This window comes from Nocardia sp. NPDC006044 (assembly GCF_042871115.1).
GTDB lineage: Bacteria > Actinomycetota > Actinomycetes > Mycobacteriales > Mycobacteriaceae > Nocardia.
The window spans coordinates 1,612,165-1,669,460 of the sequence record NZ_JBIAID010000001.1 but is presented as its reverse complement, the minus strand read 5'-3'; the positions used below and the strand labels follow the sequence as shown (position 1 = coordinate 1,669,460).

At 68.1% G+C, this 57,296-nt stretch carries 55 protein-coding genes (2 of these 55 only partly in view); 29 read left to right on the top strand and 26 right to left on the bottom strand.

Going from position 1 to position 57,296, the window contains the following annotated elements; translation table 11 throughout:
• From ACFYO1_RS07910 to ACFYO1_RS07885, 6 genes are all read left to right on the top strand, one after another.
• Positions 1-851, top strand: the 3' portion of a protein-coding gene (locus ACFYO1_RS07910; protein WP_387228246.1) for an alpha/beta hydrolase. Its footprint begins 706 nt before the window's first position; 851 of the gene's 1,557 nt are visible here — the last part of the coding sequence; its start codon lies off the left edge, out of view; its stop codon occupies positions 849-851.
• A gap of 84 nt (positions 852-935) precedes the next feature.
• Positions 936-2,228 (top strand): glycosyltransferase family 87 protein, encoded by a 1,293-nt coding sequence (locus tag ACFYO1_RS07905; RefSeq protein ID WP_387228244.1) that lies wholly within the window; start codon positions 936-938, stop codon positions 2,226-2,228.
• Positions 2,228-2,671 (top strand): peptide-methionine (R)-S-oxide reductase MsrB, encoded by a 444-nt coding sequence (gene msrB, locus ACFYO1_RS07900; RefSeq protein ID WP_387228242.1) that lies wholly within the window; start codon positions 2,228-2,230, stop codon positions 2,669-2,671. Before ACFYO1_RS07905 ends, msrB begins: the two co-directional genes overlap by 1 nt.
• 130 nt (positions 2,672-2,801) lie before the next feature.
• Complete coding sequence (locus ACFYO1_RS07895; protein WP_378714948.1) at positions 2,802-2,936, top strand: hypothetical protein; 135 nt, start codon at positions 2,802-2,804, stop codon at positions 2,934-2,936.
• Positions 2,937-2,993: 57 nt separating this feature from the next.
• A complete protein-coding gene (locus ACFYO1_RS07890) occupies positions 2,994-4,226 on the top strand; it encodes a hypothetical protein (RefSeq protein WP_387228240.1) in 1,233 nt (410 codons plus the stop codon).
• Positions 4,223-4,711, top strand: coding sequence for a hypothetical protein (locus ACFYO1_RS07885; protein WP_387228237.1), 489 nt, complete (start codon positions 4,223-4,225; stop codon positions 4,709-4,711). Before ACFYO1_RS07890 ends, ACFYO1_RS07885 begins: the two co-directional genes overlap by 4 nt.
• Here the strand turns inward: ACFYO1_RS07885 and ACFYO1_RS07880 are convergent.
• Complete coding sequence (locus tag ACFYO1_RS07880; protein WP_387228235.1) at positions 4,685-6,091, bottom strand: MFS transporter; 1,407 nt, start codon at positions 6,089-6,091, stop codon at positions 4,685-4,687. The genes ACFYO1_RS07885 and ACFYO1_RS07880 overlap by 27 nt on opposite strands.
• A gap of 545 nt (positions 6,092-6,636) precedes the next feature.
• Between ACFYO1_RS07880 and zomB the strand changes: the two genes are divergently transcribed.
• From zomB to ACFYO1_RS07865, 3 genes are all read left to right on the top strand, one after another.
• Positions 6,637-8,538, top strand: coding sequence for a flagellar motor control protein ZomB (gene zomB / locus ACFYO1_RS07875; protein ID WP_387231768.1), 1,902 nt, complete (start codon positions 6,637-6,639; stop codon positions 8,536-8,538).
• A 135-nt stretch (positions 8,539-8,673) separates the two neighbouring features.
• Positions 8,674-9,669: a Gfo/Idh/MocA family protein gene (locus tag ACFYO1_RS07870; protein ID WP_387228233.1), complete on the top strand. Its 996-nt coding sequence runs from the start codon at positions 8,674-8,676 to the stop codon at positions 9,667-9,669.
• Positions 9,670-10,039: 370 nt separating this feature from the next.
• Positions 10,040-11,515 (top strand): phospholipase D-like domain-containing protein, encoded by a 1,476-nt coding sequence (locus ACFYO1_RS07865; protein ID WP_387228231.1) that lies wholly within the window; start codon positions 10,040-10,042, stop codon positions 11,513-11,515.
• 183 nt (positions 11,516-11,698) lie between these two features.
• Here the strand turns inward: ACFYO1_RS07865 and ACFYO1_RS07860 are convergent, their stop codons facing one another.
• From ACFYO1_RS07860 to hemE, 6 genes are all read right to left on the bottom strand, one after another.
• On the bottom strand, positions 11,699-12,103 hold the full coding sequence (locus tag ACFYO1_RS07860) for a type II toxin-antitoxin system VapC family toxin (protein WP_387231766.1): 405 nt from the start codon (positions 12,101-12,103) through the stop codon (positions 11,699-11,701).
• Between the two features lie 8 nt (positions 12,104-12,111).
• Positions 12,112-12,342, bottom strand: coding sequence for a CopG family transcriptional regulator (locus ACFYO1_RS07855; RefSeq protein ID WP_387228229.1), 231 nt, complete (start codon positions 12,340-12,342; stop codon positions 12,112-12,114).
• A 41-nt stretch (positions 12,343-12,383) separates the two neighbouring features.
• Positions 12,384-13,079 (bottom strand): hydrogen peroxide-dependent heme synthase, encoded by a 696-nt coding sequence (hemQ, locus tag ACFYO1_RS07850; protein WP_150405956.1) that lies wholly within the window; start codon positions 13,077-13,079, stop codon positions 12,384-12,386.
• A gap of 184 nt (positions 13,080-13,263) precedes the next feature.
• Positions 13,264-14,610, bottom strand: coding sequence for a protoporphyrinogen oxidase (locus ACFYO1_RS07845; protein WP_387228227.1), 1,347 nt, complete (start codon positions 14,608-14,610; stop codon positions 13,264-13,266).
• A 930-nt stretch (positions 14,611-15,540) separates the two neighbouring features.
• Positions 15,541-15,933, bottom strand: a complete 393-nt coding sequence (locus tag ACFYO1_RS07840) for a uridine kinase (protein WP_387228225.1) — start codon at positions 15,931-15,933, stop codon at positions 15,541-15,543.
• 136 nt (positions 15,934-16,069) lie between these two features.
• On the bottom strand, positions 16,070-17,125 hold the full coding sequence (hemE, locus tag ACFYO1_RS07835; protein ID WP_387228223.1) for a uroporphyrinogen decarboxylase: 1,056 nt from the start codon (positions 17,123-17,125) through the stop codon (positions 16,070-16,072).
• A 993-nt stretch (positions 17,126-18,118) separates the two neighbouring features.
• Here hemE and ACFYO1_RS07830 point away from each other — a divergent pair.
• Together ACFYO1_RS07830 and ACFYO1_RS07825 are read left to right on the top strand one after the other, a co-directional pair.
• Complete coding sequence (locus ACFYO1_RS07830) at positions 18,119-18,757, top strand: DUF3000 domain-containing protein (RefSeq protein ID WP_387228221.1); 639 nt, start codon at positions 18,119-18,121, stop codon at positions 18,755-18,757.
• A gap of 78 nt (positions 18,758-18,835) precedes the next feature.
• Complete coding sequence (locus tag ACFYO1_RS07825) at positions 18,836-20,098, top strand: HRDC domain-containing protein (protein WP_387228219.1); 1,263 nt, start codon at positions 18,836-18,838, stop codon at positions 20,096-20,098.
• A 1-nt stretch (position 20,099) separates the two neighbouring features.
• Here the strand turns inward: ACFYO1_RS07825 and ACFYO1_RS07820 are convergent, their stop codons facing one another.
• Entirely contained in the window at positions 20,100-20,510 is a 411-nt protein-coding gene (locus ACFYO1_RS07820) for an SRPBCC family protein (RefSeq protein WP_387228217.1), read from the bottom strand.
• A gap of 99 nt (positions 20,511-20,609) precedes the next feature.
• Here ACFYO1_RS07820 and ACFYO1_RS07815 point away from each other — a divergent pair, with 99 nt between their 5' ends.
• On the top strand, positions 20,610-21,176 hold the full coding sequence (locus ACFYO1_RS07815; RefSeq protein ID WP_387228215.1) for a CGNR zinc finger domain-containing protein: 567 nt from the start codon (positions 20,610-20,612) through the stop codon (positions 21,174-21,176).
• Positions 21,177-21,207: 31 nt separating this feature from the next.
• Here the strand turns inward: ACFYO1_RS07815 and ACFYO1_RS07810 are convergent, their stop codons facing one another.
• Together ACFYO1_RS07810 and dxs are read right to left on the bottom strand one after the other, a co-directional pair.
• Entirely contained in the window at positions 21,208-21,588 is a 381-nt protein-coding gene (locus ACFYO1_RS07810; protein ID WP_387228213.1) for a DUF5655 domain-containing protein, read from the bottom strand.
• Between the two features lie 348 nt (positions 21,589-21,936).
• On the bottom strand, positions 21,937-23,859 hold the full coding sequence (gene dxs / locus ACFYO1_RS07805) for a 1-deoxy-D-xylulose-5-phosphate synthase (protein ID WP_387228211.1): 1,923 nt from the start codon (positions 23,857-23,859) through the stop codon (positions 21,937-21,939).
• A gap of 167 nt (positions 23,860-24,026) precedes the next feature.
• Between dxs and glsA the strand changes: the two genes are divergently transcribed.
• The 4 genes from glsA (at position 24,027) to ACFYO1_RS07785 (ending at position 28,869) form a co-directional block, all read left to right on the top strand.
• A complete protein-coding gene (gene glsA, locus ACFYO1_RS07800; RefSeq protein WP_387228210.1) occupies positions 24,027-25,892 on the top strand; it encodes a glutaminase A in 1,866 nt (621 codons plus the stop codon).
• 171 nt (positions 25,893-26,063) lie between these two features.
• Positions 26,064-26,744: an SIMPL domain-containing protein gene (locus ACFYO1_RS07795; protein ID WP_387228208.1), complete on the top strand. Its 681-nt coding sequence runs from the start codon at positions 26,064-26,066 to the stop codon at positions 26,742-26,744.
• 85 nt (positions 26,745-26,829) lie between these two features.
• Positions 26,830-27,714 (top strand): CPBP family intramembrane glutamic endopeptidase, encoded by an 885-nt coding sequence (locus tag ACFYO1_RS07790; protein ID WP_387228206.1) that lies wholly within the window; start codon positions 26,830-26,832, stop codon positions 27,712-27,714.
• Between the two features lie 351 nt (positions 27,715-28,065).
• The gene (locus ACFYO1_RS07785) at positions 28,066-28,869 is read left to right on the top strand and encodes an enoyl-CoA hydratase (RefSeq protein ID WP_387228203.1); all 804 of its coding nucleotides are present in this window, start codon (positions 28,066-28,068) and stop codon (positions 28,867-28,869) included.
• Positions 28,870-29,346: 477 nt separating this feature from the next.
• Here the strand turns inward: ACFYO1_RS07785 and ACFYO1_RS07780 are convergent, their stop codons facing one another.
• The gene (locus tag ACFYO1_RS07780; RefSeq protein ID WP_387228201.1) at positions 29,347-31,047 is read right to left on the bottom strand and encodes a TRAM domain-containing protein; all 1,701 of its coding nucleotides are present in this window, start codon (positions 31,045-31,047) and stop codon (positions 29,347-29,349) included.
• Between the two features lie 782 nt (positions 31,048-31,829).
• Positions 31,830-33,818 (bottom strand): APC family permease, encoded by a 1,989-nt coding sequence (locus ACFYO1_RS07775; protein WP_387228199.1) that lies wholly within the window; start codon positions 33,816-33,818, stop codon positions 31,830-31,832.
• A gap of 216 nt (positions 33,819-34,034) precedes the next feature.
• Here ACFYO1_RS07775 and ACFYO1_RS07770 point away from each other — a divergent pair, with 216 nt between their 5' ends.
• Both ACFYO1_RS07770 and ACFYO1_RS07765 read left to right on the top strand, forming a co-directional pair.
• Positions 34,035-34,700 (top strand): potassium channel family protein, encoded by a 666-nt coding sequence (locus ACFYO1_RS07770; protein WP_387228197.1) that lies wholly within the window; start codon positions 34,035-34,037, stop codon positions 34,698-34,700.
• 2 nt (positions 34,701-34,702) lie between these two features.
• Positions 34,703-35,374, top strand: a complete 672-nt coding sequence (locus ACFYO1_RS07765) for a TrkA family potassium uptake protein (RefSeq protein WP_150405938.1) — start codon at positions 34,703-34,705, stop codon at positions 35,372-35,374.
• A 33-nt stretch (positions 35,375-35,407) separates the two neighbouring features.
• Here the strand turns inward: ACFYO1_RS07765 and ACFYO1_RS07760 are convergent, their stop codons facing one another.
• The 3 genes from ACFYO1_RS07760 to ACFYO1_RS07750 form a co-directional block, all read right to left on the bottom strand.
• The gene (locus ACFYO1_RS07760) at positions 35,408-36,031 is read right to left on the bottom strand and encodes a sigma-70 family RNA polymerase sigma factor (protein ID WP_387228195.1); all 624 of its coding nucleotides are present in this window, start codon (positions 36,029-36,031) and stop codon (positions 35,408-35,410) included.
• A gap of 164 nt (positions 36,032-36,195) precedes the next feature.
• Positions 36,196-36,906, bottom strand: coding sequence for a DUF3159 domain-containing protein (locus tag ACFYO1_RS07755; RefSeq protein ID WP_387228193.1), 711 nt, complete (start codon positions 36,904-36,906; stop codon positions 36,196-36,198).
• A 3-nt stretch (positions 36,907-36,909) separates the two neighbouring features.
• Entirely contained in the window at positions 36,910-37,287 is a 378-nt protein-coding gene (locus ACFYO1_RS07750) for an OB-fold nucleic acid binding domain-containing protein (protein WP_040736821.1), read from the bottom strand.
• Positions 37,288-37,415: 128 nt separating this feature from the next.
• Here ACFYO1_RS07750 and ACFYO1_RS07745 point away from each other — a divergent pair, with 128 nt between their 5' ends.
• Positions 37,416-38,123: an alpha/beta fold hydrolase gene (locus ACFYO1_RS07745; RefSeq protein WP_387228191.1), complete on the top strand. Its 708-nt coding sequence runs from the start codon at positions 37,416-37,418 to the stop codon at positions 38,121-38,123.
• On the opposite strand, the gene ACFYO1_RS07740 is transcribed toward ACFYO1_RS07745, so the two are convergent.
• Both ACFYO1_RS07740 and dut read right to left on the bottom strand, forming a co-directional pair.
• Positions 38,120-38,941 carry a DUF3710 domain-containing protein gene (locus ACFYO1_RS07740; protein ID WP_387231764.1) on the bottom strand — a complete coding sequence of 274 codons (822 nt, stop codon included), beginning with the start codon at positions 38,939-38,941 and terminating at the stop codon, positions 38,120-38,122. The genes ACFYO1_RS07745 and ACFYO1_RS07740 overlap by 4 nt on opposite strands.
• A gap of 5 nt (positions 38,942-38,946) precedes the next feature.
• Positions 38,947-39,384: a dUTP diphosphatase gene (gene dut / locus ACFYO1_RS07735; RefSeq protein WP_387231762.1), complete on the bottom strand. Its 438-nt coding sequence runs from the start codon at positions 39,382-39,384 to the stop codon at positions 38,947-38,949.
• A 198-nt stretch (positions 39,385-39,582) separates the two neighbouring features.
• On the opposite strand from dut, the gene ACFYO1_RS07730 reads away from it, so the two are divergent.
• Complete coding sequence (locus ACFYO1_RS07730) at positions 39,583-40,068, top strand: DUF3093 domain-containing protein (RefSeq protein ID WP_387231760.1); 486 nt, start codon at positions 39,583-39,585, stop codon at positions 40,066-40,068.
• A 15-nt stretch (positions 40,069-40,083) separates the two neighbouring features.
• Here the strand turns inward: ACFYO1_RS07730 and ACFYO1_RS07725 are convergent, their stop codons facing one another.
• On the bottom strand, positions 40,084-40,386 hold the full coding sequence (locus tag ACFYO1_RS07725; RefSeq protein ID WP_107658115.1) for a DUF4193 domain-containing protein: 303 nt from the start codon (positions 40,384-40,386) through the stop codon (positions 40,084-40,086).
• A gap of 451 nt (positions 40,387-40,837) precedes the next feature.
• Here ACFYO1_RS07725 and cei point away from each other — a divergent pair, with 451 nt between their 5' ends.
• Positions 40,838-41,515, top strand: coding sequence for an envelope integrity protein Cei (gene cei, locus ACFYO1_RS07720; RefSeq protein ID WP_387228189.1), 678 nt, complete (start codon positions 40,838-40,840; stop codon positions 41,513-41,515).
• A 66-nt stretch (positions 41,516-41,581) separates the two neighbouring features.
• On the opposite strand, the gene ACFYO1_RS07715 is transcribed toward cei, so the two are convergent.
• Positions 41,582-42,505: an inositol monophosphatase family protein gene (locus ACFYO1_RS07715; protein ID WP_387228187.1), complete on the bottom strand. Its 924-nt coding sequence runs from the start codon at positions 42,503-42,505 to the stop codon at positions 41,582-41,584.
• 170 nt (positions 42,506-42,675) lie between these two features.
• Here ACFYO1_RS07715 and ppgK point away from each other — a divergent pair, with 170 nt between their 5' ends.
• The 3 genes from ppgK to ACFYO1_RS07700 all read left to right on the top strand — a co-directional run bounded on the left by ppgK (position 42,676) and on the right by ACFYO1_RS07700 (position 45,519).
• The gene (ppgK, locus tag ACFYO1_RS07710; RefSeq protein ID WP_387228184.1) at positions 42,676-43,434 is read left to right on the top strand and encodes a polyphosphate--glucose phosphotransferase; all 759 of its coding nucleotides are present in this window, start codon (positions 42,676-42,678) and stop codon (positions 43,432-43,434) included.
• A 284-nt stretch (positions 43,435-43,718) separates the two neighbouring features.
• Positions 43,719-45,083 carry an RNA polymerase sigma factor gene (locus ACFYO1_RS07705; protein WP_387228181.1) on the top strand — a complete coding sequence of 455 codons (1,365 nt, stop codon included), beginning with the start codon at positions 43,719-43,721 and terminating at the stop codon, positions 45,081-45,083.
• A gap of 208 nt (positions 45,084-45,291) precedes the next feature.
• On the top strand, positions 45,292-45,519 hold the full coding sequence (locus ACFYO1_RS07700) for a hypothetical protein (protein WP_387228180.1): 228 nt from the start codon (positions 45,292-45,294) through the stop codon (positions 45,517-45,519).
• A gap of 2 nt (positions 45,520-45,521) precedes the next feature.
• On the opposite strand, the gene eutC is transcribed toward ACFYO1_RS07700, so the two are convergent.
• From eutC to eat, 3 genes are read right to left on the bottom strand one after another with little or no spacing between them, the layout of a single operon-like run.
• Complete coding sequence (gene eutC, locus ACFYO1_RS07695; RefSeq protein WP_387228178.1) at positions 45,522-46,415, bottom strand: ethanolamine ammonia-lyase subunit EutC; 894 nt, start codon at positions 46,413-46,415, stop codon at positions 45,522-45,524.
• Complete coding sequence (locus ACFYO1_RS07690; RefSeq protein WP_387228177.1) at positions 46,415-47,824, bottom strand: ethanolamine ammonia-lyase subunit EutB; 1,410 nt, start codon at positions 47,822-47,824, stop codon at positions 46,415-46,417. Before ACFYO1_RS07690 ends, eutC begins: the two co-directional genes overlap by 1 nt.
• A complete protein-coding gene (eat, locus tag ACFYO1_RS07685) occupies positions 47,821-49,242 on the bottom strand; it encodes an ethanolamine permease (protein ID WP_387228175.1) in 1,422 nt (473 codons plus the stop codon). The genes ACFYO1_RS07690 and eat overlap by 4 nt, the downstream gene beginning before the upstream one ends.
• 172 nt (positions 49,243-49,414) lie before the next feature.
• On the opposite strand from eat, the gene ACFYO1_RS07680 reads away from it, so the two are divergent.
• Complete coding sequence (locus tag ACFYO1_RS07680) at positions 49,415-50,182, top strand: rhomboid-like protein (protein WP_387228173.1); 768 nt, start codon at positions 49,415-49,417, stop codon at positions 50,180-50,182.
• Here the strand turns inward: ACFYO1_RS07680 and ACFYO1_RS07675 are convergent.
• Both ACFYO1_RS07675 and ACFYO1_RS07670 read right to left on the bottom strand, forming a co-directional pair.
• Positions 50,172-51,356 (bottom strand): cation:proton antiporter, encoded by a 1,185-nt coding sequence (locus ACFYO1_RS07675; protein ID WP_387228171.1) that lies wholly within the window; start codon positions 51,354-51,356, stop codon positions 50,172-50,174. The genes ACFYO1_RS07680 and ACFYO1_RS07675 overlap by 11 nt on opposite strands.
• A 5-nt stretch (positions 51,357-51,361) precedes the next feature.
• A complete protein-coding gene (locus ACFYO1_RS07670) occupies positions 51,362-51,844 on the bottom strand; it encodes a cation:proton antiporter regulatory subunit (RefSeq protein ID WP_378715013.1) in 483 nt (160 codons plus the stop codon).
• Between the two features lie 92 nt (positions 51,845-51,936).
• Here ACFYO1_RS07670 and ACFYO1_RS07665 point away from each other — a divergent pair, with 92 nt between their 5' ends.
• Both ACFYO1_RS07665 and ACFYO1_RS07660 read left to right on the top strand, forming a co-directional pair.
• A complete protein-coding gene (locus tag ACFYO1_RS07665; protein ID WP_387228168.1) occupies positions 51,937-53,130 on the top strand; it encodes a sensor histidine kinase in 1,194 nt (397 codons plus the stop codon).
• Positions 53,127-53,774, top strand: a complete 648-nt coding sequence (locus ACFYO1_RS07660) for a response regulator (protein ID WP_387228165.1) — start codon at positions 53,127-53,129, stop codon at positions 53,772-53,774. The genes ACFYO1_RS07665 and ACFYO1_RS07660 overlap by 4 nt, the downstream gene beginning before the upstream one ends.
• A gap of 1 nt (position 53,775) precedes the next feature.
• On the opposite strand, the gene ACFYO1_RS07655 is transcribed toward ACFYO1_RS07660, so the two are convergent.
• Positions 53,776-54,135 carry a DUF952 domain-containing protein gene (locus tag ACFYO1_RS07655; protein ID WP_191094247.1) on the bottom strand — a complete coding sequence of 120 codons (360 nt, stop codon included), beginning with the start codon at positions 54,133-54,135 and terminating at the stop codon, positions 53,776-53,778.
• A 272-nt stretch (positions 54,136-54,407) separates the two neighbouring features.
• Here ACFYO1_RS07655 and ACFYO1_RS07650 point away from each other — a divergent pair, with 272 nt between their 5' ends.
• Complete coding sequence (locus ACFYO1_RS07650) at positions 54,408-54,602, top strand: hypothetical protein (protein ID WP_150405918.1); 195 nt, start codon at positions 54,408-54,410, stop codon at positions 54,600-54,602.
• A gap of 48 nt (positions 54,603-54,650) precedes the next feature.
• Here ACFYO1_RS07650 and ACFYO1_RS07645 read toward each other — a convergent pair whose 3' ends face one another.
• Positions 54,651-55,448, bottom strand: a complete 798-nt coding sequence (locus tag ACFYO1_RS07645; RefSeq protein WP_387228162.1) for a TetR/AcrR family transcriptional regulator — start codon at positions 55,446-55,448, stop codon at positions 54,651-54,653.
• Between the two features lie 118 nt (positions 55,449-55,566).
• Here ACFYO1_RS07645 and ACFYO1_RS07640 point away from each other — a divergent pair, with 118 nt between their 5' ends.
• Positions 55,567-57,296, top strand: the 5' portion of a protein-coding gene (locus ACFYO1_RS07640; RefSeq protein WP_387228161.1) for a DEAD/DEAH box helicase. It continues 64 nt past the right edge of the window; the window shows 1,730 of its 1,794 coding nt (coding positions 1-1,730); the start codon lies at positions 55,567-55,569; its stop codon lies off the right edge, out of view.

Genomic DNA, 57,296 nt, shown 5'->3' with positions numbered 1-57,296 from the left:
AGCACGTCGCGCTGCTCGGTTCGGGCAACGGCGCGAAGGTCGCGCTCAGTTACGCGCGCAAATACAACGACCACCTGGCCCGGCTCGTCGTCGACTCCCCCGAGGCGGTCGGCGCCGACGCGATCACCAGGGCCGAGCAGCAATTGGAGGGCGCGGAGGCGGCGCTCACCGCGTACGCCCAGCGCTGCACCGCGGTCAACTGCTCGCTCGGCCCGGATCCGCGCGCCGCGATCACCGAACTGGTGACCCGCGCCGGTTCCGGTGGGCTGGGCGAGATCTCGGCCAACGCGCTACTCACCGCGGTGTCCGGGTTCCTCGGCAGTCCGCGGGCCGACCAGGCCAACCGGGTTCGTGAACTGGCCGACGCGCTGTCGGCGGCCGGGCGCGGCGATCGCGGCGCGCTCGGCAACCTGATCCAGCGCGAGTCCGCGGCCGTGGGTGGCGACGGTCAATTCGTCAACCGCTGCACCGACACTCAGCAGCCGCCCACGCCGACGAAGGCCAAGGAACTGATGGGCACCTGGGGCGCGAAGTACCCGGTGTTCGGCAAGAACACGGCGATCGGCCTGATGGAGTGCGCGGCCTGGCCGGTGTCCACCGCGCCGCCGATGCCGGACAAGCTCGGCATTCCGGTGCTGGTGCTCGGCGGCATCGCCGATCCGGTGGTCGGCAATGCCGGGCAGGCCTCGGTCGCCGGCGCGCTCGGCTCGGCGGGCGCGCGGCATGCCGGACTCACCTGGCAGGGCTGGGGGCATCCGGTGTCCACGCATTCGACGTGTGCGCAGCGCGCCGTGGTCGACTATCTGAAGGACGCGAAGCTGCCCGCCGACGGGACGGTCTGCCCGGCCTGATCCGGCCGTCCGAATAGTGCTTCTAGCGGCGCGTCGAACAGGTCCGGACAACCGCGAGAACGTGATCCGGTGTACCGTGCCCCAGTGTTACTTCGACAGCTCGAGCCCCGCACTGCTCGCACCACCGCCGAGGTGATCAAGTTCGCACTCTGGCCCTTCGCGGTCATGACCGTGCTGAACCGGGTTTTCATCAAGGCTGTCAATGGTTTCATCACCGACGACTTCCGGCCCGTGTACCAGGCCTCGCTCGATTTTCTCAACGGGCGACCGGTCTACACGGCCAACTTCGACTCGGTCGACCCGCACTACCTCTACTACCCCAGCGGCACGCTGCTCATCGCGCCGGTGGCGTGGGTGCACGACTACGAAAAAGCCCGCTGGCTGTTCATCCTGCTGAACGCGGCCGCGATCATCCTGGCCTGGTACCTGCTGCTGCGGCTGTTCCGGTTCACCGTGAATTCGGTGGTCGCGCCGGTGCTGCTGTTCGCGATGTTCATGTCCGAGACGGTCACCAACACGCTGGTCTTCACCAACGTCAACGGGTGCATCCTGCTGGCCGAACTGCTGTTCCTGCATCTGCTGCTCAAACGCCGAGACCTCTGGGCGGGCGTGGCGCTCGGGTTGAGTATCGCGGTGAAACCGACGCTGGTGCCGCTGCTGCTGATCGCGCTGGTGCGCGGGCAGTGGAAGGTGTTCATCACCGCCCTCGGCGTGCCGATCCTGCTGACCGCGATCGCCTGGCCACTGTCGAAAGACCCGGAGAAGTTCTTCAGCCACACCGCGCCCTACCTGTTCGAGACGCGGGACTACTTCAACAGCGCGATCGCGGGCAACGGCGAGTACTACGGGGTGGCGCCCTGGCTGATCTGGTTCATGCGGCTGGGCATGGGCGTGCTGGTCGCCATCTCGCTGTGGTTGCTGTGGCGCTACTACCGCGAGGACGAGCTGTTCTTCGTCTGCACCTCCTCCGGCGTGCTGCTCACCGCGATGTTCCTGCTGCCCTCGCTGGGCCAGATGTACTACTCGATGATGCTGTTCCCGTTCCTGATGACGGTGGTGCTGCGCAATTCGGTGTTGCGCAACTGGCCGGCCTGGCTGGCGGTGTTCGGGTTCATGAGCTATGACAAGTGGCTCTCGGATCGCTGGCAGCACATCGGCCGCGACGTCGAGTACCTGCGCATCACCTTCGGCTGGGGGCTGCTGCTGGTCGTCGTCTTCTGCGTCCTCGGCGACCGGTACCTGGCCGCCAAGCGCGAAGGGCGTCTCCAGTACGGCATCGACCCGACCTGGTTCAAGCCGGTCCCGGCCGCGGCGGATTCGCCCAGCTCGGCGAACGGTTCCGCGCCGGCGGGGGCGAAACCTATTAGCGTGGAGTGATGAGTTCCGAAGCCGATACGTCCCTGCCCGCGCCGCGGATCCAGCTGACGCCCCAGGAGTGGCGCCTCAAGCTGAACCCCGAGGAGTACGCGGTGCTGCGCGAGGCCGCGACCGAACGTCCCTTCGTCGGCGAATACACCGACACCAAGACCGAGGGCGTCTACGCATGCCGGGCCTGCGGCGCCGAATTGTTCCGCAGCACCGAGAAATTCGACTCCCACTGCGGCTGGCCGTCGTTCTTCGACCCGGCCGACTCCGACGCGGTGATCCTCAAATCCGACGACACCCTCGGCATGCACCGCGTCGAGGTCCTGTGCGCCAACTGCCACAGCCACCTCGGCCACGTCTTCGAGGGCGAGGGCTACAACACCCCCACCGACAAGCGCTACTGCATCAACTCCATCTCGTTGCGGTTGCAACCTGCTGAGGGTTCTGCCGGCTAACAACCGTTGGTGTCGGCTTGCGACACCGAGCATCCCGCCGATGTGAGTCCGCTCATATCCCCCGCCTCGACTTTACTGTTGCTTTACTCTAAGAAGGCAGGCAGATTACGTCGATCGAAGGATGCTCCCAATGAACGATCTGATCAAGACCCTCGCGCAGGACGCCAACTGGGACAGGTGGGTGGCCGTCAACTCCGAATCCGGAAGCAAGGACGGCTGCATCTCCAAGGCGGGTTGTATTTCCAAGGCGGGCTGCATCTCCTAGTCGCGGTCGCGGGGCCGGGCAGGATTCCGGCTCGGCCCCGTCCGACTCAGGACCACCATGACCGATACCGCCGCGACCCGTCCGTTGCCCGCCGATTTCGTCGAAGCGACCCGCGACATCCCGTTCTATCGGGACTACGCGGCGGCGAACGCTTACCCGATCATCACCAAAGCCGATCTGGCCGAGACGTTTCCGGATTCCTTCATGACTCCCCAGGTCACCGAAGCGTTGACATCCGGTGCCGCACAATATGTCTGGTCCACCGGTACCAATCATGCCCGGATGCCGCTCATCCGGCCCCCGCTGTTCCTGCTGAAGTCCTATTACACGGTCTGGCGCGATCATCCGGAGATCGGCGACACCTTCGCGGCCGGCGCGCCGCGTGTTTCGGTCACCACGCGACTGGCCACCGATCACGTAACCCGGATCAACGAGGCCAAAGGCGGCGAGCCGGGCGATCTCGCGCGCCGCAGGCTCGATGACCGCACCGTCTATGTCAACCGGCACCTGGATCCCGCGCTCTGGTCACCGGACGCCGTCACCACCATGCTCACCGAGATCGCCACCGTGCAGAGCGAAACCGATTACCGCGGTTACCATCTCGATTGCTCGTCCTACCACGCCGCCCATCTGCTCCTGGCCGCGGGGCAACGATTCCCGCAGCCGGCCAGTGCGATTCACGGCTACGAGTTCACCCCGCGCAACGTGCGCCGTTTCCTCGATGAGCGACTCGACTGCCCCGTCGTAGAACTGTTCGGCAGCACCGAACTGGGCTACCTGTACTACGGCGATCGGCACGGCCGCTACCATCCGCACCTGGATCAGATGACGGTCGAACTCGAACCGATACCGGGCACCCGCGGCATCCACAGCCTCGTCGTCTCCAGTATCCGTAACCCGTACATGCCGTTACTGCGCTACAACACCGGCGACTGCGTGCACACCAGCGACGGTTCGGCCGACCCGAGCGGCATCGTGCGCTTCTGCGGGCGCGAGAAGGAGCTGCTGGTCACCGACACCGCGATCACCTCGCAGGCCGAACTCGACGACGTGATCGCGACGATCAGCCACGAGGTATTCGTCTACCAGCTCTCGGTGGAACGCGCGTCCGCCGAACTCGCCTACACGACCTTCGACGGCACACCGCTCGACCGGCAGGCGTCCGACGAACTCGCTACCGCCACAACACGATTGACCGGAATACCGGTCACCGTTCAACACCGCAAGCACATACCGATCGGCAAGTCGGGCAAGTACGCCTGGCTGGTCCACGGAAGGAGCACGCGATGAACGATCACGACGTCCTCGGCGATCTGTACGAAGAAACGGTCCGCTATGTGCGCGAGCACAACCAGGTGGACGAGCCCACCGCCCGCATCCAGGTGCGTGAGGCGGTGCGCTATCTGATCCTGGTCTCCGCGCACCGCGAGGAACTCACCGGGCTGTTCCTGCCCGTCGAGCAGGCGATCGACGAGGTATGGCACTATCTCATCCTGCAGACCCGCGAGTACGCCGATCTATGCGAGAACCGTTTGCCCGGTGGGCATTTCATCGATCATCGGTCCACCTCCTACGACGCCTACGGGCAGCGACAGCCGTCCCGCGAGGCGATGATCGAACAGTTCCTGCGCTGGATTCCGTTGTACTGCGCCCGATTCGGCGAGTTCGACGCCGAGGGCGGCCAGTGGTGGACCATGGTGCGGTTCCTGCATGAGGAAATGGGTCACAGCCTCGCCGAGATCTCCGCGCTAGCGCCCGCCGACGCGTCGAGCTGACCGCACCGCCGCCGCGATCACCAGTATCGCCAGTCCGATCTGCACGATCAGCACCGTCACCATCCCGGCGGGTTCACCGGACGTGCGGACCACGACCCCGAACACCGTCCCCAGCACGGCCGCGCCGGTCGCGATCGACACCTGCTGCGCGGTGAGCAGCACGCCGCCCCCGACTCCGGCGAACCCCGCGGGCACCAGCGACAGCATGTGCGCGTTCATCGTGCCCAGCGTGATCCCCTGTCCGGTACCGATCAACAGCATCGCCACGCACATCAGCGGGATGGACGCACCGTGCACGCCGACCGCCATGCTTATCAGTCCGACGCCCTGGATCGACGCGCCCAGCGCGATGGCGCCGACCCCCAGCTTGGTGCGGATGCGCGGCACCGCGAACGAGGAGAGCAGGAAGCCCACCGCCATCGGCGCGGTCAGCAGACCGGCGATCAGCGGCGCATGCCCGAGGCCCTCCTGCAGGGTCTGCGGCAGCGCGTAGAGAAATCCGCCCGCGCCCGCGAAGAAGGGCAGCATCAGTGCCAATGCCCACCGCAGCTCGGGGTCGGCGAACATCCCCGGCGGCAGCACGGTGGGCTTTCCCGTTGCGGCACAGCGCCGTTGATGCGCCATCCAGGCCAGTCCCACAGCGACGGTGAGTACCGCGAAGGCGATGGTGAAGGGGCCGAGAACCGTCGACATCGCCGTGGTCAGCAGGAACCCGAGCACAGTGAGCGACAGCAGGACTCCGCCGCGACCGTCGATGTACTGGTCGATGTTCGGTTCGGTATCGGGTACCAGCCGCGGCAGCAGAATCAGCCCGAGCACGCCGAGCGGGATGTTGATCAGAAACAGCCACCGCCACGCGTCCGGCCCACCGACCAGATCGAGCAGCGCGCTGCCGCCGATGAGACCGACCAGTGCCGATACACCGCTCATGGATGAGTACCAGCTGATCGCTCGGTCGCGGCGCGCGCCCGCGTGCGCGGTGACCAGCCCGAGCACCTGCGGCATCACGAACCCCGCGGTGACGCCCTGCACGATGCGCCCGCCGACCAGCACCTCGAAAACCGGTGCCGCAGCACAGATTCCCGACGCCGCCACGAATCCTGCCGCCGCGTAATACAGGATCCGGCGCCGCCCGAAACGGTCACCGGCCCGTCCGCCGACGATCAGCAGCGAACCGAAACCCGCGAGATACCCCACCAGCACCAGACTCAGCAGGGCAGAGCCCTGCTCGATGCCGAAGTCGCGCCGGATGCCCGGCAGCGCGACTCCGGCGATGAAGGTGTCCATCATCGGCACGAACGCACATGCCAGGATCAGTACGATCCCCGGAACGCGCAACGAAAGTTCGCTGCTGGACGAGAAGCTCCGTCGCGTGATCATGGTCGCCTGGCACGCACCTCGGTCGCGGCCGCCACAATCCGGTAGGCCGCGCCCAGGAGTTGCCCGAGCCAGGCGCACCAACCGGTCACTCGCCCGACTTTACCGCTCGGTCGGCTGGGGTCTCCCTTTACCGCGCGGCTGGGTCGCCGATCAGTCGGTTCGCGGCTCATCGGTGGGTTGTTTTTTCGGCTCTGCTGGATGGCGTAGGTGGTCGGTGAGGGCGAGTCAGCAGGTGATTTCCTCCCGATCCCGCTTTGCTTCGGCGGGACAGATCTCGAACGTAGTCGGCCGAACTCGACGTAATCGGGCCTGAGACCCCAAGATTGCCGGGTCGTCGCTCATCGGCTCACGCGGTATGGTTCGCCCGTACCAGATGAGGGGGTCCAGTGAGTTATCTTTTCGAGCGGGTGGGACAGCGTGGCGGTCTCGTGCCCGACGGCCGCCCGCTGAGCGTGGAATCGGTCGGAATCCGGCTGTCCACAGCGGTTTATGCGCATTGTGGCGTTCGGCTCACGTAGGTGACGCTGACCATCTCGCCCGACCCGGTGGTGGGCGAAGAACTTGTTGCTGCGCCGAAGCGACGACCCTCCCGCACTGTTTTCGTCAGCGGAATGGTGTTCACCGCTGCGCTTTTCGCGATCGGCGGCTGGCAGCGGCGCTGGATCGCCGACGACGGTTTGACCGTGTTGCGTACGGTGCGCAACCTGCTGGCGGGCAATGGTCCGGTGTTCAACGCGGGAGAGCGCGTCGAGGTCAATACCAGTACCGCCTGGACCTACCTCATCTGGTTCTTCAGCTGGCTGACGCAGGCGCGGCTGGAGTATGTGGTGCTGGGTATCTCGCTGACGTTGTCGGTGACGGCCATCGTTTTCGCGATGCTGGGCACCGCCCGGTTGTGGGGTGGCGGGGCGCAATTGCTGCTTCCGGCAGGCGCTTTCGTCTATATCGCGGTGCCTCCGGCCCGCGACTATGCCACCTCGGGCTTGGAGTCGAGCCTGGTCATCTGCTGGATTGCGGTGTTGTGGTGGGCGCTGATCCGGTGGAGTCGCACCGAAAAGCCGCGCTTCGCCAGCATTCTCCGCCTGTCCTTCGTCGCGGGTTTGGCGCCGTTGATCCGGCCGGAGCTCACGCTGATCGGCACGCTGGCGTTGCTCATGCTCTGCGGTGCACCGCAGCCGGGAATATGGTTGCGGCCGTGGGTTTTCCGCGCGCTGATCATGGCGACGGCCGGGCTGGTGCCGGTGGCCTATCAGATCTGGCGCATGGGCTATTACGCGCTGCCGTATCCGAATACGGCCGTTGCCAAAGACGCGGGCGGCGCGAAATGGCGGCAGGGTTTGGCCTATCTGTGGAATCTGGTTGGGCCGTACTGGCTGTGGGTGCCGCTGATGGCGTTGGGCGTTGCGGCTGTGCTGGCGGTGCGGTCCCGGCGGATCGCCGGTCAGGCCGCCACGCTGTCTGAGTTCGAGACGAAACCGGATGTGCGCGAACGCCTTCTCCGGTTCAGCGAGTGGCTGCGAACACCGGCCGCGGTCGTCGCCCTCATGCTCGGCAGCGGCGCCTTGCTGACCGTCTACGAGATCCGGGTCGGCGGTGACTTCATGCACGGTCGCATGCTGCTGCCGCCACTGTTCTGCGTGCTGCTGCCAGTCATGGTGCTGCCGCTGAAATTGCCGGCCGCGCGTGCGGATTCGCTCCGCGCCGACCGCGCATTTCGGGTCGGGGCAACGGCGTTGGCCGTGACCGCCGGCTGGGCGCTGTTGGCGGCGAACGCCACCGCCCTCGAGCACGGCCGCTCGATCAGCACGGCCGGTATCGCGGACGAGCGCCTCTACTACGTGCAGAGCACCGGTCACGAGCACCCGCTGCGCGCCGAGGACTACCTGGACTATCCGCGGATGCGCGCCATGATCGGCGATCTCACCCGAAATCCGAACGGCGGCCTGCTCATCAATTCGCCGTCCTGGAACTGGCAGCTCGTCCCGCCGCCGACGCCCGTCCCGGACGGTGGCGCCGGGCATACCGTCTACTTCATCAACCTCGGCATGATCAGCATGAACGTGCCCCTCGACGTCCGGGTCCTAGATCCTATGGGCCTGTCGTATCCGCTTGCCGCACACACGTTCCGGTTCCCGAACGCCCGCATCGGCCACGACAAAAACCTCGACTCGGATTGGGCGGTCGTAGACGCGGGCATGGCGAACGAATATCCCGGGCTGCCCTGGTTCATCGACGAAGGCTGGGTCACCCGCATCCGAACCGCCATGAACTGCCCCGCAACTCAGGACCTGCTCGCCTCCACCCGCGCCCCACTCACCCCCCACCGCTTCCAGCGCAACATCCAGCAGTCACTGCGATACGCCAAATACCGCATCGACCGAGTACCAGAGTTCGAGATCGACCGATGCCAGGTGATCGACCACAGCAACCCCGACGTACCGAGGTGACCTGGCCGCCGACGGCTAGCAGCACAGCTGAAACGTTTGATCGCGAACTTGAAGCAGGCCACTTCATCGGCCACTTGCTGTGGAATGCGCGTTACCGTCGCGTGCGACTCATCCGGGCACGAATACTGTGAGCCGGTGACGGAACGGAAGATTCGCTGGGGCATCCTGGCCACGGGAAATATCGCGAAGACGTTCGTCGGCGATCTGACGTTGCTGCCGGACGCCGAAGTCGTTGCTGTGGCTTCGCGTACCGGGACAGCCGCGCGTGCCTTCGCCGCGGAGCACGGTATTCCGCGCGCCTATGGACAATGGGAGGAACTCGTCGACGACTCGGACGTCGATGTGGTCTACGTGGCCACGCCGCACGCGGCCCATCACGCCGCCACCGCGCTGTGCCTCGACGCAGGCAAGGCCGTACTCTGCGAGAAGCCCCTCACTCTCGATGCCGTTCAGGCCATGGACCTGTTCGAACGGGCCCGAGCGGCGGGGGTATTCCTGATGGAAGCGATGTGGACGCGGTGCGTCCCGGCGATCGTGCGCCTGCGCGAGCTCCTCGCCGCCGGGGCGATCGGCGAACCCCGCCTGGTCAGCGCGGATTTCAGTGTCGACTTCGACGCCGGCCCCGGCCACCGCGTCCGCAACCCGGCCATGGGCGGCGGGAGCCTCCTGGATGTGGGGATCTATCCCCTGACCATCGCCCGAATCGCCCTCGGCGCACCGGATTCCGTCGATGCCCGCGCCGTGCTGACACCGGAGGGGGTGGACGAAACCACCGCGGTCACGCTCACCCACAGCACCGGCGCCCTCGCCGTCCTCACCAGCTCCATCGCGGTGGACGGGCCGTGCACCGCTACCCTTTCCGGTACCGGTGGCCGAATCGAGATGCGCCGGGACTTCTTCGCCCCCAACGGTTTTCACATCTACCGCGGCGCGGATCCGGTCGAGTACATCGAAGCCCCGCTGATCGGCCGCGGCATGGCCCACGAGGCCATAGAGGTGCATCGCTGCCTGCGCCAGGGTCTGCTCGAGAGCCCACTGGTCCCCTGGGCGGAAACTCTCGACGTCCTGCGGACCATGGATGCGATCCGAGCCCGGATCGGCGTGGTGTATCCCTCACTTCCGGATACGTGATTGGCCCGTTCACCTCGGCCGTAGCCGGCGTCCCCGACCACCCGTGTGGCCAAGACCACGCGGGTGTCGACGTGACGCCCGGCCATTACGGATCCGCCGTCGGCAATTTCCGCCACGACTAGTTCACGGACGAGATCCGTTCCAGCAGAGTCCGTTTCGAGATCGGGCTGCGGCGACCGCGCGACGTCGCGATCGTTCGAATCAGGCACGACTCGTCGTACCACTCGCCGCTACCGTCGCGCACCGCACGATGCGGCGGATCGACCCGCCCGGCCACCGCACCGGTGGCCGGTCCGTGACCGCACCTTCAGTAATGTGGATCGTTCACCGGCGAGCACTGGTGTCGGGCGGACGAGAGAACTGACTGGACATGAGCGACGAGCAACACATCCTCACTCCCGGCGAAACCTGCTGGCAGATCGCGCGGGCCGATCGGCTGGCGTGCATCATCGACGCCGCGGACTATTTCCGGTACGCCAAGTCCGCGATGTTGCAGGCACGCAAGCGGATCGTGCTGATCGGCTGGGACTTCGATACCCGGATCAAGTTCGAACCGCAGGACAAGACCCTCGACGGGCCGAATCGGCTGGGCAAGTTCCTGTCCTGGCTGCCGAAGCAGCGCCCGGATCTCGACATCTATCTGCTGAAGTGGAATGTCGGCGCGTTCGCGGCGATCGGCCGGGGAATGACGCCGATCTTCGTGGTCAACTGGATGACCGACCGGCGCCTGCACTTCGAAATGGACGGCGCGCATCCGATCGGTTCGGCGCACCATCAGAAGATCGTGGTGATCGATGACGCGCTCGCGTTCTGCGGCGGCATCGACATGACCGTCGACCGGTGGGATACCAGCGATCACCGCGACGCCAACCACTACCGCACCGAGCCCAACGGCAATCGGTACGGACCGTGGCACGACGCGACCACCGCCGTCGACGGCGACGCGGCCAAGGCGATCGGCGAACTGGCCAGGGCTCGGTGGAAGGCGGCGACCGGACAGCAACTGGCGCCGGTCGACGAGATCGCCGGGGACACACCGTGGCCCGAAGGCCTGGAGCCGACGATGCGGTCCGTGGACGTCGGTATCGCGCGGACCTTCCCCGAACTCGCCGACCGCGCGGAGGTCCGGGAGATCGAGGCGCTGTATCTGGCGGCGATCGCGGGCGCCACGAGGTCGCTGTACATCGAGAGCCAGTACCTGGCCTCGCGCACCTTGGCCGAGGCGATCGCGGCCCGGCTGCGTGAGCCGGACGGCCCGGAGATCGTGCTGGTGCTGCCGCGACACGCCGACGGCTGGCTCGAGCAACAGGCGATGGACGGCGCGCGCCGCCGGCTACTGCATCTGCTGTGGCAGGCCGACACCGAGAACCGGCTCGGCGTGTACTACCCCGTCACCGAGGCCGGCGCGCCGATCTACGTGCACGCCAAGGTGCTGGTGATGGACGATCGCCTGCTGCGGGTCGGCTCGTCGAACCTCAACAACCGCTCGATGGGCTTCGACACCGAATGTGATCTGGCCGTCGAGGTCACGCCCGCCACCGCGGACGGCGACCAATTGCGGGAAACCATCCTCGGCATCCGGCGCAGGCTGATCTGCGAACACCTCGACGCCGACCCCGCGAAGTTCGACGCCACCCTAACCGAGACCTCTTCGCTGCTCCGCACCGTCGAGGCCTTGCGCGGCGAGGGCCGGACCCTGGTGCGATTCGAGCCGGCCACCGTCGAGAACGAGGACAGTCCGCTGGCCGAGAACGAGCTGATGGATCCCGAACGCACCCCGCCGCGCCTGTGGGATTACGCATTGCTCAGCCGGGGTCTCCGCAGGTTGAAGGCTGCGACGCGTTGACGGTCTGCGGCAACAGAACCTTTCGCATCAGCATCCAAAGAGGGGACCTCCCTGCGCCAGCACCCCTCGGACAGCGCAGCGGAGCAATCCACGATAAACACTGGACCGAAGGGTACGTTTCCCTGGTCCGACCCGCACGCCCCGAAATCCCGGGGCTTGCCGGCCGGTTGCTAGCCGAGACGGTCAGGGCAACAACGTAAAATGCGAAACGTGGGTTGGTCGAACTACCGAGAAGTGCCGCCGATCAGTGGTGGCGATGGTTTCCAGCCCACGCCGCTCAGCCAGGGCGATCACAGACGCGTCCGCCGTGCCCAACGGCAGATCTTGATACTTCGCGACCAACTCCGCGATACGCAACCAGTCCGCAGCATGTACCGGCTCGACAGCGAACAGCCCTTCGGCGAAGTCGCCCAAGAACCGCACTTCGGCTTCGGTACTCAACCGAGTGCCGATCAGATACGCGGCCTCGGTGATGACCAAGGTCGGAACGACCAGCGGCCCGCGATATGTCTGCAGAAGATCCAGACAATCGGCGTGATGCGCATCATCGGCGTCGACGTAGGCGTACAGCGGCCCGGCGTCGACCACCAACGCGGCTATCGGCCCCACTCCTTGCTCAAGATCTCATGGATCCGGCCGGAAATATCGGACTGGCCACTGCGTCCCGCGGCCGCCGCGCCGAACCGGCGACGACCACCGCTCGGAGCATCGAGAAATTCAGTGATCGCTTCCCGAGTCAATTCGGAGACGGTGACCCCACGGCGCTCTGCCTCGTGCCGGAGCCGCTCATCCAGCTCTTCGGGTAGCTTCACCGTCGTTCGCCTCATGGTATGCCAGCATACCGAAGTGACGTTTCACCAACCAGCTCTCAGGGCAGGGCGTTGATGAGCTTGTCGAGCTCGACGCGGGGGCCGGTGAAGAAGGGGACCTCTTCGCGGACGTGCAGGCGGGCCTCGGTGGCGCGCAGGTCACGCATGAGGTCGACGATGCGGTGCAGTTCGGGGGCCTCGAAGGCGAGGATCCATTCGTAGTCGCCGAGGGCGAACGAGCTGACCGTGTTCGCGCGCACGTCCGGGTACCCGCGGGCGGCCTTGCCGTGATCGGCGAGCATCTTGCGCCGCTCCTCGTCGGGCAGCAGATACCACTCGTACGAGCGGACGAACGGGTACACGCAGATGTAGTTGCCCGGGTCCTCGCCGGCCAGGAACGCGGGCACGTGGCTCTTGTTGAACTCCGCGGGACGGTGCAGCGCCACGTTGCTCCACACCGGGGCGCTCGCCCGGCCCAGCTCGGTGGTGCGCCGGAAGTCCGCATAGGCGGCCTGCAGATCCTCGACCCGTTCGGCGTGCGTCCAGATCATGAAGTCGGCGTCGGCGCGCATGCCCGCCACGTCGTACACGCCGCGAACCACCACGTCACGATCCGCGAGCCCCTCGAAGAACGCCCGCGCCTCCTTGATCGCCGCCGCCCGGTCCTCACCCAGTACCCCCGGCTGCACCTGGAACACCGAGAACATCAGGTAGCGAATGGTCGAGTTGAGTTCCTGATAATCGAGTCGCGCCATGCGTCCTATCGTGCCACTCGAGGGAAGGTGAATGCGTCGCGGTGTGGGTGGCGTGCCTCTCCCCGGACGATCGAGGTATGAGCACCTTCCGCTGACGCGAACGCGCCGATGACGGTCGGGCCCGGTTCGCGGGCCTCATGCCCGACTCGGCGATATCGAGCGGAGTCGGCGCGGGCTCGCCGAATCAGGTTGCGGTGGTGGCGATGTGGTGGGCGGCGGTGGTGGCGGAGGCTACGCACGCGGGGACTCCGACGCCGTGCAGGTAGGCGCCGGTGAGGGCCAGGCCGTCCAATGGGGCGACGGCTTGTTCGATGGCGGCAACGCGGTCGATGTGGCCGGGTGCGTATTGCGCCAAGCCGCCACGCCAGCGTTGGACGACGGCGGAGACCGGCTCGATGGGGACGCCGGTGACGGTGGACAGGTCTTCGGCGGCGGCGGTGATCAGGTCGGCGTCGGACCAGGACAGCGTGGAGTCATCGCCGAACTTTCCGAATGAGGCACGGACCAAGGCTGTTTCACGTTCGGCAAGGTGGGTCCACTTGCGACTGGACAGCGTGAACGCCTTGGCGCGCAAGGGTTCTCCGGTGGCCACCAGGACGCCCGAGTTCTGCGGAAGGGCGGTGTCACGCGGAAGGGCAAGCGCGACAACGACGGACGAGGACAGCTCGATTCCGGCCAGCGCCGCGGCGGCGTCCGGGGCGACGGTGACGAGCAGCCGGGCGGTCACCGGTGCGGGCGTGGCGAGCACCACCGCGTCGACGGCGCCGATCGGGTCGACGACCCAGCCGCGCAGGCCGCGGGCGAGGCGGGTGGCCGGGGTCGCGGTGACGAACTTCGCACCGGAGCGCGCGGCCAACACTTCCAGCAGCACCTGATATCCGTCCCGGAGCCCACCGAATACCGGCGCGCTCGACGGCGGCGGCAGCGCGACGGACACCGCGTGTGTAAGACTCGGCGCCCCGTCGTCCAACGCGGCGGCCAACGTCGGCAGCGCCGCGCGCACCCCGATCGAGCGCGAACTCCCCGCGTACACCCCGCCGAGCAACGGATCCACACTCCGCTCGGCGACCTGCGCCCCGAACCGGTCCGCGATCAGCCGATACACGTCGACGTCCGCGCCGGGTTCCCAGGCCAGCGGCCGCCGCGACTCCCCCGCGATCCGCTCGACCGTCTCCGCGTCGACCAGCCCGCGCATCGACTCGGCATCCGCCGGAATCCCCATCAACGTCCGCTCCGGCAACGCGTGCGCCACCCCGCCCGACCACACCAGCGGCCGCAACCCCGCCGGCGTCACCAACTGCGACTCCAGCCCCACCTCCCGCAGCAACTGCGGCACCTCGGGCCGCCGCCCCACGAACGCCTCCGCCCCGAGATCCAAAGGCTCCCCGGCGACTTCACCGGTATACAGAATCCCACCCACCCGCTCGGCCCGATCCAACACGAGAATGTCCGCCTCGGACCCCAGCAACACTCGCAACCGATACGCGGCAACCAGCCCGCTGATCCCGCCACCGACCACCGCGATCCTCATGCCATCGACGGTATCCCCCACCCCCACCCGCCCCGCGACCGGTCCGCTTCTGTCCCGCCCGCCGACCACCGAACTCGACACGATCGCATCGATCGAGCCGCCTTCGATGGCGCGACCAAGATCACCGGGAACTGGTGCAGGCATCCGCCGAGAAGCAACCTGCACCAGTTCCCGGTGATCAATCGTCCAGTTGTCGGCGGCCATGATTTCTCGCTGCCCGCGTGAGTTCGCTTCGCGCGCAGGCAATTATCGGCGGGTTCGTGTGCGGATCGCACAAGCGTGCGCAGTGCCACGGGGACAGCCGACGCAAATATCTGGACGCGCGACGCGCGGTGCGGGCAGGCGAGTGGCCTACGACGACTCCCGGCCACCGCACGACTCGGAGCCGCGGGTGAGTTCGCCTCGCGCAGGCAATCGCCAGCAGGTTCGTGCGCGGATCGCACAAGCGTGCGCAGTGCCACCGGGACAGCCGACGCGAGCAACTGGACGTGCGACGCGCGACGCGCGGTGCGGACAGGCCATTGGCCTACGACGACTCGCCGCCGCGCGTGGATTCGCTTCGCGCGCAGGCAATCGCCGGCGGGTTCGTGCGCGGATCGCACAAGCGTGCGCGGCGCCACGGGGACAGCCGAGGCGAATCACTGGACTTGCGACGAGCAACGAGCGGTGCGGGCAGGCCATTGGCCTGCGACGACACTCCGCCGCACACACGACTCGGGCCGCAGGGAATCGGCCTCCCGGCCGTGCAATTGCCAGCGAGGCAGGCACTCGGGAGTCTCGGATGTGCGGCCCTGGGGTTTTCGACTCCCCAGGATGACCGGATAGGGCAACGCGCCGATGACGACTGCCTCGCGCTACGGCGGTTCCCATCTGGAGTGGTCGCTCGCACCCGGTTGCTGACCGCCACCGGTCACGAGTGCGTCTGCGGCGTCAGGTTGTGCCGTCGATGATGAGGTCCGCGTGGGCGCGGGTGTTGTCGGCGGTGAAGTGGGTGTCTTCGTCGGCCATCCACTGTTCCCACAGCGGCAGGGCGGCGGCGCCGTCGCGTTCGAGGCCGCGGGTCAGGCGGAGCGCTCGTGAGGTGTCGACCCAGATGGCGAGGGACAGGCGCGAGCGGACGGCGGCGCGGGAAGAGGAGACGCCCTCGAGAATCACGACACCACCCGGGACGATCTCGTGCCATTCGGCGAGCGCTCGCAGATCCCAGTCGTAGCGCCGGTATCGAGCGTGCGTGTCGCGACCGAGGGGTTCGAGTACCTCGGTTTCCAGTCGCGGCCACCAGTTCAGGGTGTTGTCCCAGGAAGCGAAGCTGTCGGTCGGCACCACGGAGGCGTCGAGCTCGCGCGCGAGTTGCGCGGCGAGCGTTGACTTTCCGGCACCGCCGGGGCGATCGCGACCAGCCTGGTCGAACCGAGCCGCGGCTCGCTCGCCGATACGCGAGCGACGATCTCCGCGAGCACTACAGCTCGTGCACCAATTCGACCAGTGCGGTCAGCACGCCGGGGTCGGTGTCGGGCAGCACGCCGTGGCCCAGGTTGAAGATATGTCCCTTGGCGCCCAGCGTGATTGCCTCGTCCGCCTCGGCGGCGATCCGTCGCGCTTCGGCTTCGACCGCGGCCGAGCCGGCGAAGAGCACGGCGGGATCGAGGTTGCCCTGCAACGCTTTTCCGGGCCCGACCCGGCGCACGGCGTCGGTGAGCGGCACCCGCCAGTCCACGCCGACCACGTCGGCGCCTGCCTCGCCCATCGCGCCGAGCAGTTCGCCGGTGCCGACCCCGAAGTGGATGCGCGGCACGCCCGCGGCGGCGACCTCGGCGAAGACCCGTTCGGAGTGCGGCAGGACGAATCGCCGGTAGTCGGCGAGGGACAGCGCGCCTGCCCACGAGTCGAACAGCTGCACGGCGTCGACGCCGGCGTCGAGCTGCGCCTGGAGGAAGGCGATGGTGATGTCGGTGAGCGCGCCGAGCAACGCGTGCCAGGTCTGCGGATCGGCGTACATCATCGCCTTGGTGCGCTCGTGGTTCTTGCTCGGTCCGCCCTCGACCAGGTACGACGCGAGGGTGAACGGCGCGCCCGCGAACCCGATCAGCGGCGTCTCGCCGAGCGCGTCGACCAGCAGTCGCACGCCGTCGGTGACCGCGCCCACTTCCTCCGGCCGCAGCCGCGGCAGGGCGCGCACGTCGTCGACCGTGCGCACCGGCGACGCGATGACCGGCCCGACGCCGGGCACGATATCGAGGTCGATCCCCGCCGCCTTCAACGGAACGACGATGTCGGAGAACAGGATCGCCGCGTCCACCCCGTGCCTGCGGATCGGTTGCAGCGTGATCTCGCACACCAGCTCCGGATCGAAGCACGACTCCAGCATGCCCACGCCCTTGCGCAGCTCGCGGTACTCGGGCAGCGACCGTCCGGCCTGCCGCATGAACCACACCGGACGCCGGCTCGGCGTCGCGCCGGTGGCGGCGGCCAAGAACGGGGCATCGGTCAGGCGGCGGCGCGTATTTGTGCTCATCGCTGCCCATCGTAAAGGGACCGCCACCCAGCCCTCACCAGGCCGTCCACGAGCGCCGCCCGAACGCTCGGGTGTCATGCCGGCCTGCCCGCTGGATCAATAGCCGCTGACGATGTCCGACCATCCTCGCCCGCCGACTACACCCGATCCGCACCGTCGCGCCGACCGCCCGACCTACAGCCCTACGGCGCGCTCTTCATACAGCCGTGTCCACCGATCCCACTCCTGCCACGCCCCGCCGCAGGGCCGGCACCCGACCCATGCCGACACCACCAGCCCGACCAACACCACACCTTCCGAACGGCCGCGCCCACCATCCGACCCGTGCCACGGCCCCCGCCCCGGGCCGGCACCCGATCCGAGCCGACACACCGCGCCCGACCGACACCACACCCTCCAAACGACTGTGCCCACCCATCCGGCCCCTGCCTTGGAACGCGGCACCGGATCCGGCGCATCGAGATGGTCGGCGGCACCGACGGCCGTTGCTCAGCGAACGCCCGCAGCGCACGATTGCGCCAGGCATCGGCTCTGGCCGCGGTGTTCGGAGCGGCGGGACTACCGCGGTCATCGCGTTACTACTCCTGGGGCCAATCCGGACGGAAGCCGCGAGTTGGCGCCGCCGGTAGCACCAAACCAGTGCCGGCCCCACAGCCAACACTGTGCTCGCTCGGCCGCGTGACGCCGGCTTCATACGGCCGCGCTCCGTGTTCGACGCGCTGTCAAGCCTCTGGATCAGCGGGTTGCTTCGCGTTACGTCCGGCTACCGACCCGTTCGCTCTGTCGGTCGATGGCCCAGTTGGACCGTCCCGACCACCTCGCAACCCGTGGGCCTGCGCACAGTCCCGATTCGCCGCTCGACGGCCGACGGTCGGAGACCGCGACACGCCGATGTGCGCAACGCGCGCAATAGTGCGAAGGCCCGCGGACGCGGCCGCAATACAGCGGCGCGCCTCCGACTGTGCCGGGTGCACAAGGTCTACCGTCCCCTTCGTGACACCGCTCGACTTCCGCGACGGCGCCGCAGCGACCGAGGGACCCCATGGCGAGCCAGCTCAATTTCGCGCCGCGGTCGAGGCGATGGGCACCGCAACCGTGCACCCTCGGATCGAGCTGGCGCCGATCCGGCCGCCGCAACGTCTGGCGCCCTACTCATACGCACTCGGTGCCGAGGTAAAGCATCCGGAAACCGGTGTCGTGCCGGTCGATTCGGAAGGCGACGCGTTCGGCAGGCTGATCCTGCTGCACGATCCGGACGGTGACGACGCCTGGCATGGCACCCTGCGGCTGGTCGCCTACATCCAGGCCGACATCGATGCCGCACTGGCCACCGACCCGCTGCTACCGGAGGTGGCGTGGAGCTGGCTGGTCGACGCGCTGGAGTCGCGGTCGGAACCGTTCACCGCGCTCGGCGGCACTGTGACCTCGACCAGTTCGGTGCGCTACGGCGACATCGCCGGTCCGCCACACGCCCACCAGCTCGAATTACGTGCGTCCTGGACCGCGATCACCGACGACATGCGCCCGCACGTGGAGGGTTTCTGCGAGGTCCTCGCCTATGCCGCGGGTCTCCCACCGGCCGGTATCACCGAATTGCAAAGGCGCCCGGACCTGTCGAACGATCAGCGATAGCCGGATCGGCGGTCTCCCGACACACGGAAGCCCGATAGGACGACGACCGCCCCGGCACTGCACGTAAAGTTCAACAACATGTCCGTACCCGACGAATCCGAACCCCCCGGCGCGCCACCCCTGCTCGCGCCCGTGGATGGCGTGCCTCCGGTACTGGACACCGCCGCTGAAGTCGCCGCGGCCGCCGCTCGTCTCGCCGCGGGCACCGGCCCGCTCGCCGTCGACGCCGAACGCGCCTCGGGTTTCCGGTATTCGGCGCGCGCCTACCTGATTCAGCTGCGCCGCAACGGAGCGGGCACGTTCCTGATCGATCCGATTCCGGTCTCGGACGCGCTCGAACCATTGGCCGAGGCGATCAACGACCTCGAGTGGGTATTGCATTCGGCGGACCAGGATCTGCCGGGCCTGGCCGAGCTCGGGCTCCGGCCGAAGCGCCTGTTCGATACCGAATTGGGCGGTCGGCTGGCCGGTTTCGAACGCGTAGGCCTGGCCGCGATGGTGGAGAATCTGCTGGGTCACGCACTACGCAAGGGGCACGGTGCGGCCGACTGGTCGACCCGCCCGCTGCCCGACGAATGGCTGAATTACGCGGCGCTGGACGTCGAATTGCTGCTGGAGTTGCGCGACGCGGTCGCCGCCGACCTCGAGGCGCAAGGCAAAACCGATTGGGCGGCACAGGAATTCGAGCACGTCCGGACCGCCGAGCCGCCCGCCCCGAAAGCGGACCGGTGGCGGCGCACCTCGGGCATCCACAATCTACGCCGGACCAGGCAGCTAGCCGTGGTTCGCGAACTATGGACCACCCGCGACTCCCTGGCCCGCGCCCGCGATGTCGCGCCCGCGCGAATTCTGCCGGACGCCGCGATCATCGCGGCCGTGACCGCCGACCCGAAGACCATCGCGCAGTTGCGCGCCCTGCCGGTGTTCGGCGGGCCTCGCCAGCGCCGCTACTCGCGGGAATGGCTGGCCGCCGTCGACCGCGGCCGCACCCTGCCGGACAGTGAACTGCCTCCGCTGACCCAGCCGTTCGACGGACCGCCCCCGGTGAACCGGTGGGAACGCCGCGATCCGGCCGCCGCCGCCCGGTTGACCCGCGCGCGCACCGCGATGGGCGAGCTGTCCACCGAGCATTCGATCCCCGTCGAGAACCTGCTCTCCCCCGATCTGGTCCGCCGCCTGTGCTGGGACGGACTGCCGGATTACGACCGCGTCCCCGACTCCCCCGACGACCTGGCCGCCGCGATCGACGGCTTCCTGAAGTCGGGCGGCGCCCGGCCTTGGCAGCGTGAGCTGGCCGTGCCGCGGCTGACCGTGGCACTCACGCCGGCGCCCGCCGAATAGCTCAGGCGGCCGCGTTTTCCTGCGTCTGCTTGAAGGTGCGCAGGCCCTCGTCCATGCCCGCGCCGAACGCGTCCGCGAGCTGCGCGGGCAGCACGTCGTGGATCCAGACGAAACGACTGTGCCCGTCGCCGTGCGGGTAGACCTGCATGGTGGCGTTGTTGTGCTCGGGGGTCACGCTGCCGCCGATGATCGAGTAGACGAAGCGGCGTTCGTCGTCGTCGATCGTGACGAGTCGTTCGCGCAGCGTCGATCCGCTGGCGAACTCGACCACGCGGGTGTCCGGGGCGACGAGATCGCTCGAGACGGCGTAACCGGGCGCCATGCGGACCGGGCCGGCCTCGAAGTCGCGGATGATCGCCCAGACGCGCTCGACGGGGACCTCGATGATGAGCTCTTTCTTGACCGTTGCCATCAGGAGGCTCCTTGTACTGCGGGATTCAGTGACTAACTAGTGTGAGCTGAACGATAGTTAGCTAACTGTCCAACGTCAATAGATAGTTATGATGGTGCGGTGCCCAGAGATACCGGATCCACCGACTTGCAGCGCATCGTGGACTTCGTCAACACGCGCCGCGCGGACGGGGACGAGCTGGGCACCCCCGAACAGCTGACGAACTGGCTGCACGCGCACGACCTACTCCCCGATCTCGCGCACGCCGATGCCGAGGATCGCGAGCGCGCCGTCTGGCTGCGGGAAGGCCTGCGCGCACTGCTCGCCGAGAACAATGCCGAACCCGTCACCAGCCCGCGCCCGGACGGCCTGGACCCCACTGCGCGAACACAACTCGCGACGCTCACCGCCGCGCTCCCACTGCGCCTCGACGTGAGCGGCATCCCGCCGCGCCTGGTTCCCCAGTCGCCCGAGCCGATCGATCACGCACTGACCACTCTGCTCGCCGACGTCGCGACCGCCGTCCACGCCGGCACCTGGCCACGCCTCAAAGCGTGCCGGGAACCGAGCTGCCGCTGGGCGTTCTACGACCAGTCACGCAACCACGGTCGCACCTGGTGCTCGATGAATGTGTGCGGTAACCGGGTGAAAGTCCGTGCCTCGCAACGGAGACGGACCGCGCGCTAGCCGAAGACGTTCGGCGGACGGTATTTTCGCCCTACTTCGCCTGGGTGACGCCGAAGTCGTAGGCGGCTTCGAGCCAGCCCTCGTTGGCCACGTGTTCGATGACCGACTCGTCCAATACCCGGATCTGGTGCGTCCACTTGCCCGGATACGTTTCCTGCACACCGAGAATCAGCGGGTCCGCCACCGGTTTACGCAGGTCCAGGGTGAGCATGAGGACATCTTCCGGGATCTTCTCAGCCCGCGGAGTCGGCCATAACCACGCGAACTTCCGGTCGGCGCCGAAGGACACCTGACTCTTGCCGACCGCGGTGCTGATCGCGCCGAGCGCTTCGATCCGCGGTGCCAGACGACGGAACAGGCGCAGCGCGTCCGGGCGTCCGGCGAACAGATTCTCGACCGTATGCTCGTCCATCCTTGCCATTATTGCCGAAACAGGCGACCGGACACCGCCCCTTCAAAGCGTGAGCACAAGAAGCAAGCGCCGGCCCCAACGGCAACACGGACCTGAATCCACATTCAGTGGCACACCATGGCGGACCCTTCTCGCGTTTTGCCGCCACCATGTGCCACTGAATGTGGATTCGCCGATCGAGCGGAGCGGCGGCACTGCTGCTCACCGCCGGTCTCGGTCGCCCGCTAGATGTTTCGCGGGGGCGCGGCTCACAGATGATGACTCGTCCGCGGACCGACGGACTGGTCGAAGTCGGTGGACGAGTTCAGCGGGCACTGGTCACCCAGTGATCTCGCGGCACCCCGGAGCTCACCGCGCCGCGAGCCAACCACCGATCCGGCGGGCGATGTCCGGCGCGGTCAATCCGAGTTCCGTGTGCACCGCACCGCGCGAGGCGTGATCCAGGAACTGCTGCGGCACACCGAGATCGCGGGTCGGGATGTCCAGTCCGGAGTTCCGCAGTCTTGCGGATACCGTCGAACCGATGCCGCCGTGCAGTCCGCCGTCTTCCACAGTCACTACGAGCCGGTAGTTTTCGGCAAGCTTGACCAGGGTGTCGGAGACCGGAAGCACCCAGCGAGGATCGATCACGGTGACCGAAACCCCTTCGGTCTCCAGCAGATCCGCGGCCTGCAGGGCAACCTCGGCGAACGAGCCGACGGCGACCAGCAGCACGTCACCGCGCACCGCCTGCACCGAATCGCCACCGTCGAGCACCGGATCCGCACCGGCGCTCGCGGCCAGCCGCAGCACATCCACCCCGTCGAGCCGCTCGACCGCCGAAATATCGTCGGCGACACTGCCTTTGGGGAACCTGATCGCGGTCGGCCCGTCGTTGACGGCAAGCGCCTCGGCCAGTTCCTCCCGCAACGTCGCCGCATCCCGCGGCGCCGCCACCCGGATCCCGGGAATGATCCCGAGCACAGACAGATCCCACATGCCGTTGTGGCTGGCCCCGTCCGGCCCGGTGATGCCGGACCGGTCCAGCACCACGGTCACCGGCTGCTTCAGCAGCGCGACATCCATCAGCAACTGATCGAACGCCCGATTGAGGAACGTCGAGTAGATCGCCACGACCGGATGCATCCCGCCGAGCGCGAGCCCGGCCGCCGACGTCATCGCATGCTGCTCGGCGATCCCGACGTCGAACATCCGCTCCGGAAACCGCTCCCCGAACGCCGCGAGCCCGGTCGGTCCCGGCATGGCCGCGGTGATCGCGACGATGTCGTCCCGCTTCTCGGCCTGCGCGATCAACTCCTGGGAGAACACCGACGTCCAGCCGAGCGCCTTCGGGCCACCGACGGGAACGCCGGTGAGCGGATCGATCGGATCGCAGGCATGCATCTGGTCGGCGATGTGGTTCTCCGCCGGCGCGTACCCGTGGCCCTTCTGCGTCACCGCGTGCACTACGACCGGCCCGCCGAAGTCCTTGGCTCGGCGCAGCGCCGATTCCAGCGCGACGATGTCGTGCCCGTCGACGGGGCCAACGTACTTCATCCCGAGGTCGCTGAACAGCTCCTGCGGGCTCACCGCGTCCTTTATCCCGGCCTTCACCGCGTGCATCATCGAGTACGCCGACTCGCCGACCCGCGGGATGCTCTTCAGGATCCGCTTCCCGGCGTCGAGCGCGTGCTCGTAGGCGGGCTGGGTGCGCAGCGCGGTCAGCCGGTCGGCCAAGCCGCCGATGGTCGGCGCGTAGGAGCGGCCGTTGTCGTTGACCACGATCACCACCGGCCGGTCCGGGGCGCCCGCGATGTTGTTGAGCGCCTCCCAGCACATGCCGCCGGTGAGCGCGCCGTCGCCGACCACCGCGACCACGTGCCGGTCCTGGCCGGTGAGCGCGAACGCCTTGGCCAGCCCGTCGGCGTAGGACAGCGACGCGGAGGCGTGCGAGGACTCCACCCAGTCGTGCGCGCTCTCGGCGCGGCTCGGGTAGCCGGACAGGCCACCCTGCCTGCGTAGCGTGTCGAACTCGTCCTTGCGACCGGTCAGGATCTTGTGCACGTAGGCCTGGTGGCCGGTGTCGAAGATCAACGGGTCGGCCGGCGAGTCGAAGATCCGGTGCAGGGCGATGGTCAGCTCGACCACGCCGAGATTCGGGCCGAGGTGCCCGCCGGTCACGGCGACCTTCTGCACGAGGAATTCGCGGATCTCGTCCGCCAGCTCACGCAGTTGCCGCGCGGTGAGCGGTCGAAGATCTTCGGGCGTGTCGACCCGGGAAAGCACTCCCACCTGAACTCGCTCCCTCCGGATAGCGCATCTGATCCGATCAGTCTACGGAGCGGCGGTCGGTGCCTACGAACGAGAACCGAACTGCCGCACCCGACAATGACCACCACCAGCCGACATCAGGCCGAAATGTGAGCCTCGGCATACCGTACTCGGCCTAGAGTGATCGTGTGGCCCAGGCCGGAGAGGCGATCGAGCGGACAATCGAATCGGGCGTCGTGTCCAGGATCGTCAACGACGTCTATCAGCTGTGCCGGCCGGACGATTCCGGTACACTCGCCGACTACATTCCGGAACTCGCTGCGGCGCAGCCGGATTCGTTCGCCCTGTGCCTGGCGACCGCGGACGGGCGGATCTACGGCACCGGCGACCTGGACGTCTCGTTCACCATCCAGTCGATCTCCAAGCCGTTCACCTACGCACTCGCGCTCGCCGACCGCGGCACCGAGTTCGTCGACGCGCGCATCGATGTGGAGCCCTCCGGGGAGGCGTTCAACGAGATCAGCCTGGATCCGGTGACCGAGCGACCGCGCAACCCGATGATCAACGCCGGCGCGATCACGGCGGCGTCGATGATCACCGGCGGCGACCCGGCCGAGCGATTCGAGCGCATCCGGCGCTGCTATTCGCGCTTCGCCGGGCGCGAACTGAGCATGAACGAGGCGGTGTACGCGTCCGAGGCACGCACCGGGTTCCGCAATCGCGCGATCGGTTACATGCTGCGCTCGTTCGGCATCATCGACTCCGACCCGGACGAGGCGGTCGATCGCTACTTCCGGCAGTGCTCGCTCGACGTGACCTGCCGCGACCTCGCGCTCATGGCGGCGACGCTGGCCAACAACGGCCGCAACCCGGTGACCGGGGAACGCGCGCTGTCGGCGGCGCTGACCGAGCGGGTGCTCAGCGTGATGACCACCTGCGGCATGTACAACGCGGCCGGCGACTGGGTGACCAGCGTCGGGCTGCCCGCGAAAAGCGGGGTGGGCGGCGGCATCGTCGCGGTGCTGCCCGGGCAGATCGGCATCGCGGTCTACTCCCCGCGCCTGGACGCGCACGGCAACAGCGTGCGCGGCGTCGCGGCCTGCCGTGAGCTGTCACAGCGGCTGGAGCTGCACTTCCTGCACGTCACGCGGGCGGCGCGGACGGCGATCCGGGCCGGGTACTCGGTGGCCGAGGTGCCGTCGCGGTTACGCCGGACGACCGACGAGATCGCGGTGCTGGCCGAGCACGGGCATCGGGCGCGAGTCTACGAACTGCACGGTGACCTGCTGTTCGCGGGCGCGGAGAGCGCGGTGCGGACCATCGAGGCGCAGGCCGGCGAGCTGGAAGCGCTCGTGGTCGATCTGCGCCGGGTCGGCGAGGTGAGCGCGATCGCGGTGCGGATGATCGATGATTTGCAGACCGAGCTCGCCGCGATCGGCGTGCGGGTGGCGCTGGTCGATCCCGATGCCAAGCTCGGGCATGTGGTGTCCAGCCTGGATCCGGACGATCCGCGGGGGCGGGTGTTCATCGATCGTGACACCGCGACCGAATGGTGTGAGGACATCGTGCTCGAGCGGCATCGCGCTGGGGACGAGCCGGTGTGCACGTCGATCGCGATCGAGGATCATCCGGCGCTCGCCGCGCTCGAGGACGGTGACCGGGTCGAGCTGGCCAAGGAGTTCGAAGTGCGCACGTTCGCGCGCGGTGAGGTGATCGCACGGCGCGGGAGTGCGCGTTCGGGGCTGTATCTGATCCTCGAGGGGCGGGTGCGGATCACCTTCGAGGGCAGCGACCGGCGGACGCATCGGCTGGTGAGTTTGTCCTCGGGGATGTCGTTCGGGGAGATTCCGATGCTGGTGGGGACGCCGTTCGTGAACGAGGCGCGGGCGGAGTCGGGGGTGCGGGTGGCGGTGTTGAAACCTGCGCGTTTCGATCAGCTGACGTCGCGGGCGCCACAGTTGAAGCTGGCGTTGCTCGAGCGATTGGCGGCGGGGGCGTACGCGCAGATGGACGCGGCGGTGCGCGCGATCGCGGTGCGCGGGGGTGACTACTGAGTGGCTCGCCCGTGGTCATCTGAGCGAATCCCTCGGCGTCCGGGTGCTCGGATCGGCGGGGATTGTGAGATCGACGGCGCGTCTCGCACAACTTCGTCGCACGGGGACGATTCCTCGCTGTCCGCCGTTGACCACATGAGACTCACCCCATCGACCGATTCAGGAGTAGCCGTGAACGAGAAGTCCGAGTCCGCCGCCGCGGGCACCGTCACTATTTTCGGCAGCGGTACCGCACGCGCTACGCCGGACCTGATGCGCGTCACGATTTCGGTCGAGTGCCGCGCGGGCAAGGTCGCGCTGGCCTACAGCAAGGCGGGCGAGCGAGTTGCCGCCGTCACGCGTTCGCTGCGCTCCGATGGGGTCGCGAGCAAAGATATCGCCACCAGCGGATTGTCTGTGCATACCGAAACCGTCTGGACCGAGGGTCAGGGCAATCGGATCACCGGGTACCTCGCCAGCACGTCGCTGACCATCGCATTGCGGAACCTCGCCGACGATGCGGATCCGGGGCCCGCGACGATCATCGCGAACGCGGTCGACGCGGGCGGTGACGATGTGCGGCTCGGTGGGTTGAATCTCACGTTCGCCGACCAGGAGTCGCTGCTCGTCGAAGCGCGGGACGCGGCGTGGGAGAACGCGGTGGCGAAAGCCGAGCAGTTCGCGGCGCGGGCCGGGCGCACACTCGGGTCGGTATTGGAGATCACCGAGAACACCTCCAGCGCACCGCCTTCCATTCCGCGGGTCAAGGCGATGTCGATCGCGATGGATGCGTACGGAGCGGCACCGGTTCCGGTCGAGTTGGGTGAGAGTGAGATCTCGGCGGGGATCCGGGTTACCTGGCAGATGGATTAGGCGAGAACTTTCGGCCCCGATGGAACCGGAGGGGCACGTCCTGCGTCCGAATAGGTAAGGCAGCACGCCGTCCTAAGGATGTCGGATGATCGCTCGTCGCAACGATTTCGTTCTGTTCCTGTTCGTCGCGGTCGTCGCGGCCTGGGCGCTGGCGTCGGGGCCGTGGATCGACGGGGAGGGGTTGCAGTCCGCTCTGTGGCTGCATACGGGGGCCGCGTTGATGATGCTCTCCCCCGCGCTCGGGGTGCTGGCGGTGTGGCGGTATCGGCGACTGACCTGGTCTGCGCTGTTGGCGCAGAACGGGTTACGGCTCGGTGCGCGACCCCGGCAGACCGTGTGGTTCATGGTGGCCGCCTGGGTAGGGACGCCGCTGGTTCTGTGGCTGGCGTTCGGATTGAGTGTGGTGTTCGGTGTGTATGTCTTCGAGTTCCAGAGTGGGGAGACCGTGGCGGCGGTCATCGTCGACGCGGTCACCGTGGCCACCCTCGGTACCCTGCCGTTCGCGCTCGGCGAGGAGCTCGGGTGGCGTGGCTGGTTGCTGCCGCAGCTCAACAATCGGCTCGGGGTTACCGGCGGAATCGTTGCCACCGGGGTGATCTGGGGTTTGTGGCATGCGCCGCTGACGTTGCTCGGGTACAACTATCCGAATCTCGGGGCCTGGGCGGTCGTGGCGTTCATCGGGTTCTGTGTGCCGTTCGGGGCGGTCCTCGGATGGTTGCGGATGTATACCGGGAGCGTGTGGCCGTGTGCCGTCGCGCATGCCGCGTTCAACGGGAGCGCGATGCTGTTCGGGCTGTTCAACTCGGCTGAGCACGAAGCGAATCCGCTGTATGCCGGGTACGGATTCGTCGGCTGGGGTGTGTTCACCGTCGTGGCCGCGTTGCTGTTCACCTGGTTTCCGGTCCGCCGGGTGCGGGCGAAGACGGAATCATTTGTCCCACCGGCACACTCGCGGCCATCGTTCGGGTGAGTTGTCGCAAGCCGTTGCGGGAGGGTGATCTCACGTCGGAGCCGAACAGCTCGAGGCCTGCCACCCCAACATGGCCACGACCGCCGCCGACCTCGACACGCGCAGCGATCTCTACGCGCTCGCGGTTGTCCTGTGGGAGTTACTCACCGGGCGGCTGCCCTTCAGCGACGAACGTGTGTTCGGCTGAAACACCCTTGTGCCAAGGCATCTGGCGTAGCGGATTCATGGCGCGCGATGCCGAGGAATCGAGCGCGAGCGGTAACGTCCGATCTCGTGATCCGGCGAGTGTGGCCCGCTCAGCACTTATATTGAGAAGTCGGTGGCAGCGCAGTCGCCGGTTAGGGGTTTCGTATGTCGTTCGTGCTTGTCGACACGCCGCGACCGCACATCGCGCTGGTCACGCTCAATCGCCCCGAGCGGATGAACGCCATGGCCTTCGATGTGATGATCCCGTTGCGCGAGGCGCTCGAAGAAGTCAGCGCCGACAACGACATTCGGGTCGTGGTGCTGACCGGCGCGGGGCAGGGTTTCTGCTCCGGCGCCGACCTGCAGAACGCGGGCAAGGTGCCGAATGTCGAGGGACTCACCACCACCAGCATCGCCCGCCGCTCCATGGACCTGCTCAACGACGTGATGCTCGCCCTGCGGCGGATGAACCAACCGGTGATCGGCGCGATCAACGGCGCCGCGATCGGCGGCGGCTTCTGCCTCAGCATGGTCACCGACATGCGAATCGCGGCCGAGGAAGCCTACTTTCGCGCGGCCGGCATCAACAACGGCCTCACCTCCGCCGAACTCGGCATCAGCTACCTGCTGCCCCGCGCCATCGGCTCCTCCCGTGCCTTCGAGATCATGCTCTCCGGCCGCGACGTCGACGCCCTCGAAGCCGAACGCATCGGCCTCGTCTCCCGCACCGTCCCCGCCGCCAAACTCCTCGACACCTGCTACGACATCGCCGACCGCATCATCAGCTTCAGCCGCGTCGGCACCGAACTCACCAAACGCATGCTCTGGAGCGGCATGGAAGCCGGCGGCTTCGAATCCCACATGCAACACGAAGGAACCGCCCAACTCTACGTCCGCCTGACCACCGAGAACTTCGACGAAGCCATCCGCGCCCGCCGAGACCGCCGCCCCCCAACCTACGAAGACTGACCCCCGCCAGTCGACCACGCGAAGCACAACACCCGCACACGCCGTGTTTTCCCGCAGATCGAATCGCATGCAATTCGGTACGCGGCAAATCAAAAGTTGTGCAGCTTCCCCACGCACCCGGCCCACCTGACGACCGCCCCGCACAGCCAACCTCAGGAACCCTCCTACCCGCCAACCGGGACACGACGAAACACCCACTCGCGTTCCACACCCTGACGACCCGCTCGCCGAACACCACGTCGCCGAACGGGACATAGCCGAGGACTCACTCGCACATCGGCCCCACATGTCCCCCTCGCCGAACAACACGCCGCCGAACGGGACATCGCCGGGGACTCACTCGCACATCGGCTCCCGCATGTCCCCCTCGCTGAACACCACGTCGCTGGATGGGACATCGCGGGGCTCGCTCGCACACCGGCTCCCCCATGTCCTTCTCGCCGAACGACACGCTGCCGAACGGACGTCGGCGAGGGACTACTCGGGGGTGGTGGGTTCGAGGAGGGCTATGCATTCGACGTGGTGGGTGGCGGGGAAGGCGTCGAAGGCTCGGAGGGTGGTTAGGTGGTAGCCGGCGGATTGGTAGAGGCCTAGGTCTCGGGCGAAAGCGGCTGGGTCACAGCCTATGTGGATGATGCGGAGGGGGCCGGTGGTGGTGATCGCGGCTATTACCTCTTTGCCTGCGCCGGCTCGTGGGGGGTCGAGGACGATGGTGTCGGGCGCCGCGCCGCCTACGCGTTCGGTGACCCAACGTTCTACTCGTTGGGCGTGCAGATCGAGCCAGGGGAGGTCGTGCAGGGCGGCGGTGCCGTCGGCGACCGCGGGGCGGGCGGATTCCACCGCCAGTACCGCGCCGGTCTGGCCCACCTGGTCGGCCAGGCGGGCCGCGAAAACGCCTGCGCCGCTGTACAAGTCCCAGGCCAGCGCTCCAGGATGCAGGCCGGCCCATTCGGCGATCAGGTCCGAATAGCATTGCGCGGCACCGTGGTGGGCCTGCCAGAAGCCGGTGGCCGAGACCTCCCAGCGGCGGCCCGCGACATACTCGACCGCGCGGCCGGTTCCGGAAATCACCCACTCGTCTCGGGCCGCGTGCGTCGCTGCCCGGCGAGCAGAGGCATGGCGACGCTCCCCGGCCTGCGGTGCCTCCAGCCGGCCGTTGTCGTCGTAACGCGGCTGCGCGCGCTCATCTGAACTGCGGCCATCGCTCTGTTCTGCACTGCCACCACGCCAGACCCCGCCGATCTCGCCTGGCCGGCGACGGTGGGCACGATCGGTGACGCCGGGCGCGTCGTCGGTGCCGGGTTTGCCGCTCGGGCGGCGGTTGTCACGGCCCGTGCCGCTGCGCGGATCGCTGCTGCGGCCGGCGCCGGTGCGGTCGTCTCGTCCGCGGACTCCCTGGTCTTCGGCGCGAGTCTGGCGGCCGTGGTCGTCGTCGCGGCCGCCGAGGTCGGTACCGGGGCGGCGGCGATCGGTTCGGTCGGCGCGACCGCGGCGGTCCCGGCCGCGCTGGCCGGGGGGTTCGGCTCGTTGCCATTCGCGGTCGCCGCGGGACTTCCGGCGTTCGCCGTCAACCGCCGGGGCCAGTTCGACGATGTGGCGGACGCCGCCGCCGTCGACCGCGATGACCAAATCGGCTCCGGGCGTCCACAATCGGTCCGCGATGCCGTCGAGAGCGCCGGGAACCGGTTGGGGGCAGCGGAGATCGGTGATGACCTCGGTGCTGCGGTAGCCATGGACGCCCGCGCGGCCTTGCGCGTCGACGGCCAACCTGATGCGCGTGCGCCAGCCGGTGGTGGTGTCGCCGGCGCCGGTGATCGGTTCGACGACGACCTCGCGATCGATGCCGGCCAGGCGACGGAGTTGTTCGGCGACGACCGAGGCTTTCAGTGCGCGTTGCGCTTTCGGGGTGGCGTAGGAGAAGTCGCAGCAGCCCGCACCGCCGGGACCGGAGACGGGGCAGGTAGCGGGGACGCGGTCGGGCGACGGTTCGAGAATCTCGATCGCGTCGGCACGGCAGAACGATCCACCCCGATCCTCGGTGACCCGCACCCGAACCAGCTCCCCCGGCAACCCGTGCCGGACGAACACCACGCGCCCCTCATGCCTGCCGACACAGAACCCCCCATGCCCCGGCGCCCCCAGACGCACCTCGAAAGTCGTATCGCGCCAATCGGTCATACCCGCACCTCACCGGCTGTCGACTCGAGGAAGACAGCCCGCGCCCTGCACAACCCCCCGTGCTTCGGCAAACCCACGTGCCCCTCGAAAGCTATACCGCACCAACCAGTCATACCCACACCTCGCCGACACTCGACGCGCGGACAGCGATCCGCCCCCTGCATAACCGCCGCACCCGCGCGGAACCCGACACACCTCGAAAACGGTGCCACGACAGTCGTGTCATACCCCACCCACCAGCACTCGCCTCGAGGAAGACTGCCCGCGCCACGCACAATCCATTGCGCTTAGGCACACCACGTGCCCCCCGAAAGTCGTATCGCGCCAATCGGTCATGCCCATACCTCGACGACACTCGACCCATGGAATACAACCCGCACCCGGCAAATCCCAGACGAAACCCGCCACACCTCTGAAACGGTGCCACGCCCGTCATACCCAGCTCGCCAGCACTCGGCGCACAGAAGACAGCCCGCGCACCGCGCAACCCACCTGACCGCGGCAGGCCCAGTCGCGGCTCGAAAGTCGTTCCGCGCCAGTCGGTCATACCCACACCTCGCCGACGCTGGGCTCGGACCCGAACAACGGGCGTTGCGACATGCTTTGCTTCGTCGCCTGCTCTGCTCCGCCCGCAATGACCGCTGCGGCACGGTCAGTGTTCACGTCCAGCCCGCCCGCTGCGGCCCGGCCTGCACCCGGCTCGTCCAACGGGATGCCTTCCAGTCGAACACGAATCGCGGGGAGCGCATCGGCCGGGATGTGCCGAGATATCGTCCGCGCCCTCATGAGCGGTCGTCGTATCCGCGGCGCACCGCACCCGGAGCGTTGACCATGCCGGGGGTGCGGGCGCGGGTGGACGAACTCAACTGCCACGGAACGCTTGTCACCATCACGCCCGGTTCGAAGAGCAGCCGGCCCTTGAGCCGCAGCGCACTCTGGTTGTGCAGCACCTGTTCCCACCAGTGCCCGACCACGTACTCGGGAATGAACACGGTGACCACGTCGCGCGGTGAGTCCTTGCGCACGCGCTTCACGTAATCCAGGACGGGCTTGGTGATTTCGCGGTAGGGCGATTCGATCACCTTGAGCGGCACGGTGACGTCGCTCTTTTCCCACTCGCGCACCAGCGCCCTGGTGTCGGCCTCGTCGACGTTGACGGTGATCGCCTCCAGCGTGTCCGGGCGGGTGGCGCGGGCGTAGGCGAGGGCGCGGCGGGTGGGCAGGTGCAGTTTGGAGACCAGCACGATGGAATGCGAGCGGCTGGGCAGCACGCCGTCCCACTCCTGTTCCTCCAGCTCGCGCGACACCGAATCATAGTGCCGCCGAATCATTTTCATCACGATGAAGATCGCCACCATGGTGCAGATGGCGATATACGCGCCGGCGAAGAACTTGGTGATGAGCACGATGATCAGCACGGTGCCGGTGGCGGACAGGCCGACCGCGTTGATCACCCTGGACCGCTTCATCCGCGACCGCTGCGCCGGATCGGTCTCGGTGCGCAGCAACCGGGTCCAGTGCCGCAGCATGCCGGTCTGGCTGAGCACGAAGGAGACGAACACGCCGACGATGTAGAGCTGGATCAGCTTGGTCACCTCGGCGCCGAACAGCACGACGAACGCGATCGCCGCGCCGGACAGGAACAGGATGCCGTTGCTGAACGCGAGCCGGTCGCCGCGGGTGTGCAGCTGCCGGGGCAGGTACCGGTCCTGCGCCAGAATCGAACCGAGCACCGGGAACCCGTTGAACGCGGTGTTCGCGGCGAGCACGAGGATCAGCGCGGTCACCGTGGTGATGAAGAAGAACCCGATCGGGAAGCCGTCGAAGACCGTCTCGGCGAGCTGCGCGATCAGCGTCTTCTGGTGGTAGCCGGGCGGCGCGCCGATCAGGTCGTCGTCGTTGTGCGCGTACACGATGCCGATCTTCTGGGCCAGGATGATGATGCCCATCAGCAGCACGATGGCGATCGTGCCGAGCATCAGCAACGTGGTGGCGGCGTTGCGCGACTTCGGCTTCCGGAACGCGGGCACCCCGTTGCTGATCGCCTCGACGCCGGTCAGCGCGGCGCAACCGGAGGAGAACGAGCGGGCGATCAAGAAGGCGAAGGCGAGCCCGTACAGGTGCTCGTCCTCCGCCTTCAATCCGAAACCCGCCGATTCGGCCTGTAGATCGTCGCCGAGGACGAAGATGCGGAACAGCCCCCAGCCGAGCATGACGAACATGCCGACGATGAACGCGTAGGTCGGGATGGCGAACGTGGTCCCCGACTCGCGGATGCCGCGCAGGTTGATCGCGGTCAGAATCGCGATGGCGACGACGGCGAACAGCACCTTGTGCGTGGCCACGAACGGAATCGCCGAACCGATGTTGGACGCGGCCGAGGAGATCGAGACGGCCACCGTGAGCACGTAGTCGACGAGCAGCGCGCTGCCGACGGTCAACCCGGCGTTGGGCCCGAGGTTGGTCGTCGCGACCTCGTAGTCGCCGCCACCGGACGGGTACGCGTGCACGTTTTGCCGATAGCTTGCTACGACCACCGCCATGACCAGCGCGACGGCTAATCCGACCCAGGGGGCATAGACATAGGCGGAGATGCCGGCCGCGGACAACACCAGGAAGATTTCTTCCGGCGCGTAGGCGACCGAGGACATCGCGTCGGAGGCGAACACCGGAAGGGCGATCCGCTTCGGCAGCAGGGTATGGCCAAGCGAATCACTACGGAAAGGCCTGCCCAGCAGCATTCGTTTCGCTGCCGTCGTCAACTTGGACACTGGAGCGAGCATAGCGGCACGAGCGTCGGGCCAAGCGGCGGCAGCACCGTGGGACCACGCGGGGGCCGCAGGTCGGACCCCACCACACGCGCGGGCGGCTAGCAGGTTTGGCCACCCGGCGGAGGGGGAACGTGGCCGATGGAATGATTCGGCGGGTACCGTTCGATCGGACAATTAGCAGACCGAACGCTTGGTTCCAGGAACGAGGGTGCACGGGTGTACGTAGTGATCATGGGTTGTGGGCGCGTCGGCTCGGCGCTGGCCCGTGCCCTGGTCCGGGTCGGCCACGAGGTCACCGTGATCGACCGGGACCCGGCCGCCTTCCTGCGCCTGGGCCAGGACTTCACCGGTGAGCGCGTGACCGGCGTCGGCTTCGACCGAGATGTGCTGGTACGCGCCGGAATCGAGCGGGCCGACGCGTTCGCCGCGGTGTCCTCCGGGGACAACTCCAACATCATCTCCGCGCGGGTGGCCAGGGAGATGTTCGGCGTCGAGCGCGTGGTCGCGCGGATCTACGACGCGAAGCGCGCCGCGGTCTACGAGCGGCTCGGCATCCCGACCATCGCCACGGTGCCCTGGACCACCGACCGGTTCCTGCGCGCGCTGATCGGCGACAACAGCACCACCACCTGGCGCGACCCCACCGGCACGGTTGCTGTGACGCAGCTGACGCTGCACGAGGACTGGTATGGCCGGACCGTGCGCGATCTGGAGCGCGAGGTGAACGTGCGGGTCGCGTTCATCATCCGCTTCGGCCAGGGCCTGCTGCCGGACAGCAAGACCATCGTGCAAGCCGACGACGTCGTCTATGTCGCCGCCACCTCCGGTTCCGTGGGTGAGGCCATCGCATTGGCAGGCAAGCCACCCGTGAGCGAGGACTGAACATGAAAGTGGCCATCGCCGGGGCCGGCGCTGTCGGCCGATCCATCGCCAGGGAGTTGCTGCGCGGCGGACACAACGTCATGCTGCTGGAACGCCAGCTCGATCACATCGAGCCGGAGGCGATCCCGGACGCGGTCTGGGTGCACGCCGACGCCTGCGAGCTCGCGTTGCTCGAGGACGCCGGACTGGAAACCTACGAGGTGGTCATCGCGGCCACCGGCGACGACAAAGCCAATCTGGTGCACAGCCTGCTCGCCAAGACCGAGTTCGGCGTGCGGCGAGTCGTGGCGCGGGTGAACGATCCGCGCAACGAGTGGCTGTTCGACTCGTCCTGGGGTGTGGACGTCGCGGTGTCCACCCCGCGCCTGCTCGCCTCGCTCGTCGAGGAGGCGGTCACGGTCGGCGATCTGGTGCGTCTGATGACGCTGCGGCAGGGTCAGGCCAATCTCGTCGAGATCACCCTGCCCGGCGACACCGGGCTGGCCGGCAAGCCGGTGCGCACCCTCACCCTGCCGCGCGACGCCGCCCTGGTGACGATTCTGCGCGGCGGCCGGGTGATCGTGCCGCAACCGGATGATCCGTTCGAGGGCGACGACGAGCTGCTGTTCGTGACCTCGGTGGAGGCCGAGGAGGACCTCCGGGTCGAACTGGCCAACCATGGCATCAAGCCTTGACTCCCCGACAGGGCTGATGCGCGGCGGTCGGACCTAGGCGGCCTTCAGTTCCGCGCGCAGCTTGTTCAGCGCGCGATGCTGCATCACCCGGACCACGCCGGGGCTGGTGCCGATCGCCTCGGCGGTCTGCGCCGCCGACCAGCCGAGCACGATGCGCATGACCAGCACCTCGCGGTGGGCGGGGGCGAGGATCTTCATGAGTTCCTTGGTGGCCGCGCGGCGTTCGAGCGCGAGCGCCCACTCCTCCGGGCCCGCCTCGGTGGACGCGGTGTCCGGCATCTCCGCCATCGGGTAGGCCGGGTGCTGCTGGGAGCGGCGAAACGCGTCGGCGACCTTGTTCGCGGCGATGCCGTAGACGAAGGCGAGGAATGACTTGCCCTGATCGCGGTAGCGCGGGATGGCGTTGACCGTGGCGATCAGGATCTCCTGCACCACGTCGTCCGCGGTGACCTGCAGGTGCGCGGTATTACCAAGGCGCGCACCGCAATACCGGCGGACCAGCGGATGCACGATGCGGACGATCTCGGTGATGGCGTTGCGGTCGCCCGCGGCCGCGGGGCCGATCAACCTGTCCAGTTCGGCGGCCACCCGGCGGCTCTCCGACAGGGCCGGATTGTGGTTCTTCGACAATGCTGCGGTGTTGTGCTCGGTAGCCACGTCCGAGTCCTTCCTACGATCGTGCGCTGTTTTCCTTACGCAACGATCGTCTGATGAACTCGGGCTTCCCTCCAGGCACCCCAGGGTGGGTAACCCCCCACCTCCGCGGTGGAAGTTAACCCACCCCCGGGGTTTTCGCCGCCGGGACCCGCGGAGTTAACGCTTTACGCGGGCTCGGCCACCGCGGTCTTGGTGGGCAGATGCCCCGCGCGCCGCACGGCCCACACGGTGACGGCCAGCGCGACCGCGGTCAGCGGCCAGCCCATGGCGATGCGGGTGAACGCGAGCCAGCCGGTGCGGTCGGTGTCGTAGAGCTGGGACTGCACCAGGTAGCGGGCGCCGAAGACGAGCACCCAGGTGGAGGTCGCGAGGTAGTACAGGCGCTGCACGCGCCGGTCACTGCGCCAGTCGGTGCCGTGCCCGTTCAGTACGCCCCAGATGACGCCGACCAGGGGCCAGCGCACCAGCATCGAGATCAGGAACACGCCCGCGTAGACCAGGCTGGTGTAGATGCCGAACAGGAAGAAGCCCTTGGCCTCGCCCATCCGGTAGGCGATGAACGCGCAGATGCCGACACCGAGGAAACCGGAGATGGCCGGCTGGACGGGGCTGCGCCGGATCAGGCGCCAGATCAGGATGAGTGCGGCCACGCCGAGCGCGGCCCAGATCGCCGCGGTGAGCCCGGCGAAGCTGTTCACGGGGACGAAGACGACAACCGGAACGGTCGAATAGATCAGGCCGCTGAAACCGCCCAGCTGCTCGAGCAACGTCTGCTCGGCCGCTTCCTCGTCAGGGTCGAGAGCCTCGGCGGGCTCGAGCCGTTCGGTCGAGGGGGTCTGTTCGCCCGTGGGGGCGTTGTCGTTGCTCGATGGCATACGTCAGCTGTTCCCGCGCAGTTCGTAGTAGGGGTTGTAGATCACCTTGCGGCCGTCTCGATCTCCGACGCGGCCGCGAACCAAGATACGCCGTCCCGGTTCGATACCGGGGATGCGCCGACGGCCGATCCATACCAGGGTGATGGCATCGGTTCCGTCGAAGAATTCCGCCTGCACGGTAGCGCCCGCGGACTTCGAACACGCTTCGACACTGCGCAGCTTACCGAGCATCGTGGCCTCGTCGCCGCGGCGACACTCCGACGCACGGCACGCTCCGGACGCCTCCGATTTCTCGGCAAGCTCCTCGGCGTCCAACTGGTCGAGATCCTCGGTCAGTCTGCGGCCCAGACGTCGAAAATACCCTGAGGCAGCGGATGACATTTCGCACGCTCTCCTGCATAGAGCAGACAGTGTGGATCGCACACCATCGTGGATTCTCAGCACGACCGGCGGTGGACGTACACCCGCCACTGTAGATGCACCAGGACACCCCCGCTACGCTCGGACCGGTGTTCGACTCCCCACACTCCGTGTCGGCCGCCCACGTCGTGGTGGCGCTGCCGGGAACCGGATCCGACGCGGATTTCGCTCGTCGCGCGTTCGAACCCGCTTGCCGGGCGCGCGGTCTCGACGTAGTGCCGGTGCAGCCGGATCCGCAGGGGGTGGTCGCGAGTTATCGGGCCGCGCTCGACGCGGCGGCCGCGGCGGGACCGATTGTTGTGGCGGGAATCTCGCTGGGCGCGGCGGTCGCGATCGAGTGGGCGGCCGAGCGTCCGGAATCGGCACTCGGCGTGATCGCCGCACTGCCCGGGTGGACCGGGCCGGACACCACTGCCTGCCCCGCCGCGTTGAGCGCGTCGGTGACCGCGGCCCAGTTGCGGGCCGACGGGTTGGACGCGGTGCTCGAGCGGATGCGGGCGAGCAGCCCGCGCTGGCTGGCCGACGCGCTCACCCGGTCGTGGCGGTCACAGTGGCCGAATCTGCCTGCGGCGCTGGAGGAAGCGGCGGACTACAAGTGGCCGGGCACCGAACAGCTCGGCACCCTGGACGTGCCGGCGGTCGTGGTGACGGCGGTCGACGATCCGGTGCACCCGTTCGCGATCGCCGAGGAATGGGCGGCGCTGATCCCGCAGTCCGCGATCCGCCGGATCACCCTCGCCGAACTCGGCGCGGATCCGGCGATCCTCGGACACGCGGGATTCGCCGCGCTCGGTTAGTTCAGGCCCAGCTGCTGCATGGCGGAACCGTCGGCGCCGCGCCGCGGCCCCTCCGGCATCCGCGGCGGCACGGCCTGCGGGGCCGCCGCCTGCGCGGCCGCCTGCTGTTGCTGTGCCTGGGCCTGTGCCTGGTGCGCCGCGGCCAGCTGTTCGGCCAGTTCCTGCGGCAGCACCACGGGTAGCGGCTCACGCACCGGCAACGGATCGTCGCCGCGCCGGATCACGGTCTCGCGCAAGATCGCCCGGGCCGCCGCGACCAGCGGGCTGCCATCATTCGACGCGCCCGACGGGCCCGCCGCGACCAGCCGCACCATCCAGCGCGGTCCGTCGACCCCGATGAAACGCAGATCCGCGCCCTCGGTGATGGCCAGCAGCTCGCGACCCCACGGGCCGGTTTCCACCGCGACCCGCGCGCCGTCGTTGCGCAGCGAATCGGCGAGATCCGCGGCCACCGTGCGCCATTGACCGGCCGACTTCGGCGCCGCGTAGGCGGCGACGGTGAGTCTGCCGTGCTCGGTGGCCAGGTGCACCGCCTGCGGGGTGCCGTCGGGGGTCATCTCGACCTGCAACTGACCGCCCTGCGGCACCGGCAGGATCACCGAACCGAGGTCGAGCCGCTGATCGGTGACCTGCTCGAGCAGCTCGGATACGTCGGCGAAGTCGTACGGACCCGACTTGCCCGCCCCGGCGTCGCGGTAATCGCCCACGACGATCGGGTGTTCGTCGGTGTCGTAATCGTCTTCGTCGTACTCGTCGACCTCGTCGTAGTCGTCGTCCGGATACCGGTCGTCCTCGACGGATCTCTTCCTACCGAAAATTCCCATCACACCTCCTTGGCGGCAGCCCGGCCGGCCTCGGCCAGGCTCGCGTGACCGCCGCTCGACCCGTAACCGCCCGCACCGCGCGCGGTCTCGTCGAGGGTGTCGACCTCGACGAAGTCGACCAGTTCCACCCGTTGCACCAGCAGCTGCGCGATCCGGTCACCGCGGCGCAGCTCGATCGGCGTGCGCAGGTCGTGGTTGATCAGGCACACCTTGATCTCGCCGCGGTAGCCGGCGTCGACCGTGCCGGGGGTATTCACCACGGACAGCCCGGTTTTCGCGGCCAGGCCCGAGCGCGGATGGATGAGCCCGACCGTGCCGACCGGTAGCGCCACGGCGACACCGGTGCCGACGAGCACCCGCTCCCCCGGTTCCAGGATGACGTCTTCGGTGGTGCACAGATCCACGCCGGCGTCGCCGTGATGGGCGCGCGCGGGCATGGGGATGCCGGGATCCAGCCGCAGCAGAGGTATCGGTGAAAGGGCGGTCACGAGTCCGCCTCGCTGACGCTCGGCTCCGCCGTAACCGCAGGTGCTGTGTCCAAGGTTCGCTCCCTCACGTTGGTCGAGCCTACGCGTTGACCAGTCGCTGCCGTGAATTAGTGTTGAGTCGTGTCGGACCAGCCCAACCCCGTGAAGATGGACGAGAACCAGCAGAGCCTGCCGCCGTACCGCGAGCGCCTGTGGGTGCCGCTGTGGTGGTGGCCGGTGGCGTTCGCCATCACCGGGTTGCTGGCCGCCGAAATCCATATGGGCGCACCGGGATTGCGCGCCTGGCTGCCGTATGTGCTGCTGTTCCCGATACCGGTGTGGGTGCTGCTGTGGCTGAGCCGCCACCGCGTCGAGGTCACGGCGGACTCGTCGGGCACGCCCGAACTCCGCGCCGACCGCGCCCACCTGCCGGTGAATTTCGTCGCCCGTGCGGCCGTCGTCGCCCGCACGGCGAAGAGTGCGGCGCTGGGTCGTCAGCTCGACCCCGCCGCCTATGTACAGCACCGGCCGTGGATCGGGCCGATGGTGCTCCTCGTGCTCGACGACCCGGACGATCCGACGCCGTACTGGTTGGTCAGTACGCGTCGACCGGAACGGGTCCTAGCCGCGCTGGGGCTGCCCAGCGCGGGCTGATCACCTCGAGCTAACTCAAGCCGCGCAGTCCATGCAGATCAGCTGACCGCCCTTCTCGCTGGCCAGCCTGCTGCGGTGGTGCACGAGGAAGCAGCTGGAACAGGTGAACTCGTCGGCCTGCTTCGGGATCACCCGAACGCTCAGCACTTCCTCGGACAGGTCCGCGCCGGGAAGCTCGAACGACTCCGCGGTATCGGATTCGTCGATATCCACGACGGCGGACTGTGCCTCGTTACGACGAGCCTTCAGCTCCTCCAGCGAATCTTCCGACACATCGTCGGTTTCGGTGCGCCTCGGTGCGTCATAGTCGGTTGCCATGTCGTCTTCCCCTCGTCCTTACTACATATATCCCGGACCGGATTGCTCACACCGATTCCTGCTGGAACCGCCGTGACGCGCACCGCCCCGCCGGTGGTGCACGTCACACGTACACCGCTCACCCATCAGGTCGGATCGGGCTGATCCACTCCGGATAGCGCTCGGTAAACGCAGGACATGCCCTACTTGTTCCCGCGACCGACCACCAATTTCGCCACCGGCGATTCGATCTGGGCCGCCAGACAATAGCGGACCCCAGCACAAAAGTCGCAATCAAAACACAGACGATTCGAAACTGACGGGTAATCGACACCGTCCCTCGAACTCCCCGAGACCTTCCGCGACCTGATCGCCGCCGAGACGGCCTGCCTTCCCCTGAGTTCACCCACCCCCGGCCGACTTCGTCGGCCTGCCGTCCCCCATTAGCGCCACCTTTTCGTAGAGTGTGCTGGTGGTTTCACTGATCACCGAAGGCCGCCCCGTGGATTCCCAGGGCAGGCCCTTCCTCCGACGGCGCCCGCAGCCCTGGCTGATCATGCTCGGCATCGTCACGCTGATCTGCACGATTGTGTGGGTCAAGGCGTTGACGACGACCGAGCACGACTCCAGCGCGATGGCCTGCAACTCGCCGAGCCCCGCCACCGAGCCGGGCGCTCAACCAGCGGCAACACTCGGGCAGCGGGTCGGCGCGAGCCGGCTGCAGGACGTGGAGCCCGCGCCGCTGGCGGCCAGCAGAGTCCGCGTGCTCAACGCGAACAACCAGCGCGGCCAGGCCGCGCACGTCGCGGCGCAGTTCGGTGACCTCGGGTTTGCCAGCGCGCCGGGAACGCAATACGGCAACGATTCGGTGTACGTGAACGGCGATCTGGAGTGCACCGGGCAGATCCGGTTCGGCGTGAACGGCCGACCAGCCGCCGCGTCGGTGCAGCTGGTCGTCCCGTGCGCCGAGCTGATCGAGGATCAGCGGGCCGACGAGACGGTCGACATGGTGCTCGGATCGCTGTTCCGCGACATCCGCCCGAGCAACGACGCCGAGGAGGTGCTGCGCTCGCTGAAGAACCCGGCGCCCGGCAACAGCACCTCGATCGACATCAAGCTGCTCGAGGCGGCCAGGCAAGCTCGCTGTTAGCCGGAAAAAGAAAGCCCGATCGGTGTCGGTCGCACCGATCGGGCTTTTTCACGTTCAGCGGACCGCCTAGCGGTCCGGGATGGGCTCCGTCGCACCGACTCGATCCAGCAGCGCGAACAACTCCTCCGCGATGCCGGGGGCCGCGGCGATCACCAGATCGCCGGCCTCGCCCGGCGCGGTGGCGGGCGGCAGCGTGAGCAGGGCGCCCGCCTCGGCCGCGATCAACGCGCCCGCGCCCCAGTCCCACGCGTTGAGGCCGTGCTCGAAGTAGGCGTCCACCCGGCCCGCCGCGACGTGGCACAGGTCGAGCGCGGCCGCGCCGAAGCGGCGAATGTCGCGCACCTGCGGCAGGATCTCCGCGATCAGCTGCGCCTGCCGGGCCCGCCGGTGGCGGCCGTAGGCAAAACCGGTGGCCACCAACGACATCGAGACGGCGTCGGCGGGTGTGCAGCGCAGGTGCTCCACCGCGCCCTCGGCGTCCACCCGGATCGCGCCGAGCCCGAGCCCGGCGCTGTAGGTGGCCCGGCGGGCGACATCCACCACCGCGCCGGCCACCGGGCGGCCGCCGCGCATCGCGGCCACCGAGACCGCGTAACCGGGGATCCCATACAGGAAATTCACCGTGCCGTCGATTGGGTCTACTACCCAGTGCACGACGTCGGCGGCGGAGTCGGCGAGGCTGCCGCCGCCCTCCTCGCCGAGGATCGGGTCGCCGGGGCGCTGCTCGGCGAGCAGGCCGCGGATCAGCTCCTCGGTCTCGGTGTCCACGATGGTCACCGGGTCGGTCGGGTGGGCCTTGGCCTGCACCGCACCCTCGGCGGGGCCGCCGGCCTGACCGAAGACCTCGGGACGGCGGGCACGGACGTGCGCCGCGGCGGTTTCGGCGAGGTCGACGGCGACTCTGCGCAGTTCGGCCTCGTCGCCGCGGGCGACGATGATCTCGGAGGTGTAGTCGGACACGGGCGATGAGGTTTCCGGCACGCTCCCCATCGCATCACAGATCCTCGGGAACGCGCAGCATCGATCGCGCATTACTCTTGTCGTGCACGACACAACGCCGTCGTCGGGCACACCACCGCAGCGCCGATCACGGCCGGGGTGCAGCCTTGTGCGTCGGTGTTGTGCTCCACACCGGCCAGCACAGGAACGAGGGCTCAGTCATGTCCGCTCGGGGGCACGCATTCGGCATCGATATCGGCGGCAGCGGCGTCAAGGGTGGCGCGGTGGATCTGGCGACCGGTGAGCTGGTCCACGACCGAATCAAGATCGCGACACCGCAGCCGTCGACCCCGCAGGCGGTCGCCGACGCGGTGGCAAAGCTGGTCGCGCAGGCCGATTGGGACGGCCCGGTCGGCATCACCCTGCCGTCGGTCATCCTGGACGGGGTCGCGCGCACCGCGGCCAATATCGATAAGGCCTGGGTCGGCACGGACGCCAGGAAGCTGTTCTCGGACACCCTCGACGGGCGCGAGGTGACCGTGCTCAACGACGCGGACGCGGCGGGCCTGGCCGAGGATCGCTACGGCGCGGCAAAGGATTTCGCCGGCCTGGTGCTGTTGCTGACCTTCGGCACCGGCATCGGCTCGGCCCTGCTGTACCACGGCACGCTGGTGCCCAACAGCGAACTCGGGCACCTCGAGGTCGGCGGTATGGAGACCGAGCATCGCGCGGCCGCCTCGATCAAGGACCGCGACGGGCTGACCTTCGAGCAGTGGGCCGCCGAGGTGAGCACAGTGCTGATCGGACTGGAAAACCTGTTCTGGCCGAAGGTGTTCGTCGCCGGCGGCGGCATCAGCCGCGACGCCGACCAGTGGATCCCGTTGCTCACCAACCGAACCCAGGTGATCCCGGCGCATCTGCGCAATACCGCGGGCATCGTCGGCGCGGCCATGGCGATCGACGCGGGCATCGCGCCGTGATCATGTCCGATAACCCCCGGCGTGCCGCCGTCAGACGGTATAACGTGGGTGGATACAGCCGATCAACGCTTCACCGGTCCGATCATGCGGCACACGCTGAACTCGCGAAGCGCCGCCTCATGCATGGTGGCCATAGGTACCCTGGTTAGATCGTTACAATGGAACGTGCCCGGTGTTGAGCCGGTGAAACCCGACCGGCCTTCCGCCGGTGAAACCCGACAGACCGCTCCGCCGGAAGACCACTCTGGCGTGACGCCGCACGAGACCGTCACGAAAGGGCGTACGTGGTAGCCACGAATACCCGTCAGACCGCCGATTCGGCCGAGGCCGATTCCGCAGATGTAAACGAAGCACGGCCGGTCCGTAAGGCGGCTGCCGCGAAGAAGGCTCCGGCGAAGAAGGCCGCAGCCAAGAAGGCGCCTGCGAAGAAGGCCGGCGCCAAGGCGCCCGCCAAGAAGGCAGCCACCAAGAAGGTGGGAGCCGACGGCGAGCCCGGCCCCGATGACGCGGGCGACGACGATTCGCTCGACGTCGCCGATCTCGGCGATCTCGAGGTCTCCGAGGACGACCTGACCGAAGACGCCGAGGACCTGGTCGTCGAGGAGGTCGCCGAGGCCGCCGAGGAGGAGGTCGAGCCCTCCGCCGCCGACAAGGCCTCCGGCGACTTCGTCTGGGACGAAGAGGAATCCGAGGCGCTACGGCAGGCTCGCAAGGACGCGGAGCTCACCGCGTCGGCCGACTCGGTGCGTGCCTACCTCAAGCAGATCGGCAAGGTCGCGCTGCTCAACGCCGAAGAGGAGGTCGAACTCGCCAAGCGGATCGAGGCCGGCCTCTACGCGGCGGAGAAGGTGCGCGAGTTCACCGAGCAGGGCGAGAAGCTGCCGGTCGCGATGCGCCGCGATTACACCTGGATCGTCCGCGATGGCAACCGCGCCAAGAACCATCTGCTGGAAGCCAACCTGCGCCTGGTGGTCTCGCTGGCCAAGCGCTACACCGGCCGCGGCATGGCATTCCTCGATCTGATCCAGGAGGGCAACCTGGGTCTGATCCGCGCCGTCGAGAAGTTCGACTACACCAAGGGCTACAAGTTCTCCACGTACGCCACCTGGTGGATCCGGCAGGCGATCACCCGCGCCATGGCCGACCAGGCCCGCACCATCCGTATCCCGGTGCACATGGTCGAGGTCATCAACAAGCTCGGCCGCATCCAGCGCGAACTGCTCCAGGACCTGGGCCGCGAGCCCACCCCGGAGGAGCTCGCCAAGGAAATGGACATCACGCCGGAGAAGGTGCTGGAGATCCAGCAGTACGCGCGTGAGCCCATCTCGCTGGACCAGACCATCGGCGACGAGGGCGACAGCCAGCTCGGTGACTTCATCGAGGACTCCGAAGCCGTGGTCGCCGTGGACGCGGTGAGCTTCACCCTGCTGCAGGATCAGCTGCAGTCGGTGCTGGAGACGCTGTCCGAGCGCGAGGCGGGCGTGGTCCGGCTGCGCTTCGGCCTCACCGACGGCCAGCCGCGCACGCTCGACGAGATCGGCCAGGTGTACGGGGTCACCCGCGAGCGCATCCGGCAGATCGAGTCCAAGACCATGAGCAAGCTGCGTCACCCCAGCCGCTCCCAGGTGCTGCGCGACTACCTGGACTAGGTCCTTTCGAGGCCCGCATTCGTTGCGCCGCTGATGTTTTCAGCGGTCCGGCGGATGCGGGCCTTGTCGTTTCCGGACACGCGCGCGGGGTCGGCTTCGGCGGGGTCCGGCGAGGTAGACGCCGTGGCGACCGCTATGGTGGCGGTGCTACACCGTCTCGTTTCTCTCGCTTGGTCCGGCTCCACCCTGATCATTCCTGGAGGACAAAGTGCGTGTTCTGCGTTCCCTGTTCATCGCCGTCGCGATCTTCGCCGTGCTGGCCGTGGTCGGTTTCGTCGTCCGGGCCCAGGCCGTGCCCGCACCGACCCCCACGGTCACCCAGACCGAGGTCACCGACTCCGAAGAGAAGCTGGTCAAGCAGGCCGCCGCCCGCGCGAAAAGCGCCGCCGCCCGCGCCGACGCCGCGATGAAAGCTTCGCGTAGCCACGGAGCGTGAGGTCAGCGACCGCTGATCGGGACGATCTCGCCGGGGCCGAGCGCGTCGGTGCGTGAGGTGTCCTTGAGGTCGACGCCCGAGCGGCCGAGGACGCGGGCACCGGAGACCAAGCCCGCGACCACCTTTGCCGCCTGCCGGTAGCCGAGGCCTTCCGGCGGGTGAATGTTGGAGATGCAGTTCCGATCGGCGTCCGTGCGACCTGGGTGGGGCAAATGGGTCAGGTAGATGCCGAGGCTGTCGGCCACCGACAGGCCGGGACGTTCGCCGATCAGCACGACGACCGTTGCCACGCCCATCGCGGCGGCGATGTGGTCGCCTAGGGCGACCCGGGCCTGGGTGGCGATCACCGGGGCGGCGAGTGAATAGCGCGGTGCGAGTTCCGCGATCAGGGCGGCCAGCGTGGCGGGGCCGTGGTCGGTGAGGGCGCGCGGTGACAAACCGTCGGCCAGGACGAATCCGATCTCGGCGGCACTGTGCGGCACCTCGGGCAAATCGGAGTCGGTTGCGGGGCCGGAAGATTCGGCGGGCAGGCGGCCGAGGTCGGGGCGGCGAAGATATTCGGCGCGGTCGGTGGCCCGGCTGCGCACGTGGACGGGATCGCCGAGGCCGAGCGCGGCGATCCGCTCCTGCAGCGCGGGCACATCCAATGGCAGATGTACCGCGTCGCGCGCCGCCGAGTGCGCCGCCCGGAATTCCAATACCCGCCGGGTGGGCAGTGCGTCGCCGGTGCGGCCCAGGCCGATCCTCGACTGGGTGCTACGCCGTAGGTCCTGCCAGAACTGATGTGCCGCAGCGCTTTCGGCTCGGCCACTGCCGTCCGGCCGGATCGCATCGGTTTCGGTGCCCGATTCATCCAGCGCCGCAACCACTTCCAGCTTGGTGCCGGTGCGCTTCATCAGGCACCCGCCAATGCGCGCAGCGGCGACGCCAGCGGCTCCACCGGCAGCACCCGGCCCGCCGCGTCGATCATGCCCAACCCGGACAGCCAGGACTCGAATTCCGGTGCGGGACGCAGGTTCAGGACGCGCCGCGCGTACAACGCGTCGTGAAAACTCAGGCTCTGATAGCCGAGCATCACGTCGTCGGCGCCGGGTACGGCGATGACGAACGCGCACCCCGCCGCGCCCAACAACGTCAGCAACGTATCCATATCGTCCTGGTCGGCCTCGGCGTGATTGGTGTAGCAGACGTCGACGCCCATCGGCAGCCCGAGCAGCTTGCCGCAGAAATGGTCTTCCAGTCCGGCCCGGATGATCTGCTTGCCGTCGTAGAGGTACTCCGGCCCGATGAAGCCGACGACCGTGTTGACCAGCAGCGGGTCCAGATCCCGCGCGACCGCGTAGGCGCGGGCCTCCAGGGTCTGCTGATCGACCGGCTTGCCGCCGGTGCCGAAATGCGCACCCGCCGACAACGCCGAACCCTGCCCCGTTTCCAGGTACATCACGTTGTCGCCGACGGTGCCGCGGTGCAACGACCGGCCTGCCTCGTTGCCCTCGCGCAGCAACGAAATATTCACGCCGAAGCCGGCATTCGCGCCCTCGGTGCCCGCAACCGACTGGAACACCAGATCGACCGGCGCGCCCGCCTCGATCAGCCCGATGGTCGTGGTCACGTGCGAGAGCACACACGATTGGGTGGGAATGCCGAAGCGGACCCGCACCTCGTCCAGCAGGCTCAGCAGGTCGGCGGTGGCCTGCGGCGAATCGGTCGCCGGGTTGATCCCGATCACGGCGTCGCCGCAGCCGAGCAGCAGCCCGTCGAGCGTGGCGGCGGCGATCCCGCGCGGGTCGTCGGTGGGATGGTTCGGCTGCAACCGGGTGGCCAGGGTGCCGGGCAGGCCGACGGTGGTGCGGAAGCCGGCGGTGACCACGGCGGCCCTGGCGACCGCGATCAGATCCTGATTGCGCATGATTTTGCTGACCGCGGCCACCATCTCCGGGGTGAGGCCCGGCGACACCGCGCGCAGGACGGCCGCGGCACCGGCGCCGGCCGCGACGGCGAGCAGCCAGTCCCGCAGGCCGCCGACGGTCAGATGCGAAATCGGCTGGAACGCAACCCGATCGTGGGTATCGATGATCAGCCGGGTGACCTCGTCGGTCTCGTACGGAACCACCGGCTCGTCCAGAAACCGGGCCAGCGGCACCTCCGCCAGCGCCCACTGGGCGGCGGCCCGCTCGGCATCCGAACTCGCCGCGCAGCCCGCCAGTTCGTCGCCGCTGCGCAGCGGGGTCGCCTTGGCGAGCAATTCGACCAGTCGGTCGAACTGGTAGGTGACTCCGCCGAGTTGCTGTGTGTAGCAGGTCATTCCAGCTCCTCCTCGGCCTTGGCCAGCATGGCGAATTCCTCGTCCGGCGAGTCGGCAACCAGCCGATGCCTGCTGTACAGCCCGAAGTACGCCATGAACGCACAGAACGCGACGAGCGTCCAGGTCGCCGCGGCCGGATCGACCAGGAACGTGGCAATCACTGCGGCACAAGCGATCACGAGCGCGAAGGCGGTGGTCGCGATGCCACCGGGCGTGCGGTACGGACGGGGCATGTTCGGCTCGCGGACTCGAAGCACGATGTGACTGACCATCATCAGCACATAGCTGAGCGCCGCACCGAATACGGCCATGTTCAACAGCATCGCGCCCTTGCCGGTCAGTGACAGCGCGAAGCCGATAAGGCCGGGCACGATCAGCGCGAGCACCGGCGCCTTGCGCGCGTTGGTCACCGACAGGCTCGTCGGCAGATAGCCGGCCCGGGAGAGCGCGAAGGTCTGCCGGGAGTAGGCGTACACGATGGAGAAGAAGCTGGCGACCAAACCGGCCAGGCCGATGTAGTTGACCAGTTTCGCCGCACCACCGTCGCCGAGCGCCTCGACCAGTGGATTGCCCGAGGTCGAAATGGCCTGCGCGCCAAGCGCTCCGGTGGCGAGAAAGAGCACGGCCGCACCGGTGACGATCAGCACGAGCATCGCGCTGATGATCCCCTTGGGCACGTTCTTCTCCGGTTCCCGCGCCTCCTCCGCGGCCAGCGGCACGCCCTCGACGGCCAGGAAGAACCAGATGGCGAACGGCACCGCCGCCCAGATCCCGAACACGCCGAACGGCAGGAACGAGGAACTGCCAACGGCATTCGGGTCCGCTGGGATATCGGTCAGGTTGCCGGTCTCGAACAGACCCCACGCGGACACCGCGAACACCAGCAGCCCGACCAGCGCGATCGCGGTGATCACGAACATGGCCTTGAGCGCCTCCCCCGCCCCGGTCAGATGCACCCCGATGAACACCGCGTACACCGCCAGATACACCCACCAGCCGTCGGTGATCCCGAACAGATTCAGCGATTCGGCATACCCGCCGATGAACGTCGCGATGGCCGCGGGCGCGATCGCGTATTCGAGCAATACCGCTGTGCCCGTGGCGAATCCGCCCCACGTACCGAGCGCGCGCCGGGCGAAGGTGTACCCGCCGCCCGCCGCAGGCAGGGCCGCCGACAACTCCGCCATGCCGAGGACCATTGCCAGGTACATGCCCGCGATCAGCACGGTCGCGATGAGCAGGCCACCGAAACCGCCCTGCGCGATGCCGCTGTTCCAGCCCGCGTAATCACCGGAGATCACATAGCTGACGCCGAGCCCGGCCAGCAGCACCCAGCCCGCCGAGCCCGAGCGCAACGTCCGCTTGGCCAGATAGTCCGTCCCGGCGGCACCGGTCACCTGCACATCCTCGATCGTCATAGGCGCTACGCACTCCTCGTCCACATACCGTTTGGTCGGTGGACCAATTCTTGGGAGCGTTTGTTGCCCGGGTGTGAAACGACGTTACGGACGCGGTGCCGCCGCCGGTGACACAGCGCACACACAGGCGGGTCGCGGGTTCACTCTCAGCCGGACACGGCACACTTGGTCGGTGATTGCCTCCGCCCCGGTCCGGTTTCGGTCACCCTGGACGCAGACCATCGATCTCCGCACCGAAGCGCGTGTCGCATGGGACTGGCTGCGCCGTCCCGGGTTGGCGCAGCGGGTGCTGCCCGCGATCCGGGAGCACCTGGGCGCGGCGCCGGCCAGCACGGCCTACGCGTTCACCGTGTTCGTCACCTGGTGGACGCTGCGCGGGGTCGGCGACTCGGTCGAACGCAGGCTGATCTTCTCCGCGTCGACCAACCTCTACAACATGCGGCACAATCCGGTGCAGGTACTGGTCGCCTCGGCGTTCTGGACCGACGGCGGCTTCCCGTGGACCACCATCGCCGGCTTCCTGATCGTGATGGCCTACGCGGAACGCTGGCTGGGCACCACCCGCTGGATCATCCTGTTCGCGACCGGGCACATCGGCGCCACCCTGCTCACCGTCACCGGCATCTCGCACGCGATCGACCGCGGCGTCATCCCCCGCGTGGTGGCGGTCGCCGCGGATGTCGGCACCAGCTACGGCTTTTCGGCGGTGCTCGCCGCGCTGACCTTCCGGTTCCGCGGACTGGTCCGGCTGCTGTGGGCGGGCACGCTCATCCTGACCTTGGTCGCGGCGCTGTGGATCGGGCCGACGTTCACCGACTACGGCCACCTGTGCGCGTGCCTGATCGGCCTCGCCGTCGGCGGGCTCGCGACCGTGGTCGGCCGCTGGGTGGAGAAGAAGACCGCGGCCAAACCCGAACCCGCGGTGACGCTCACGAAGTGACGCCGGCCGGCTTCAACCGGCGCTGCACCACCCCGACCACCGGCTCGACCACGCGCGCCGCGATCGGGCCGAGGATCGCCATCAGCAGCACGTAGGCCGAGGCCAGTGCCGCGAGCTGCTTGTCGACGCCGCCCATGGTCACCGCCAATCCCGCGATGACAATGGAGAATTCGCCGCGCGCGACCAGCGCCGCCCCCGCCCTGGCCCGGCCCATCGGCCGGATACCCTGCCTGCTCGCCGCCCACCAGCCGGTGCCGAGCTTGGTCAGCATGGTGATCACGGCCAGCGCGATCGCCCAGCCGAGCACCGGCGGGATGGCCCGCGGGTCGGTGGTGAGCCCGAAGGCGACGAAGAAGATCGCCGCGAACAGATCGCGCAGCGGTTCCAGCAGTTTCGCGGCCTCGTGCGCGGTGGAGCCGGAGATGGCGATGCCGAGCAGGAACGCCCCGACCGCTGCGGACACGTTCAGCGCCGAGGCGACGCCGGCCACCAGTAGCGCCGCGCCGAGCAGCTTCAGCAGGAACACCTCGTTGTCCGAGCTGTCCACGATGGCCGAGACGTATCGGCCGTAGCGCAGCGCGACCACCAGCACGACCGTGATCGCGGTGAGCGCGACGGCCAGCGATTTCGCGCCGCTGGCGAAGCTCAGACCGGCCAGGATCGTGGTGAGGATCGGCAGATAGACCGCCATCGCCAGATCCTCGAACACCAGGATCGACAGGATCACCGGGGTCTCGCGGTTACCGAGCCGCCCGAGGTCGTTGAGCACCTTCGCGACGATGCCCGAGGACGAGATATAGGTGACGCCGCCCATGGTGACCGCGCCGACCGTGCCCCAGCCGAGGATCAGCGCCACGATCACACCGGGCGTCGCGTTCGCCACGATGTCGATCAGACCGGCCGCCCAGGACCGGCGCAGGCCGGTCATCAGTTCCGGCGCGGTGTACTCCAGGCCGAGCAGCAGCAACAGCAGCACCACACCGATTTCGCCGGCGATATGGCCGAATTCGTTGGCGGCGCTGAGCGAGATGAAGCCGCCCTGGCCGAAGGCGAGGCCGCCGATCAGGTAGAGCGGAATGGGAGACATGCCGAAGCGACCAGCCACGCGCCCGAAGGTGCCGAGGACAAACAGAATCGCTCCGAGCTCGACCAGGGCGAGCGCGGTTCCAGTCATCGGTTTCAGCCGTGCGTGAGAATCTTGGCGGCGGCGTCCAGGCCGTCCGGGGTACCGACGACGACGAGCACATCGCCTGAGGTGAAGGTGAAATCGGGGCCGGGCGAGGGGTGCAGCTGGCCGGCCCGCATCACCGCGACGATCGACACCTTGGTGCGGGTGCGCATCGCGGTCTCGCCGAGTGTGCGTCCCTCGTAAGGGGATTCGTCGGCGATCGGCAACTGCCGGGTGGTGATGCCGGGAAGGTCACTGTGTTCGTCGTTCAGCTTCGCGACCAGCTGCGGCGCGCCGAGCAGGTTGGCGAGCACGGCGGCCTCGTCGGTGCTCAGCGGGATCTGCGCGGCGCAGGCGTCGGGATCGTCGGTCTTGGAGACGATGAGGTCGATGTCGCCGTCGCGATGCGCGACCACACCGATCCGGCGGCCGGAGCGCACCTCGAAGTCTTTGCGGACTCCGATCCCGGGTAGGGCTGTCACGTCGACATTCACCCGTTCAGATTAGACCGATGTCCGATTCACTCCGCCGCGCGGTCATCACTTCGGCGGATGGCGCCTGGTCAGGGCTGTGCTGAGATGGAGTGGTGCGGCAATGGTCGGAGCTTCCCGGGACGGCGCGCGACGCGCTGGGCGCGTCGCTGTCCTTCGCCGCGGGCACCGGGCTCTACGCGGCGAATCTGTACGCGCTGATCGATCGCGGGACGGACGTGCCGATGCCGACGCGGCTGCTGGTGTTCGCCCCGCTGTGCCTGCTGACGATGCTGCGTCGCCGAATGCCGGTGGTGGCCATGGTCCTCGGGCTCGCACCGCTGCTGATCGATATGCGCCTCGGCCCGTCGGTGCCGGTGTGGATCCTCTACGGCGACCTGATCTACGCCGCCGTGCTGTATTCGGCGCGACGGGCCTCGCGGATCACGATGGTGGTCTGGTCGGTGTTCTCGGGGCTGATCGTGGTGCTGACCCTGGTCCGCACCGGAGACCTGCGCGCGGTCTCGATCGCCCTCGTCGTGGTGTTCGCGTTCATCGCGACACCGCTGTGGTGGGCCAACTCGGTGCGCACGCACAAGGAGATCGCCGGCGCCGAACGCGCCCGCGCCCAGGCCCTCACCCTGGTCGCCGCGCTAGACCGGCGCGCGGCCATCGCCGACGAGCGCACCACCATGGCGCGCGACCTGCACGACGTGATCGCCGGGCACCTCTCGGCCATCGCCATCCAGTCCGAGGCGGCACTGGGCGTGCTGGCCCGCACGGACGCCGATCCGGGGGTCACCGGGATCATGCGGTCGATCCGGACCAACAGCGTCAGCGCGTTGCAGGAGATGCGCACCATGATCGGACTGCTGCGCAGCGACGGCGACCCGGTGGACGAGGTGGCGGCGCCGCGCCGCCTGGCCCAGCTGCCCATCCTGGTCGAGGCCGCCCGCGCGGCCGGGATCAGCGTGCGGGTGCGTGAGAACCTCGACGGCGCCGACCTTCCCAGCGCGGTCGATCAGGCCGCGTACCGCATCGTTCAGGAGGCATTGACCAACGCCATGAAACACGCACCCGGACAACAGGTCGACATCGAGGTGGGCACGCGGGACGAGCAACTGCGGGTGCTGGTGCGCAACCCGATGGCGCCGGCCGCACTGCGCCGCACCGAGAACGGCGAGCCGCACCGCGGCCTGATCAACATGCGCGAGCGCACCGCCGCGCTCGGCGGAAACTTCACCGCCGGACCGGATTCCGGCCGCTGGGAAGTGCTCGCCCGGCTGCCGCTCACCGCGAGCCCGGCATGACGATCCGGGTCCTGATCGCCGACGATCACGCCGCCATCCGGGCCGGCCTGCGGATGATCCTCGACGCCGAGGACGACCTCGAGGTGGTCGGCGAGGCGGCCGACGGCGATGTCGCGGTCGCGCAGGCCAAGGCGCTGCGGCCGCATGTGGTACTGATGGACGTGCGCATGCCCGGCGTGGACGGGATCACCGCGACCGAGCGGATCACCGCCGACGAGCTGGCCAAGGTGCTGATCCTGACGACCTTCGATCTGGACGAGTACGTCTTCCGGACCTTGCGCGCCGGCGCGTCGGGATTCGTGCTGAAGTCCGCGTCGGGGCAGGCGCTGATCGACGCCGTCCGCAAGGTGGCCGCCGGGGACGGCGTGCTCGCCCCGGAGGTGACCAGGGCGGTGATCACCGCGTTCGCCGCGACGAATACCGATGCGGCCGAACCGGAACCGAACGGGTTCGCCGATCTCACCGAGCGTGAACGCGAGGTGCTCGACTGCCTCGGCGACGGACTGTCCAACGCGCAGATCGCCGGGCGCCTGTTCATCGGCGAGACGACGGTGAAGACGCACGTGTCCCGGGTGCTGACGAAACTCGGTGTGCGGTCGCGGGTTCAGGCCGCCATCGTCGCGCGCGAGGTCCGCGACCGCTGACTCACTTGGCGAGCGGGGCGAACACGCCGTCCGGACCGGGCTGGAACTCCTCGACCGCGATCACCGCGCCGGTGGGCAGCGGGCCGTACAGATGCGGGAACAGCATCGATTCCGGGTCGGTCGGCACGCCCGGTTCCCACTTCACCGGCGCGCCGAGCCGGGCCGGGTCGAGCCGGAGCAACACCAGGTCACGCCGCCCGGAGAACAGCCGGTTGGCGGGCAGATGGGCCTGCTGCGGGGAGGACAGGTGGATGAATCCCACCTCGTCGAGCGACGACGCGCGATACTCGCCCGTTTGCCGGGCGGAAAGCCACTCGCCCAAAGTGCATATGTGAACAAGCGTGTGAGTGTCGTGGGTCACGGGTAATCTCCCGGTAGACAACTGGATCGGCCTGTTCGAGGTGGTGACCAAACGGAGTTCGAAGCGTGACCTGGAATGTTCGCCAGTAGCGAAATCCCTGGTCGTGTTATCGAAAACACACTGAATCACTCACGGGAACAAAGCCCCCGTCCCGAACGTCTGACAGAGTAGTCATACCACTGCTGGGAAGTAGCGGTAGCGAGCCCGCGGAGTGACCACGGGCCCCACACCAGGCGAACGGTCTGTGAACCGGGAGCCAGGACGGAGGAGTCATGCCAGGAACCCTGACTAGCACCCCACTGACCGCGGTCGATCGTTGCGACCGCTGCGGGGCGGCAGCACGAGTGCGCGCCGTTCTGCCCGCAGGTGGCGAGTTGCTCTTCTGCCAGCACCACGCGAACGAACACATGGATCGACTGCGTGAGCTGGAAGCCGTGATCGACACGGAATCCGCTCCCGCTATCTGACCAACTCCTCGCGTCCTGAGATAACAGCATCCGACAACAGAAAACCGTTTACCGCAGCGGGCGATCCTCGGATCGCCCGCTGCCGGTGTGTTCAGGGGTTTCGCGGTCGCCCAGGATCCCGTCCAGCAGGCGGTCCAGGCCGTAGGCGAACGCGCCGTCCGGGTCCGCGGGGGCCTGATACAGCTCGCCGACCGCCTGCCCGACCCGCGACGACAGCGGAAACAGACTGACCGGCATGGCTTGGGCGAGCAGTGGGCCGTGCACCTCCCACCACTGCTTGTCGGTCATCACCAGCGCGTCCCGCCGCGCGCCGACCGCGACACGCGCGTTGCCCGTGGCGAATTCGGACAACACCGCGATCACCCGATCCAGCTCGACATCCGGCAGGCCGATCCCGTCGAGTGCGGCGAGCTGCCGTTCGTAGCGCCGCATCCGGCCGGGACCGATCACCTGGCGCCACGGCGAGACTTCCAGCAGCCACGGGTGAGCGATCAGCTCGGCGCGCGCCTGGCGGGCAATGCCGGCCATCCGCTCGCGCACCGGCAGGTCCGCCGGGATCGGCGCGTCCTCGTCGGCCACCGCGTCCACCATCAGCACGGTCAGCGCGTCCTTGCTGGGCACATAGGTGTAGAGGCTCATCGGACGCAAGCCCAGCTCGGCGGCGACCGCCCGGATGGACACCTTCGCGTATCCGTCCCGATCCGCGAGCGCCACCGCCGCGTCGACCACCGCGTCCACACTGACCGCAGGCTTCGGCCCGCGGGCGCCCGGCCGCGGCGGGAGTTCGTGCCGCCACAGCAGGCTCACCAACTGTTTGGCCTGATCAGCGACGGATTCGTCGAGCAAGGGGCTCCTCGGAACAAACTCGGTACTTTGTACGTTATTCAGATACTTCGTACACCTTACGCCGATAAAGGGGTTCGCTCTGCCCAGCACACAGGCCACCTATCTGCCCGACCGTCACATGTTCGCGCTGTGGACATGGACCGAGGAGAACACCGGTCCCGCCCCCGCCGCGCTCGGCGATCGGGAGACCCTCCCCCTCGCCGTGCCCACCGGTCTCGACGGGGCGATCGAGGTCGTCCCGGTCGACTGCGCGTTGATCGATCCGGAGGCGTTCGCGGCGCTCGACCTGCCCGACGCTGGGCCCTCGGTCCGCCTGTTGCGTGCGGCGCTGCATGCGGAATCCGGTATTCCGGCGGACGAACTGCCGATCGCGGCACATGCGGTGCCCAACGCGGCAGGCACTTCGATCGTGTCCGCCGAACGCGCTATCCGGGTGCTGGCCGAGACCCAGGCGGCGGCAACGGAATTGCGGTCGGGCCTGAAAGCCGATCTGCGGCCGTATCAGGTACGCGGGGTCAGTTGGCTGCGGGAAACCGTCGCGGCGCACGGAGGGGCCGTACTGGCCGACGAGATGGGCCTCGGAAAGACGGTGCAGACCATCGGATTTCTGCTCGGGCGGGCCGCCGCCGGTCCGCAACTCGTCGTGTGCCCGACGTCGTTGGTCGGCAACTGGGCGCACGAGATCGATCGGTTCGCGCCCGGACTGCGGGTAGCGGTGTGGCGCGGGGGCGAAATCGACGCCGGGGCCGGGACGGTCGTGGTCGCCGGGTATCCCACGGTGCGCATCCACCGGCAGCAGCTGGACGGGCGGCGGTGGGCGACGGCGGTTTTCGACGAGGCACAGGCGCTGAAGAACCCGGGCACCCAGCTGGCCAAGGCCGCGCGGGCGCTCGACGCCGAGGTGCGCGTCGCGCTGACCGGTACGCCGGTGGAGAACCATCTCGACGAGCTGTGGGCGCTGCTGAATCTGGTGACACCTAGGCTGTTCGGGCACAAGACGCAGTTCCGGCGGCGGTTCGTCCGGCCGATCCAGGAGGGGTCGGCGGCCGCGGCGGCGCGGCTGCAAGACGCCATCGAACCCGTTGTCCTGGTGCGCAAGAAGGCGCAGGTCGCGGCGTCACTACCGGCGAAGATCCACGCCGACCTGCTGTGCGACCTCACCGGCGAGCAGGAGGAGCTCTACGACAAGCTGCTCGATCGCGCCATCGATGACGGGTTCGGCACCGGCATCGATCGCCAGAGCCGGGTGCTCGCGGCGCTGACCGCGCTCAAACAGGTCTGCAACCACCCCGGATTGGTCACCGGTGAGCTCACTGAGCTCGCCGGACGCTCCGGCAAGCTGGACCTGTGCACCGACATCCTGGCCAACAACCTCGAAATGAATGCCCCGACACTGATTTTCACCCAGTATCGGCAGACCGGTGAGCTGCTGGTCCGGCACCTCGCCGAGCAGTTCGGGGTGACTGCGCCGTTCTTCCACGGCGGATTGAACCAGTCCGAGCGCGCGGCCATCGTCTCCGGCTTCCAGGCCGAGGACGGGCCGCCCGTGCTGATCCTCAGCCTGCGTGCCGCGGGCACCGGACTCACGCTGACCCGCGCCGCGGATGTCATCCACTTCGATCGCTGGTGGAATCCGGCGGTCGAGGCGCAGGCCTCGGACCGGGCCCACCGGATCGGCCAGACCCGCACGGTCACCGTCACCACGCTCACCTCGACCACGTCCGTCGAGGAGCACATCGCTCGCATGCACGATCGCAAGTCGGCGCTCGCGGATCTCGGTGACTCGGCGGGCATCGCCGCCCTGGCTCGCCTCGATGACGATCAGCTCGTCGAGATCCTGCGCCGCCG

Coding starts and splice junctions, on each gene's coding strand:
- msrB (WP_387228242.1), top strand. CDS start 2,228: ATGAGTTCCGAAGCCGATACGTCCCTGCCCGCGCCGCGGATCCAGCTG.
- ACFYO1_RS07895 (WP_378714948.1), top strand. CDS start 2,802: ATGAACGATCTGATCAAGACCCTCGCGCAGGACGCCAACTGGGACAGG.
- ACFYO1_RS07890 (WP_387228240.1), top strand. CDS start 2,994: ATGACCGATACCGCCGCGACCCGTCCGTTGCCCGCCGATTTCGTCGAA.
- ACFYO1_RS07885 (WP_387228237.1), top strand. CDS start 4,223: ATGAACGATCACGACGTCCTCGGCGATCTGTACGAAGAAACGGTCCGC.
- ACFYO1_RS07880 (WP_387228235.1), bottom strand. CDS start 6,091: ATGATCACGCGACGGAGCTTCTCGTCCAGCAGCGAACTTTCGTTGCGC.
- ACFYO1_RS07865 (WP_387228231.1), top strand. CDS start 10,040: ATGAGCGACGAGCAACACATCCTCACTCCCGGCGAAACCTGCTGGCAG.
- ACFYO1_RS07855 (WP_387228229.1), bottom strand. CDS start 12,342: ATGAGGCGAACGACGGTGAAGCTACCCGAAGAGCTGGATGAGCGGCTC.
- hemQ (WP_150405956.1), bottom strand. CDS start 13,079: ATGGCGCGACTCGATTATCAGGAACTCAACTCGACCATTCGCTACCTG.
- ACFYO1_RS07845 (WP_387228227.1), bottom strand. CDS start 14,610: ATGAGGATCGCGGTGGTCGGTGGCGGGATCAGCGGGCTGGTTGCCGCG.
- hemE (WP_387228223.1), bottom strand. CDS start 17,125: ATGAGCACAAATACGCGCCGCCGCCTGACCGATGCCCCGTTCTTGGCC.
- ACFYO1_RS07825 (WP_387228219.1), top strand. CDS start 18,836: ATGTCCGTACCCGACGAATCCGAACCCCCCGGCGCGCCACCCCTGCTC.
- ACFYO1_RS07820 (WP_387228217.1), bottom strand. CDS start 20,510: ATGGCAACGGTCAAGAAAGAGCTCATCATCGAGGTCCCCGTCGAGCGC.
- ACFYO1_RS07810 (WP_387228213.1), bottom strand. CDS start 21,588: ATGGACGAGCATACGGTCGAGAATCTGTTCGCCGGACGCCCGGACGCG.
- ACFYO1_RS07790 (WP_387228206.1), top strand. CDS start 26,830: ATGATCGCTCGTCGCAACGATTTCGTTCTGTTCCTGTTCGTCGCGGTC.
- ACFYO1_RS07785 (WP_387228203.1), top strand. CDS start 28,066: ATGTCGTTCGTGCTTGTCGACACGCCGCGACCGCACATCGCGCTGGTC.
- ACFYO1_RS07780 (WP_387228201.1), bottom strand. CDS start 31,047: ATGACCGATTGGCGCGATACGACTTTCGAGGTGCGTCTGGGGGCGCCG.
- ACFYO1_RS07765 (WP_150405938.1), top strand. CDS start 34,703: ATGAAAGTGGCCATCGCCGGGGCCGGCGCTGTCGGCCGATCCATCGCC.
- ACFYO1_RS07755 (WP_387228193.1), bottom strand. CDS start 36,906: ATGCCATCGAGCAACGACAACGCCCCCACGGGCGAACAGACCCCCTCG.
- ACFYO1_RS07750 (WP_040736821.1), bottom strand. CDS start 37,287: ATGTCATCCGCTGCCTCAGGGTATTTTCGACGTCTGGGCCGCAGACTG.
- dut (WP_387231762.1), bottom strand. CDS start 39,384: ATGCCCGCGCGCGCCCATCACGGCGACGCCGGCGTGGATCTGTGCACC.
- ACFYO1_RS07730 (WP_387231760.1), top strand. CDS start 39,583: ATGGACGAGAACCAGCAGAGCCTGCCGCCGTACCGCGAGCGCCTGTGG.
- ACFYO1_RS07725 (WP_107658115.1), bottom strand. CDS start 40,386: ATGGCAACCGACTATGACGCACCGAGGCGCACCGAAACCGACGATGTG.
- ACFYO1_RS07715 (WP_387228187.1), bottom strand. CDS start 42,505: ATGGGGAGCGTGCCGGAAACCTCATCGCCCGTGTCCGACTACACCTCC.
- ppgK (WP_387228184.1), top strand. CDS start 42,676: ATGTCCGCTCGGGGGCACGCATTCGGCATCGATATCGGCGGCAGCGGC.
- eutC (WP_387228178.1), bottom strand. CDS start 46,415: ATGAAGCGCACCGGCACCAAGCTGGAAGTGGTTGCGGCGCTGGATGAA.
- ACFYO1_RS07690 (WP_387228177.1), bottom strand. CDS start 47,824: ATGACCTGCTACACACAGCAACTCGGCGGAGTCACCTACCAGTTCGAC.
- eat (WP_387228175.1), bottom strand. CDS start 49,242: ATGACGATCGAGGATGTGCAGGTGACCGGTGCCGCCGGGACGGACTAT.
- ACFYO1_RS07675 (WP_387228171.1), bottom strand. CDS start 51,356: ATGACTGGAACCGCGCTCGCCCTGGTCGAGCTCGGAGCGATTCTGTTT.
- ACFYO1_RS07660 (WP_387228165.1), top strand. CDS start 53,127: ATGACGATCCGGGTCCTGATCGCCGACGATCACGCCGCCATCCGGGCC.
- ACFYO1_RS07650 (WP_150405918.1), top strand. CDS start 54,408: ATGCCAGGAACCCTGACTAGCACCCCACTGACCGCGGTCGATCGTTGC.